Genomic DNA, 56,718 nt, shown 5'->3' on the forward strand with positions numbered 1-56,718 from the left:
ACGACCCCCGCGGTCGAGGGCATCCCGATGTCGTTCACCCCCTCCACCCCCGAGGGCGGCGTCACCGGCGAGCTGATCCAGCCGGTCGACCCGCTCGGCTGCGACGCGGACGCGTGGGCCGGGCTCGACGCGACGGGCAAGGTCGCCCTGGTCAGCCGCGGCACCTGCAGCTTCTCGGAGAAGTCGGCCGCCGCCGGCGCCGCCGGAGCCTCCGCCGTCATCATCTACAACAACGCCCCGGGCGAGCCCCTCAACGGCACCCTCGGCGGACCCGACGACAGCTACATCCCGTCCGTCGGCGTCACCCTCGAGGAGGGCCAGGCGCTCATCTCGGCGCTGCCCAGCACGGCGACGCTGGTCATCGAGCAGACGACCACCGACACCGACACCTTCAACATCATCACCGAGACCGAGGGCGGCGACCACGAGAACGTGGTCATGCTCGGCGCGCACCTCGACGGCGTGCCCGAGGGCCCCGGCATCAACGACAACGGCTCGGGATCGGCGACGCTCCTCGAGACCGCCGTGCAGCTCGCGGAGGAGGGCGACACGACCAACGCCGTGCGCTTCGCCTGGTGGGGCGCCGAGGAGGTCGGGCTCGTGGGCTCGTACACCTACGTCGACTCGCTCTCGGAGGAGGAGGCCGGCGACATCGCGACCTACCTGAACTTCGACATGGTCGCCTCGCCGAACTACGTCGTCTCGGTCTACGACGCGAACGAGTCCACCTACGAGGCCCCGGTCGAGGTGCCCGCGGGCTCCATCGCCACCGAGAAGGCGTTCACGGACTACTTCGACTCGATCGGCCAGCCCTGGATCGACACCGCGTTCGACGGCCGCAGCGACTACGACGGCTTCATCTCCGCCGGCATCCCGGCCTCGGGTCTGTTCACCGGTGCGGACGACATCAAGACCGAGGAGGAGTTCGCGCTCTTCGGCGGCACCGTCGGCATCCCGCACGACCCGAACTACCACTCGGCCGGCGACGACCTGGCGAACATCAACCAGGAGGCGCTCGGCATCACCTCGAAGGCGATCGCCTTCGTGACCGCCTCGTTCGCCGAGGACACCTCCGCGATCGACGCCGAGAAGGACCCGACCACCCCGGAGCCCGAGCCCACCACCCCGCCGTTCGTGCTCCCCACCAAGGAGCAGGTCCTCGGGCTGATCGCCGCCGGCCTCTCGCCGCGCGAGATCGCGGCCGAGCTCGGCATCACCGAGGCGATCGCGCGTCCCTACGTGAAGCAGATCATCGACCGCTACGGCATCACCGACCGGGCCGACGCCGAGCGCCTGATCCGCGAGTACCTCGCCGACCGCGGCGTGCTCATCGGCGGCTGACCGCCGCACCACCCGCACCACCCGAGGCGTCCCGCTCCGGTCGACGCGTCCCGCTCCTGCAGGACGCCTCGACGGGGGCGGGACGCCTCACTGCGTCCGCCCGCCGAGTACATGCTGGTCGCGCCGCGCGAGACGTGCCGACGGATGCATGCTGGTCGAGTAGCCGCCCCCGGCGGCGTATCGAGACCCACGTGATCCGGCCTCGGCCCACGAGACGTTCCGACGACGGCGGATCTCGATACGCCCGCAGAGCGGGCTACTCGATCAGCAGGGTCCGCGGCGAGCGCGCGCGAACGCCTCCTCGACGTCCTCGTCCGGGTCCGCGAGGAGCCGCAGCGTCGCGAGCGCGTGGAAGCGGCGCGGGTCCTCCTCCGACCTCGCCGCGGCCTCGAGGACGGGCGTCGCGGCCTCGCCGAGCAGAAGCAGCGCCCGGGTGAGGGCGCGCTGATCCGGCCGGTCGCGCTCGCCGAGGTGCTCCGCGAGCTGCCGGGCGAGCGCCGGCCGCTCCTGCTCGGGCGCGAGCCGTGCGGCGGTGCGCCAGGCCGCATGTGCGACCGCGGGGTGCTCGTCGTGCAGCAGCGCGGGCGTGATCGCCGGCCACGCCCGCGGGTCGCCGATCTTCGACAGCGTGTGCAGCGCCTGGCTGCGCGCCTGCGGGGTCTCGGACTCGAGCTCGGGCAGGAGCAGGTCGACGGTGACGCCCGGGTCGTGCCGGACGAGCGCCCAGGTGAGCATCTCGCGCACTCCGAAGTCGGGCTCGACTGCGCACCGCGCCACCAGCACCGGGGCGTACTCGTCGGCCGGCCGGGTGCCCGCCGTCATCGCGGCCTGCAGCCTCGAGGACGCGTCGGGGGCGGTCAGCGCCGCACGGAGCCTGTCCGCGGGCCGATTCTCATCACTCATCCTCCCCATTCGACACCCCCCGCCCGAAAGGACGTCGAGTGCCCGCCCACCCGCGCGCCTCGCGAGATGCCACTTGTGACCGCATTCTGCGGCGTGTCGCGTGCACAAGTGGCATCTCGCGGGCGGGGAAGGGCTTCCCGCCGCGGCGGCGCACGGTGTTCACTGGGGCCATGCGAGCCATCTGGAAGGGCGCGATCACCTTCGGCCTGGTCAACGTGCCGGTGAAGATCTACAGCGCGACCGAGGACCACGACGTCCCCCTGCACCAGGTGCACGACAAGGACGGCGGGCGGATCCGCTACCAGCGCAAGTGCGAGATCTGCGGCGAGGTCGTCACCTTCGACCACATCGACAAGGCCTACGACGACGGCGAGCGCACCGTCGTGCTGACCAAGGACGAGCTGAAGGCCCTGCCGGAGGAGCGCGACCGCGAGATCGACGTCGTCCAGTTCGTGCCGAGCGAGCAGGTCGACCCGATCATGTTCGACCGCGCCTACATCCTCGAGCCGGACTCCTCCTCCCCCAAGGCCTACGTGCTGCTGCGCCGCACCCTCGAGGAGACCGACCGCACCGCCATCGTCGAGTTCGCGCTGCGGCAGAAGACCCGTCTCGCCGCACTGCGGGTCCGCGGCAAGCTGCTGATGCTGCAGACCCTGCTCTGGGCCGACGAGGTCCGCGAGGTCGAGTTCCCCTCGCTCGAGGGCACCACCCGCATCGCCGCCCGCGAGCTGGAGATGTCCTCGCACCTGGTCGACTCCTACTCCGAGGACTTCGACGCGTCGAAGTTCCAGGACTCCTACCAGGCCGAGCTGCGCACCCTCATCGACGCGAAGATCGAGCAGGGCGACGCCCTCGACACCTCCGCCACCTTCGGCGAGAAGCCCGAGGAGGAGGGCGGCGGCGAGGTGCTCGACCTGATGGAGGCGCTGAAGCGCTCCGTCGAGCGCAGCCGCGGAGCGAAGGCGGGGGCGGCCGAGGCCTCCGAGGAGAAGGCGCCGGCGAAGAAGCGGGCACCGAAGAAGAAGGCGGAGGACGACGTCTCCGCCGGGGAGGACGCGGCGCCGAAGAAGACCGCGGCGAAGAGGGCACCCGCGAAGAAGACCGCGGCAGCGGCCGACGACGACGAGAAGCCCGCTCCGAAGAAGCTCACCCCGAAGAAGAAGCCCGCCGCGAAGAAGGCGGCGCCGAAGAAGGAGCACGCCGCCGCGGACGACGCCGCGTCGGAGAAGGCCGCCTCCTGACCGGAGCCGGCTCGGCCCGGCCCGACCCGTCGGCTCAGGCGAGCTCGTCCACGTCGTCGAGATCGACCGCGACCGAGCTGACCAGCGCGAGCAGCGCCTCCGCGTAGGCGTTCTCGGCGATCTCGTCCTCGAAGTCGCGCTGCTCGCCGGCGAGCTCGACGGTCACCGCGAAGCGCACCGCCCCGCCGTCCGCGACGCGGCGCAGCGAGCGGAACGTCCCGCGCAGCAGCTCGCGCAGCTGGTCCTCGCGCGGCAGCCACAGCGAGTCGTCGAGCGCCACCGAGTCGAGCGCCCACTCGGTCGTGCCGTTGAAGCCGAGCACCGTGCCGGTCTCGTACTCGTGCGCCTCGATCGTCATGTCGCTCACGGTGAAGACGTCGCCGTCGAACCCCTCGCGCTCGATGCGGAAGCGGTCGCCGGTGACCGGTGCCCAGCGCAGCCCCGCGGTGCGCAGCGCCCGTGCCAGTTCGAAGGAGATCATCCCCCGATCATGGCGCGCGTTCCCGGATGCGGGGTGCGAGCGGAGCGGATCCGCGCCGGATCGCGCCGACCGCCCGTTCCGCGTCCACTCGCGAGCGGCCGGCGCTTCGACCGGACGCGGAGCGGGCCCTGCGGGTCGGCCGGGCCCCGCTTCGAGTCCACTCGCCGAACGGACGCGCGCCGAGCGGACGCGGAACGGGGTCGAAGCGCCGGCGCAGCCCCGTTCCGCGTCCGTTCGCGGCCCCCGAGCGAGTACGCCGCGGCGAACCGCCCGCCGATGTCGGTGGGTGAGTTTACGTTCGTGAAACGTCCGGTTCACAGGCCGGGCACCCGCGGTGCATAGCGTGGCTCACTGTGCCCCTTTCAGGGGCGAGGGTCGCCGTCGCCGTGCGGTGACGCACCACCGCTCCCCGGGGCGGCGATCGAGAGGACCACCATGACCGACTCCCCCGACCTCCGCGCGCACAGGCCCCGCGCCGGCGCCCCCCGGAGAGGCCTCGCGCTCGCGGCCCTCGCCGGTCTCGCCCTCGTCGCCTCGCCGCTCGTCGCCGCTCCCGCCACCGCCGCGCCGAGCGGGGACGAGCTCGTCATCAGCGAGGTCTTCGCCCGCGGCGGCTCCGCCGGTGCCGTCTACGCCAACCGCTTCGTCGAGCTCTACAACCCCACCGGCGCCGACATCGCGCTCGCCGGCCTCTCGCTGCAGTACCGCTCGGCCACCGGCACGGCGAACCCGACGACGACCGTCGCGCTCACCGGCACCGTCCCCGCCGACGGCCACTTCCTGATCGCCGGTGCGAGCAACGGCACCAACGGCGCGCCGCTCCCCGCCGCCGACCAGACCGCCAACGGCCTCAACATCGCGGCCGCCGGCGGCACGCTCTTCCTCGTCGAGGGCACCGCGACCCTCGTCGCCCCGCCCACCGGCGCGGCGGACCAGCCCGACGCGGTCCTCGATCTCCTCGGCTACGGCACCTCGAACACCTTCGAGTCGGCGGCCGCGACCGCCCCGACGCTGACCGAGTCGATCGCCCGCGCCGACACCGCGACCGGCGACACCGACTCCAACGCCGCCGACTTCACCGTCGGCGCGACGACCCCCGAGTCCGCCGGCGGCGGCACCGCTCCCGAGCCGACGCCCACCCCCGGGCCCACCGGTTCGCCGACCCCCACGGCTCCGCCGACCACGCCCCCGACGACCCCGCCGACCAGCGCGCCGACCGTCTCGATCGCCGAGATCCAGGGCACCGGAGCCGCGTCCCCGCTCGTCGGGCAGACCGTCACCACCACCGGCGTCGTCACCGCGCGCTACCCCTCCGGCGGCTACAACGGCTACGTGATCCAGACCGCCGGCACCGGCGGGCAGACCACCGGCCGCACCGCCTCCGACGCCGTCTTCGTCTACTCCTCCGCCTCGGTCGGCTCCGTCGCCCTCGGCGACAGCCTGCGCATCACCGGCGCGGTCAGCGAGTTCAACGGCCTCACCGAGCTCACCCCGACCTCGGCCGCGACTGTCGAGAAGCTCACCACCCCGGCCGTCGCGCCGGTGCCCGCCGCCGTGGGCCTGCCCCGCAGCGACGCGGAGCGGGAGGTGCTCGAGAGCATGCTGATCGCCCCGCAGGGCGCGTTCACCGTGACCGACACCTTCGACCTCAACAGCTTCGGCTCCGTCGGCCTCGCCGCCGGCGACTCCCCGCTGCTGACCCCCACCGAGGTCGCGCGCCCCGGCTCCGCCGAGCTGGCCGCGGTCGTCGCCGACAACGCCGCCCGCGCGATCGTGCTCGACGACGGCGCCTCGATCAACTTCCTCGGCTCGGCCGCCAACAAGGCGATCCCGCTGCCCTACCTCACGCCCACCGAGCCGATCCGCGTGGGAGCGCCGGCCGCGTTCCGGACGCCCGTCGTCCTCGACTACCGCAACGGCGGCTGGTCCTTCCAGCCGACGACGCAGCTGACCGTCGAGAACGCCGCGACCGTGCAGCCCGCCACCTTCGCGAACACCCGCCCCGCGGCCCCCGAGGCCGTCGGCGGCGACCTGTCGATCGCGTCCTTCAACGTGCTCAACTACTTCTCCACCACCGGCGACTCGATCACCGGCTGCACCTTCTACACCGACCGCGACGGCGACCCCGTCACGGTGAACAGCGGCTGCGACGCCCGCGGCGCCGCGAACGCCGACGACCTCGAGCGCCAGCAGGCCAAGATCGTGAACGCGATCAACGGCCTCGGCGCCGGTGTCGTCTCGCTCGAGGAGATCGAGAACTCGGCCAAGTTCGGCAAGCCCCGCGACGAGGCCCTCGCCACCCTGACCGCCGCGCTCAACACCGCGGCCGGCTCCGAGCTGTGGGCGTACGTGCCCTCGCCCGCCGCCGTGCCCGCCCTGGCGGACGAGGACGTCATCCGCACCGCGTTCATCTACAAGAAGGCGGCCATCGAGCCGGTCGGCGAGTCCGTCATCCTGAACGACGGCGTCGCCTTCTCGAACGCCCGCAAGCCCCTCGCGCAGGAGTTCCGCCTGATCGGCGACAGCGCGAGCGAGTTCGTCGCGATCGTGAACCACTTCAAGTCCAAGGGCTCGGGCTCCGGCGCCGACGCCGACCAGGGCGACGGCCAGGGCGCCTCGAACGCCTCCCGTGTCGCCCAGGCCACCGCGCTCGTCGCGTTCGCCGACCGCCTGCAGACCGAGAAGGCGACGAAGCTCGTCTACCTGCTCGGCGACTTCAACGCCTACTCGCAGGAGGACCCGATCCAGGTCCTGCGCGACGCCGGCTACGTCGACCAGGGCGCGAAGGACGGCAAGTACTCCTACTCGTTCGACGGCGCGGTCGGCTCGCTCGACCACGTCTTCGCCTCCCCGGCGGCCGACGCGACCGTCACCGGAGTCGACACCTGGAACATCAACAGCGGGGAGTCGGTGGCCCTGGAGTACAGCCGCTACGACTACAACGCGACGATCTTCTACGACACGTCGGCCTACCGCTCGAGCGACCACGACCCGGTCGTCGTCGGACTCGACCTGCCCGAGACCGCGCCGGCGACCGTGATCGACGTCGCGACCAGCGCGACGACCACGCGCCTCGCCGTCCTCCGCACGCTGACGGTCACGGCCGTCAACAACGGCCCGGAGGCGGTCGCGATCGAGATCTCGACGCCCTACGGCACGCGGACGAAGAGCTCGGTGCAGCCCGGCAAGTCCTTCACGACCACGTACCTCACGGTGCTCCGCCCGATCAAGGCCGGCACCGCGACGATCGAGGTCACCGCGAAGGACGGCACCCAGCGCACGTACGAGCAGGCGTACCGCGCCCGCTGATCGGCGGATCCGCTCGCTGAAGCACCGATGACCGCGGAGGGCGGGTCCGCTGAGGAGCGGGCCCGCCCTCGTCGCGCCAGCCCTGACGTCGTCCGGGCCCGGCTCCTAGAGTTCGGAGCATGCCCGAGGGAGACAGCGTCCACCGTCTCGCCGCCCGTCTCCGGCGGGCGGCGGACGGCCGGGTCGTCGCGGACGGCGAGCTGCGCTCGGGCGACGCCGCCGGAACCTCGCTCGAGGGCCTGCGGATCCTCGAGCACGACACCCACGGCAAGCACCTGCTCACCCGCATCTCCGGCGGGCTGACACTGCACACCCACCTGCGGATGCAGGGCTCCTGGACGGTCACGTCGCCCGGGCGCTCCGTGCCGCGGTCGGTGCAGAAGGACGTCCGCGTCCGCCTCCGGCTCGACGACGGGGTCACCCTCTGGGGCATCGACCTCCCCGTCGTCGAGCTGCTTCCCACCCGCGACGAGGCGCGCGCGATCGGCCACCTCGGCCCCGATCCGCTCCGAGCCGACTGGAGTGCGGAGGAGGCGATCGCGCGCCTCTCCCGCTCGCCGGAGCGGCCCGTGATCGCCGCCCTCCTCGATCAGCGCCTGATCGCCGGCCTCGGCAACCTGTGGGCCAACGAGGTCTGCTTCCTCCGCGGAGCCTTCCCCTGGCAGCCGGTCGGGTCGCTCGACGTGCGGGCCCTCGTCGCCACCGCCGCCCGCGGCCTGCGCGCCTCCGTCACCGTGCCCGGGATGTTCCAGACCACCACGGGCGACACCCGCCGCGGCGAGCGGCACTGGGTCGCGGGTCGCGCCGGCCGGCCGTGCCTGCGCTGCGGCACGACGGTGCTCGTCCGCGCGGAGGTCCGCGACGACCCCGAGCAGCGGCGCACGTGGTGGTGCCCGCACTGCCAGCCCGAGCGGTGACGCGGGCGGCCCTCCTGCGTAGGCTGGGCGCCATGACGAGCGGAGGGGTCGCATGAGCGAGAACGTCTGGGGATCTCCGGATCCGTCGGCACGGCGCGACGCGCCGGCGACCGGGGTCGAGCGGTCCGGCGCGGCTCAGCCGCCCGCGCATCCCTCCGGGCAGGACCCCGCGCCCTCGCCGGAGGAGACCGACGTCGAGCTCGCCCGCCCCGAGGACATCGAGCGGGCCCAGGCCGTCAAGGACCTCAAGCGCCGGCGCGACTTCGCCGGCTCGGTCGGCGGCTGGTTGACCGTCTCCGCGATCAGCACCGGCGTCTGGTTCGCCACCGGCGCCGACGGCTACTTCTGGCCGATCTGGCCGATGCTCGGCATCGGCATCGGCGTCGCCAGCCAGGCCGCCGCGCTCTGGGGCCCGGCGAAGAAGGAGATCACCGAGGCCGACATCGCCGCGCAGATGCGCAGGCGCGAGCTGCGCGGCCGCTGACGCCCCGAGGCGCCCGCCGGGCGGCCCCGACGCGCACGACATCAGCCAGGAGCCGTTCTCATCGCCCATCGGAGATGAGAGGCGCTCTCGGCTGATGATGCGTCGTGCCGCCGCGCACGACTGGGGGCCGCAGTCTCTGCACAGCGGATCTCGATACGCCCGCTCCGCGGGCTACTCGATCAACATGGAGCGCCCGACCCCCGGCCACGCGACACGAGCGGCCGCGGCGGCCCCCATGGAGCACGAGCCGCCGCAGCGGCCACCCATGCTGGTCGAGCAGCCGCGCAGCGGCGTATCGAGACCCGGCGAACGAACCAGCACGCGCCATCCATGCTGGTCCAGTAGCCGCGCAGCGGCGTATCGAGACCCCGCGAACGAACCGCCACGAGCCTCCGCCCGGCGGCCCCCTCCCAGGAGCCCCGTCGACCGCGGCTGCTAGGGTGCGTCACGAGCGCGCCGACGTCCCGACGACAGCGCTCACGGCACAGCGTGGCGCGCCGGACCCGCGGCGTGCCGCCTCCGGCACCGCCCACTGACGGTTTGGACACCCTTGGCCGACTCCTCCTCGCCCTCCTCCGCGCAGCCTCCCTTCGACGCGTCGCAGTTCCACGAGCTCCCGCCCCGGCGGCCCTCCCGGCGCGCCGTCGTGCTCGGCGCGGTCGGCGCCGGCCTCGGCCTCGTCGCCCTCGGCGGCGGCGGCTACGCCGCTTACCGCGCGCTGCAGCCCGACCAGCCCGGCGTCTCCGGCGAGCCCGGCACCCCGGCCGCCGAGCTCGACCTGCTCGCGGGGGTTCCGACTCCCACGCCGTCCTTCGGACCGAACGGCACGCACTGGCCCTCGCGCACGCCGTGGTTCACCGGCGACGTCGACCTCGAGGTCGAGGTCGAGTGCTCCTGGTCCGCGATCAGCGAGGCCATCACGACCGCGCTCGACACCGCCGGTCCCGCCGACACCATCCGCATCCTCGTCGCACCCGGGGAGCTCCCCGGCGGCGGCGCCGGCTCGAGCTCCTCGCCGATGATGCAGGACGTCGGCTCGCTCGACCGCGACACCCGCGTCCTGGTCTACCCCCGCGACGGCTGGGGCACGGTCACCACCGCCAACTCCTGGCGCCTGCTCCGCGTCTACAACGTCGCTCTCGTGGGCATCGTGACCAACGGCGCCTTCCTCGTCTCCGGCTGCAGCAGCTCGGCCTTCGCCCGGATCACCACCAACGCCTACAACGTCTACGGCGTCGACGGCACGGACTTCACCGAGAACGTCGAGCTCGTCGAGGTCGTCGTCCCCGACGCCCAGCTGCGCGACGAGGACGTCTCGAGCATGCGCACGCCCACCGACGGCCGCGGCGGCCTGCGCCACGTCTTCCGCATCGGCTGCTACACCGCCCCCGCCTACAAGGAGAAGGGGTCCGGCGCGCACACCGACACCGTCCAGTTCTCCGGCCAGGGCGGCAACTACTACGGCGACATCACCAGCATCGACTGCATCGACTTCGCCTCCACGAACACCGCGTTCCAGATCGGCTCCGCCCAGAACGTGCGCTACCAGCACTGCCTGGTCGTCGGCGCGGACGTCGTGAAGCGCGTCTTCCCCGTCCCCGACGAGGCCGACCAGGACGGCAGCTTCGGCGCCTCCAACGGCCCCGGCACCGAGTACGGCTGCTCCGCCCTCGACACCACCTTCATCGGGCCGATGGGCGCCGCGACCTGGGCGTCCGTCTCCGGCTCGACCGCGGGCTACGAGACGAGCGGCTCGGCGCCGCAGGAGGGCGAGTGGATCATCGACCCGTCGATCCTGGAGTGGAGCGCGGACGACGTCCACGAGCGCAGCCCGCAGGTGACGAGCGAGTACCTGGCGCAGATCTGGGCCTGATCCGGTTCCGGCTCTGATCCGCGGTTCGCCCGGGTCCTCAGCCGGCGTGCCGACCCGCCCGGGCCGGCCGCGCCAGCGCCACGAGCGGCGCCGGCACCGTGAAGAGCGGATCGCCGGGGATCAGCGCGAGCACGCGGCGGATCCCGAGCGACAGCGCGACGATCGCGGCGGTGAGCACCAGCGGGTAGAGCAGCGCCACCACCGGCCGCTCGAGCAGCCCGGCCAGCCATGCGGCCTCCGGAGTCGCGACCAGCGACCACAGTCCCAGCAGCGGCACCTGCAGCAGGTAGATCGGCAGCGTCCGGCGCCCGATCGCCGAGCCGACCCGCGCGGCAGGCGCCCAGCGGCAGAGCAGCGCCGCGCAGGCCACGGCCAGCGGGATCGCGCTCGCGCTCACGACGAAGCCCGCGACCTGGTCGGCCGCCCCGTCGACGACCCGTCCCGCGGCGACCGCGACCAGGAACACGCCGAGCGGCACGAGCAGCACCAGCACACCGGGCCGCGAGAAGCGGCGCAGCTGCTCGGCGCCGAGGACCCCGAGCGCGAAGAAGACGAAGTTGGCCAGCAGCGCGTCGCCGAAGAGGATGACCCGCAGGTTCGCCGCAACGAACCAGGCGATCGTGCCGAGCAGCAGGATCCCCCACCAGGGCACCCGCAGCGCCCGCAGCAGCACGAGCACGAGCGGGTAGAGCGCCAGCGCGAAGAGGAACCAGAGCGTCGTGGTCGGGAAGACGAACTGCAGGAGGAAGCGGTCGAGCGAGTCGATCGAGTGCGGGAAGTCGGGCCGCGCGAGCAGGAGGAAGAAGACGGCGTAGAGGACGACCCACACCGCGTAGAGGTAGTAGCTCGAGACGAGGCGCACTCGCGCTGAGCCGCGCCGCCAGCCGCGGAGGAGGCCGGTCTGCGCCAGCAGCCCCGCCAGCGCGAACAGGATCGGCATCCGGATGCGGCCGAGCGAGCCGCCCACCTGGTCCCAGAGAGCGGCGACGGAGGAGCCCGGATCCGCGACGCCGGCGAAGCTCCAGATCAGGACGTGGAAGAGGACGACGGCGAGGACACCGAGACCGCGGGTGGTGTCGATCCAGGCCAGCCGCTCGCGCGCGACGAGCGCGTCCCCTGATCCCGATGCCACGCGAACCAGTATGCGGGCTCGCCGTGTCGCCGAAAACGCGACACGAGGCGCCCGGCGGCGTCTCGCCGTGGCGCCGGGAGTCAGCTCCCGCCGTCGAGCCGCCCCACCGCGGTGACCCGCACGACCGCCGCGCCGGCCTCGTCCGACTCCGTGAGGTCGACGGTCGCCGAGATCCCCCAGTCGTGATCGCCGGCCGGATCGTCGAGGATCTGCCGCACCCGCCACTCGGTCGGCGTCTCGGTGACGAGCAGCATCTTCGGCCCGCGGGCGTCCGGCCCGATCCCGATCGAGTCGTGCTCGTCGTAGTAGTCGTCGAGGGCCTCGCCCCAGGCGTCGGCGTCGAAGCCGGCCGCCGCGTCGAGCTCGCCGAGCGCCTCGTGGTCGTCGAGCGCCGCGAGCGTGACGCGGCGGAACAGCTCGTTGCGCACCAGCACCCGGAAGGCGCGGTGGTTCGCGGTGAGCCGTCGCGGCGCCGGCGGCACGATCGCCTGGTCGGCGCTGTGCAGGGCCGGGTTGACCAGCTCCTCCCACTCGTCCACCAGCGACGAGTCGACCTGGCGCACGAGCTCGCCGAGCCACTCGATCAGATCGTGCAGCTCCTCGTTCTTGATCTCGTCGGGGATGGTCTGCCGGGCCGCGCGGAACGCGTCGGAGAGGTAGCGCAGCACGAGGCCCTCCGAGCGGGAGAGCTTGTAGAACGCGCAGTACTCGCCGAACGACATCGCGCGCTCGTACATGTCGCGGACGACCGACTTCGGCGAGAGCTCGAAGTCGCGCACCCACGGCTGCACGGACGTGTAGGTCTCGAAGGTCACCTCGAGCAGCTCCTGGAGCGGCTTGGGGTGGGTGACGCTCTCGAGCAGCTCCATCCGCTCCTCGTACTCGATGCCGTCCGCCTTCATCGCGGCGACCGCGTCGCCCCGGGCCTGGAACTGCTGGGCGCCGAGGATCTGCCGCGGGTCATCGAGCGTCGCCTCGAGCACCGAGATCACGTCGAGCGCGAAGGACGGCGACTCGGGATCGAGCACGTCGAACACCGCGAGCGCGAACGGCGAGAGCGGCTGGTTGAGCGCGAAGTTCGGCTGCAGGTCGACGGTCAGCCGGATGCGGACCACGCCGTCGCGGTCGACCACCTGCTCGACCACCTCGGCGGTGCGCAGGGTGCGGTAGATGCCCAGCGCGCGCCGGGCCAGCTGCAGCTGGCGCTTCCACGGCTCGTGGTTGTCGAAGATCAGCGCGTGCACGTTCGCGAAGACGTCGCCCCCGCGCGCGATCACGTTGAGCAGCATCGAGGAGGTGATCGTCATGTGCGAGGTGAGCGTCTCGGGCTCGGCGTCGACGAGCTTGCGGAAGCTGGGCTCGCCCCAGCTGACGAAGCCCTGCGGCGCGCGCTTGGCGACCCACTTGCGGCGCTTCTTCGGGTCGTCGCCCATCTTGTCCAAGGCCTTGCGGTTCTCGGACTCGTGCTCGGGCGCCTGCACCACGACGGTGCCCGCGGTGTCGTAGCCGGCGCGACCGGCCCGGCCGGCGATCTGGTGGAACTCGCGGGCCGAGAGCTGGCGGGTCTTCACGCCGTCGTACTTGGTCAGCGCGCTCAGCAGCACGGTGCGGATCGGGACGTTGATGCCGACGCCGAGGGTGTCGGTGCCGCAGATGACGCGCAGCATCCCCTGCTGGGCCAGCTGCTCGACCAGGCGGCGGTACTTGGGCAGCATGCCCGCGTGGTGCACGCCGATCCCGAGGCGCAGCAGCCGGGAGAGCGTCTTGCCGAACGCCGTGGTGAAGCGGAAGCCGCCGATCACCTCCGCGATGCGGTCGCGGTGCTCGCGGGTCGCGATGTTCGCGCTGGTCAGCGCCTGCGCCCGCTCGAGGGCCGTGGCCTGCGAGAAGTGCACGACGTAGACCGGCGCCTGGTTCGTCGAGAGCAGCTCCTCGATCGAGTCGTGGATGGGCGCGATCTCGTAGAAGAAGTGCAGCGGCACCGGCCGCTCGACGCCGGTGACCGTGGCCGTCTCGCGACCCGTCCGCCGGGTGAGGTCGGCGGCGAGCGCCGTCACGTCGCCGAGGGTCGCCGACATCAGCACGAACTGCACGTGCGGCAGCGTGAGCAGCGGCACCTGCCAGGCCCAGCCGCGGGCCGGGTCGGCGTAGAAGTGGAACTCGTCCATCACGACCTGGTCGACGTCGGTCTCCGCGCCGTGCCGCAGCGCCAGGTTGGCGAGGATCTCGGCGGTGCAGCAGATGATCGGCGCATCGGGGTTCACGGAGGAGTCGCCGGTCACCATGCCGACGTTCGCGGCGCCGAACACGTCGACCAGCGCGAAGAACTTCTCCGAGACGAGCGCCTTGATCGGGGCGGTGTAGTAGCTGCGCCGCCCGTTCGCGAGGGCCGCCGCGTGCGCCCCGATCGCCACGAGCGACTTGCCGGTGCCGGTGGGCGTCGACAGGATCAGGTTCGCGCCCGACGAGATCTCGATCATCGACTCGTCCTGCGCCGGGTACAGCGGCAGACCGCGCGACTCCGCCCACTCCGTGAACGCCAGGTACACCGCGTCGTCGTCGACGCGCCCGTCGGCGTCGGGCGTCGGCATCCGTTCGAGCAGCGTCAGACTCATCCCCGAAGTTTATTCGGGAGTGGCGTCCCCGCCGCCCCTCCCCGCAGTCGGCTCCATGGGAGGGCCGCGTCCCGCAGAGCGTCCTGCGTCCGCTCCGTCGAATCGCTTGGCACGCGATCCGCCGACTCGCTCGCCCCTGATCGACATCCCGCAGGTCTCGGCACGCCTCCCCCTGCTGGTCGAGCAGCGGCGTATCGAGACCCACGCCTGCACAACGGCGGATCTCGATACGCCCTCTCCGAGGGCTACTCGATCAGCATGAGCCGGACGCCCTTCGCTCATGCTGGTCGAGTAGCCCCGGAGGGGCGTATCGAGACCCACGCCTGCACAACGGTGGATCTCGATGCGCCCTCTCCGAGGGCTGCTCGATCAGCATGCTGCGGCTCCCGACCTAGCAACCCCGCATCGGCACGTCGAGACCAGCGCCCGCCCGCGCTCACCGGCGCGCCCGATCGGCCAGGGCGCGGCGCAGCCGCTCGACCGAGCGCTCGGGATGCGCCAGGAACTCCGCCGCGACGATCCGCACCGGGTGCACGCCGATCGCGGGGAAGTCGTCGTAGCGGCCGACGTCGCGCGCGAACTGCCGGTTGCTCGTGCGGTGCCCGTCTCCCTCGTACTCCCACGAGACGCGCTCCCGCTCGTACCAGCCGTCGGGCCGCCCGACGAAGACGCCGGCGGGGGTGAACAGCGGCACCTGGAGCTGCGGCTCCGGCAGTCCCGCGCGCACCGACGCGAGCCGGAAGCCGGTCTCGGGCCGCGACTCGGCGCCGTCGCGCACCAGCGCGATCGCCTCGCGCAGCCGCGCCGCCCCCCGCCCGCAGAACGACGCCACCCGCTCGCGCAGCGCTGCGAGCGGCACCCACGGCCGTGGATCCCAGGGATCTCCGCGGTGCGGCGTCCGCACGAGCGCGTCCCCCACCGCGACGAGGTCGTCGAGCTCGAGCAGCGCACCCAGGTGGCAGAACAGCGATGCCCCGTCGGTCATCGGCACGCCGTGCCGGACGACGCGCCGCACCAGCACATCGGACACCGCGTGCCCGGCCACTCCTGGACGCCGCGGGGCGCGGTGGGGTGCCCGCACGCTGACATGCAGCGGCTCATCCGGCCGGGCGCGCGGCAGCTCCAGCGGCCAGAGCCTCGCCGCCGTCAGATGGCTGAGCACCGCACCCGGCCCGAGCACGGCGAGGAGCGCCCGAGCACGGACCTCCAGGTCCGGATCGCCGTCGCCCACCCGCACACCGCGGAACGGCGTGCGCAGATCACCGCTGCGGAGCCGACCCCGTGCGACACCCACACGCGCGGCCTCCGCGACGGTGAACGGCCGCCCGAGGAGCTCGGTGGGAAGACGTGACGGCTGCTGCATCCCGACACCGTGCCGCACCCGGACCCTTCAGAACCGCTCTCCACAGCCCCGCCCGTTCTCCACAGCCCCGCCGCGCGCGTCGATCCGTCACGAACGGTCGTCTCGGGCGACGGATGACGACCACTCGTGACGGATCAGAGGCCGACGCGGGTGCAGCGTGAGCCGGACGCCCTCGCTCATGCTGGTCGAGCAGCCGCGCAGCGGCGTATCGAGACCCCGCGGCTCAGGCCAGGGCGCGCTCGACGTAGGGCCGCAGGTCGGCGGCGAGGCGCAGCTCGCCCGCGGCCTCGGCGTCGAGGAGGGTCTGCGCGTCGTCGGCGCGGCGCTCGACGAACCAGCGGCCGAGCGGCACGGCCCGCTCCGGCCGCGACAGCAGCTCGATCGCGTCGCCGGCCGCGATGCTCCCGCGGTGCAGCACGCGCAGATACGCACCCGTGCGCCCCGCTTCGGCGAAGCGCTTCACCCACTGCGGCTCGCCGAGCACGCGCTGGAAGGTGGCGCACGGCGTCCGCGGCATCGTCACCTCGACCTCGACCTTCTCGCCGATCCGCCAGCGCTCGCCGATCACTGCGCCGGTCAGGTCCAGGCCCTCCACCCGAAGGTTCTCGCCGAAGCGCCCGGCGGGCATCTCGTAGCCGAGCCGCTCCTCCCACCACTCGGCGTCCTCGCGGGCGTAGGCGTAGAGCGCCTTCGCCTCGCCGCCGTGGTGCGCCCGGTCGGCCTGCACGTCGGCGTAGACGCCGAGATCGCGGATGACGACGGGTCCGTCGACGGGGCGCTTGTCGATGGCGGTGACGCCCACCAGACCCGGGTCGGGGAGCAGGCGGTCGACGCGGCAGACGGCGAGGAGTCGGGGCATGCCGTCATGCTCTCACCGCCCGGCGCCCGCCGTGCGCAGGGGCTCGCCCGCGTAGGCTCGCACGTCATGCGCGCCGCCCTCCCCGCTCCCCGGTTCGACCCGCTCGTCCTCGACGGCCTCGCGGAGGGGTACGCCGGCGACACCGGCGCCCGGGAGCACGCGGAGGGGCTCCGCTTCGAGGGCGTCGACCTCACCGGAGCCGACCTGACCGCAGCCTCCTTCAGCGAGTGCGTGCTCGACGGCGTGGTCCTCGAGCGGGCGCAGCTGCGCGCCGCCTCCCTCGTCGAATCGCGGCTGGAGCGGCTGGACGTGCCCGGGCTCACGGCTCCGCGCAGCCGCTGGCGCTCGATCGAGCTCGCCTCCTCGCGCCTGGGCTCGGCCGAGCTCTACGAGACCACTTTCGAGCAGGTGCGGATCTCGGACTGCAAGCTCGGCTACGTCAACCTCCGCGCCGCGACCCTGCACGACGTGCTCTTCGAGCGCTGCACGATCGACGAGCTCGACCTCGGCGGGGCCACCGGTTCGCGGGTGGCCTTCACCGACTGCGACGTCCGCTCCCTGGAGCTGCCCGGCGCGCGGATCCAGGACCTCGATCTGCGCGGCGCCGAGCTGCACGTGCTCGGCGGCCTCGACGGCCTGCGCGGCGCGGCGCTGACGGAGCTGCAGCTCGGCCTGATGCTGCCGCTGTTCGCCGAGCACTTCGGCGTGCGGGTCCTGGGCTGAGGCGCGCGGCCCGGCCGCGGCATCCCCCGATCAGCTGCGGCGTCGCCCGATCAGCCGCGACGTCTCCCGATCAGCCGGGTCAGCGCCCGGCGGCCGAGCAGGAACACCCCGAGCACGACGGCGGTGACGACCACGAAGCTCAGCTGCACGCCCTGCCCCGAGAGCACGCGCAGCAGCATCCCGCCGGCCACGGTCACGATCCACACCACGATCCCGGAGAGGACCAGGCGGTCGGGCGTGCGCCAGGCCCGGGCGATCACCCAGCCCAGCAGCAGCGCCGCGAGGAACGGCCACAGCGTCACGAGGAAGCCCTCGAGCACCGAGCCGCCGTCGTGCGTCCCCCGCCCGATCAGCACGAAGACCGCGACCAGCACCGCGTCCAGCGCCAGCCCGAGGGCCGCGCGGCGGGTCACGCCGGCTCCGTGACGAAGTCGATCAGCTGCTCGACCCGGCCGAGCAGCGCGGGCTCGAGGTCCTGGAAGGTGCGGACCTGCCCGAGGATGCGCTGCCAGGCGCGGGCGATGTCGGCCTGCTCGTCGTGCGGCCAGCCGAGCGCCTGGCAGATGCCCTTCTTCCACTCGATCGAGCGCGGGATCTCGGGCCAGCGCTCGAGCCCGACGCGGGCGGGCTTCACCGCCTGCCAGACGTCGACGAAGGGGTGGCCGACCACGAGGACGTGCGCACCGTGCGGCCCGGCGGCGACCGCGTCGGCGATCCGCGACTCCTTCGACCCGCGGACGAGGTGGTCGACGAGCACGCCGATGCGCCGCCCGGGCCCGGGTGCGAAGGCGCGGACCAGCTCGTCGAGGTTGTCGACGCCCTCGATGTACTCGACGACGACGCCCTCGACGCGCAGGTCGTGGCCCCAGACCTTCTCGACCAGCTCGGCGTCGTGCCGGCCCTCGACGTAGATGCGGCTCGGCAGCGCGACGCGCGCCTTCGCATCGGCGACGTGGAAGGAGCCGGAGGCGGAGCGCGCCCGGCCGAGGTTCGCATCGCGCTTGAGCCCGGGGGCCTTCAGCGACACCGGCTTGCCGTCGATGAGGAAGCCGGGGCCGATCGGGAAGACGCGGACCTTGCCGAAGCGGTCCTCGAGCTTCACCATCCGCAGCTCGACGCCGACGACGGCGCCGACGAATCCGGAGGCGACCTCCTCGACCACGAGATCGCGCTCGGCCTCGACCACCGCGACCTCGACCTTGTTCTTCGCTCGCCAGTTCCCGGCGAGCACGTCCTGCCCGTACCTGTCGTCGTCCATCGCCTCGAGGGTAGCCCGCTGCTGCTGCGGATGATCATCACTCTCGATTGCGCGAATACATTGCGATGCGTTTATGGATCTGCTCCACTGGTCGAGGTCGTCGTCCGGCGGCCTCCCCTCCGAAAGGCAGCGCCATGAGCACCACCGACCTCCACGCCGAGCACGACGTCACCGAGCACGAGCACGGCGAGGGCTGCGGCCACACCACCGTCGAGCACGACGGCCACGTCGACTACGCGCACGGCACCCACCGCCACGCCCTGCACGGCGACCACTACGACGAGCACGGCGCCCACGCCGAGCACGTCGCGGCCGCCGACCAGTCCTGACCTGATCGGGATCTCGATACGCCCCCTGCAGGGGCTGCTCGATCAGCATGATGCCGCCGCGGCCCGCGCCCATGCTGGTCGAGTAGCCGCGCAGCGGCGTATCGAGTTCATGCTGGTCGAGTAGCCGCGCAGCGGCGTATCGAGACCCACCCATCGAACGACGGTGGATCTCGATACGCCCTCTCCGAGGGCTACTCGATCAGCATGATGCCGCCGCCGGCCCGCACCCACGCCGGTCGAGCAGCGCGCAGCGCGCATCGAGACCCGCCCGTGGACGAGCATGTCGCCGGAAGACGGCGCTCCCAGGCGCGTTGAGTAGGCTGACAGCGAAAGAACGTGCTCCGGGGTCGGTGAGAGTCCGAACCGGCGGTGACAGTCCGCGAGCCGCTGACCACTTCGGTGGGAGGCGGTTGACCTGGTGGAACTCCGGGACCGACGGTGAAAGTCCGGATGGGAGGCAGCACGAGCGTCGCGCGCGAGCGCGGCGCTGAACGACGGTGCCCGCGCACCGCTGTTCGCACCCCGGAGTTCGGCGACGAACGGAACCGGGAATGACGAACGACTTCGAGCACGCGATGCGCAGGGCGCTGGCCCTCGCCGAGCGCGGCCCCGCCCGCGGCGTGAATCCGCGCGTCGGCTGCGTCCTGCTCGCGCCCGACGGCAGCGTGCTGGCCGAGGGCTGGCATCACGGAGCCGGCACCGCCCACGCCGAGGTCGACGCCCTCTCCGCGATTGCCCCCGGTGCCGCGGCCGGCGCCACCGCCGTCGTCTCCCTCGAGCCCTGCGACCACACCGGCCGCACCGGCCCGTGCAGCCGCGCCCTGATCGACGCCGGCGTCACCCGCGTCGTCTACGCCGTCGGCGATCCCGGCGACCGCTCGGCGGGCGGCGGCGACACGCTCCGCGCGGCCGGCGTCGAGGTGATCGAGGGCGTGCTCGCCGACGAGGCGGAGGAGTTCCTGCACGTCTGGCTCACCGCGACCCGTCGCCGCCGCCCCTGGGTGACGCTCAAGTGGGCCTCCACGCTCGACGGCCGCACCGCCGCCGCGGACGGCAGCAGCCGCTGGATCACCGGCGCCGCCGCCCGCCAGCGGGTGCACGAGCAGCGCGCCGCGGCCGACGCGATCCTCGTCGGCACCGGCACGGTCCTCGCCGACGACCCGAGTCTCACCGCCCGCGGCGACGCCGGCGAGCTCCTCGCCGAGCAGCCGCTCCCCGTCGTCGTCGGGTCGCGCGCCGTCCCCGCCGGCGCCCGGGTGCTCGAGCACCCGCGCCCCCCGCTCCTCGAGCGCACCCGCGACCTCCCCGCCGTCCTCGACCGCCTCTACGAGGCCGAGGTCCGCCACGTCTACGTCGAGGGCGGCCCCGTCCTCGCCTCCGCGCTCGTCGCCGACGGGCTCGTCGACGAGTTCCTCGTCTACCTCGCCCCCGCGCTGCTCGGCGGTCCCCGCCTGGCGCTCGGCGACGTGGGCGTCGACAGCATCGCCGGCGCCCACCGCCTCGACCTCCGCTCCGTGGAGGTCCTCGGCGGCGACCTCCTCGTCACCGCCCGGCCGGGCTCCCCCGCCCGCCGGCAGCCCGCCCCGCAGAAGGAGTCCTGATGTTCACCGGAATCATCGAGGAGGTCGGCGTCGTCACCGCCGTCTCGGCAGGGACCGACGCGATCCGCCTGACCGTGCGCGGCCCGCTGGCCGTCGAGGGCGCCCGGCACGGCGACTCGATCGCGGTCTCGGGCGTCTGCCTCACCGTCGTCGAGCAGTCGGAGGACGGCTTCACCGCCGACGTGATGGCGCAGACCCTGCGGATGTCCACGCTCGACGGCGTCGCGGTCGGCGACCCCGTGAACCTCGAGCGCGCGGCGCTCGTCGGCGACCGCCTCGGCGGCCACATCGTCCAGGGCCACATCGACGGCACGGCGACGCTGCTCGCGATCACCCCCGGCGACGCCTGGCGCGTGCTGCGCTTCTCCCTCCCGCCCGAGGCCGCCCCGCTGGTCACCGACAAGGGCTCGATCGCGGTCGACGGCGTCTCGCTGACCGTCTCGGCGATCAGCCCCGCCGCCGAGCCGGAGCAGTGGTTCGAGGTCTCGCTCATCCCCGAGACCCTCGCCGCCACCACGCTCGGCGCCCGCGCCGTCGGCGACCGGGTCAACATCGAGACTGACATCCTCGCCCGCCACGTCGAGCGGATGCTCGCCCTGCGCTCGGCCGCCCCGGTCGGAGGCCGGGCATGAGCCTCTCCACGATCCCCGAGGCCGTCGCCGCGCTCCGCGCCGGCCGGCCGATCATCGTCGCCGACGACGAGGGCCGCGAGAACGAGGGCGACGTCATCGTCTCGGCCCAGCTCGCCAGCCAGGAGACGATCGCCTGGATGGTGCGCCACTCCTCCGGCTTCATCTGCGCGCCGATGACGAACGAGATCGCCGACCGCCTGGAGCTCCCGCTGATGGTGATCGACAACGAGGATCCGCGCGGCACCGCCTACACGCTGTCCGTCGACGCCGCCGACCGTCTCTCCACCGGGATCAGCGCCTCGGACCGCGCGCACACGCTCCGCGTCCTCGCCGACCCGGAGGCGACCCCGTCGCGGCTGCACCGTCCGGGCCACATCCTGCCGCTGCGCGCCGTCGAGGGCGGCGTGCGCGAGCGCGACGGCCACACCGAGGCCGCGGTCGACCTGATGCGCCTGGCCGGCCTCGAGCCGGTCGGCGCCATCTCGGAGATCGTGGCGGAGGACGGCGAGATGATGCGCCTCCCCGGCCTGATCGCCCTCGGCGAGCGCGAGGACGTGCCGGTCACCACGGTCGCCGCGCTCATCGCGTACCTCGAGGAGCACCACCCCGACCTCGACGCGCCGAGCGTGGAGCCTGCCCGCGACACCCCGCGGGTGATCTTCGAGGTCGAGACCACCGTGCCGACCACCCACGGCCCGTTCCGCCTGCGCGCCTACCGCGACCGCCAGACCGGAGCCGACCACGTCGCGGTCGTGGCCGGCGAGGTCGGCGACGGCCGCCCGGCGCTCGTGCGGGTGCACTCCGAGTGCCTCACCGGCGAGGCGTTCGGCTCGCTGAAGTGCGAGTGCGGCCCGCAGCTCGACGCGGCGCTCGACACGATCCAGCGCGACGGCGGCGTCGTGATCTACCTGCGCGGGCACGAGGGCCGCGGCATCGGGCTGATCAACAAGCTCCGCGCGTACCGGCTCCAGGAGGACGGGCTCGACACGCTCGACGCCAACCTCGCCCTCGGCCTGCCCGCGGACGCGCGCGACTACGGAGCGGCCGTCGGCATCCTCGAGGACCTCGGCGTCACCGACGTCCGCCTGCTCACCAACAACCCGGAGAAGGTGCGCCAGCTCACCGATCGCGGCATCACCGTCTCCGAGCGCGTGCCGCTCGTGGCCGGCGTCGGCGCCTTCAACCAGGGCTACCTCGCCACCAAGCGCGACCGGATGGGCCACTTCAGCGATCTCGACCCCCTCGCCGGCGTCGACACCCTCGTCGAACCCGACCCCCTGGTCGACTCGGGCACTCTCGTCGATCCCGGCCCCGGGATCGGACTCGACCCCCTCGACGCCGGACCCTCCGGCGCGACATCGAAGGAGTAAGCCATGGCCGGTAGCGGCGCCCCCACCACCTCCGCCCTCGACGGGAGCGGCCTCCGCGTCGTCGTCGTCGCGGGGACCTGGCACCAGCAGATCAGCGACGGCCTGATCGCCGGCGCGTCGAGCGCGCTCGACGAGTCGGGCGCCTCCTGGTCGCTCGTGCGCGTCCCCGGCTCGTTCGAGCTGCCGGTCGCCGCGAAGGCGGCGCTCGAGGCGGGCGCGGACGCGGTGGTCGCCCTCGGCGTGATCATCCGCGGCGGCACCCCGCACTTCGAGTACGTCTCGGACGCCGCGACCTCCGGGCTGACCACCGTCTCGATCCAGACCGGCAAGCCGGTCGGCTTCGGCGTGCTCACCCTCGACACCGAGCAGCAGGGCATCGACCGCGCCGGCCTGCCCGGCTCGAAGGAGGACAAGGGCCGCGAGGCGGCGGAGGCGGCCGTCGCGACCGCGCTCGTCCTCCGCGAGCTGCGCGGCTAGCTCCCGAGGCACCGGCCACCCCCGCTCCGGAGGTGCGCTCGCGCGCCGGTGACCCCCCTACCGGGGGCGCCGGCGCGCTTTGCTGTGAGAACACGGAGTAAAGTGGCCGGGTCGTCACGAGCGGCCCTACCCTTACTCCCCCTCGGCCCCCGCGGCCCGCAGCGCCCGATCGACGCCGCCCCCGCCGGCACCGGGAGACCCCTCCACCGGAGCAGCTCTCTTCCATGTCTTCTTCCCGTACCGCAGCCGACGCTCCCGCCGCCGCCCCGCAGAACTCGCGGGGCCGGGTGATCCTGGCGAGCCTCATCGGCACCTCGATCGAGTTCTACGACTTCTACGCCTACGCGACCGCGGCCGTCCTGGTCTTCCCGTCGCTCTTCTTCGTCAACGAGGACCCGGCGACCGCGCTCCTCGCCTCCTTCGCCGTCTTCGGCGTCGCGTTCATCGCGCGCCCGATCGGCTCGATCATCTTCGGCCACTTCGGCGACCGGATCGGCCGCAAGGGCACCCTCGTCGCCTCCCTCCTCACGATGGGAATCGCGACCTTCCTGATCGGCTGCCTGCCGACCGCGCTCACCCCCGGCTGGGAGTTCCTCGCGCCGTTCCTGCTCGTCGTGATGCGCTTCTGCCAGGGTCTCGGCCTCGGCGGCGAGTGGTCCGGCGCCGCGCTCCTGGCGACCGAGAACGCGCCCGCGAACAAGCGCGCCATCTACGGCACCTTCCCCCAGCTCGGCGCCCCGATCGGCTTCATCGTCGCGAACGTCCTCTTCCTGGTGCTCGCGAGCACCATGAGCGACGAGACCTTCGCCGCCTGGGGCTGGCGCGTGCCGTTCCTCGCGAGCGCCGTCCTCGTGATCATCGGCCTCTACGTCCGGTTCAAGCTCGTCGAGACCCCCGCGTTCCAGAAGGTCGTCGAGAAGGGCGAGGTCGCCAAGCTCCCGCTCGCCCGCGTCTTCGTCAGCAGCTGGCGCCCGCTGATCCTCGGCACGTTCATCATGCTGGCGACCTACGTGCTCTTCTACCTGATGACCACGTTCACGCTGACCTACGGCACCACGCCCGCCGACGCCGCGACCCCGGGTCTCGGCTACAGCCGCAACGACTTCCTCATCATGCTGATCGTGGGCGTCGTCTTCTTCGGCATCTTCACGCTCGTCTCGGGCCCCCTGGCCGAGAAGTTCGGGCGCCGTCGCACGCTGCTCGCCGTCACCACGGCGATCCTCGTCTTCGGCCTGCTCTTCGTCCCGCTGTTCAGCGGCGGCTTCGCCGGCGTGATGGCGGTGCTGATCCTCGGCTTCACGCTGATGGGGCTCACCTTCGGCCCGATGGGCGCCGTGCTGCCCGAGCTGTTCCCGACCAACGTCCGCTACACCGGCTCGGCGATGTCGTACAACCTCGCGTCGATCCTCGGAGCGGCGCTCGCGCCGATCATCGCGGTGGCGCTCTGGCAGTCGGCCGGCGGCAGCACGCTGCTGGTCGGCCTCTACCTCAGCGGCGCGGCGGTGCTGACGCTCATCGCGCTCCTGCTCTCGAAGGAGACGCAGCACCTCTCGTACACGGACAACGTGTCGTAGGTCCTGCGACCCCGCACGTCCGGCCCGTCGGTGATCCCGGCGGGCCGGACCCGTCTCCGGGCACTGCCGCGACCGGCGCTCGGCGTCGCGACCGGCGGCCGGTTCGCAGCAACGAGGGGGCAGAATGGACGGCGGCCTGCACGGAGCACGGCAGGGGACGAGCGAGGACGAACGAGCGATGAGCAGCACCCCGGAGACGACGCGCGGCGGACGACGACCCCGCCGCGGCAAGGACGACGGGCCCCGCGCCTCCTTCTCGCAGCTCGTCCCGTATCTGCTCGAGCACCGCGGCATCCTCTCCGTCGTGGTCGTGCTCAGCCTGTTCGGCGCCGCCGCCAGCCTCGCCCAGCCGCTCGTCGTCGGCCAGGTCATCACGCGCGTGCAGGAGGGCCTCGACCTCGGCCCGCTGGTCTGGGCGCTGCTCGTCCTGGTCGTCGCCTCCGGTCTCATCTCCGGCTTCGCGCACTACCTCCTCCAGCGCACCGGCGAGGGCATCGTCCTCTCCAGCCGCCGCCGCCTCGTCGCGCGCCTGCTCCGCCTGCCGATCCGCGAGTTCGACGCGCGCCGCACGGGCGACCTCGTCTCGCGCGTCGGCTCCGACTCCACCCTGCTGCGCGCCGTCCTCACCCAGGGCCTCGTCGACTCGATCGCCGGATCGCTGCTCTTCGTCGGCGCGATCATCGCGATGGCGATCATCGACTGGGTGCTGCTGCTGATCATCGTGGTCGTGGTGGCCGTCGCCCTCGGCGCGGCCCTCACCCTCGGGCGCGGGATCCGCGTCGCCAGCCGCAAGGCGCAGGAGAAGGTCGGCGACCTCGCCGCGGCCGTCGAGCGGGCCATCAGCGCCGTCCGCACCATCCGCGCCGCCGGCGCCACCGACCGCGAGATCGCCGTCGTCGACACCCACGCGACCGAGGCGTACCGGCTCGGCATCCGCGTCGCGCACATCTCGGCGCTCGTCGTCCCCGTGGCCGGCATCGCGATGCAGGTGGCGTTCCTCGCCGTCCTCGGCGTCGGCGGCTACCGCGTCGCATCGGGCGCGATCGACATCGCGCAGCTGGTCTCCTTCATCCTCTTCCTCTTCATGATGGTGATGCCGCTCGGCAACTTCATCGGCGCGATCACCTCGGTCAACTCGGCACTCGGCGCGCTCGGGCGGATCCAGGAGATCATCGACCTCCCCATCGAGGGCGACGGCGAGCGCGACGGCGGCGGACTCGGCGCGGGCGTGGCCGACTCGGCGATCGCGTTCGACGACGTCGTCTTCTCCTACGACGAGCGGGCGCTCGACGTCGACGCCGATGCCGCCGAGGAGGCGCGCGACCGCACTGTCCTCCGCGGCGTCTCCTTCACCGTCCCGCGCGGCAAGCGCACCGCGCTCGTCGGGCCCTCCGGCGCCGGCAAGAGCACGATCCTCGCGCTGATCGAGCGCTTCTACGACCCCGAGTCCGGCGTCGTCCGGCTCGGCGGCATCGACATCACCGCGATCGACCGCGACGCCCTGCGCGCCCAGATCGGCTACGTCGAGCAGGACGCCCCGGTGCTCGCGGGCACGCTCCGCGAGAACCTCGTGCTCGGCCGCCCCGACGCCTCCGACGAGGACTGCCTGAGCGTGCTCGAGGCCGTGAACCTCACCGACGTCCTCGAGCGCAATCCGCTCGGCCTGCACGCGCCGGTCGGCGAGAGCGGCGTCATGCTCTCGGGCGGCGAGCGCCAGCGCCTGGCCATCGGCCGCGCGCTCCTCGCCGCTCCGCCGATCCTGCTGCTCGACGAGTCCACCTCCAGCCTCGACGGGCTGAACGAGCAGCGCCTGCGCCTCGCGATCGACGCCGTCGCCGAGAACCGGACGCTCCTCGTCATCGCGCACCGCCTCTCGACGGTCGTCGACTCCGACCAGATCGTCGTGCTGCAGAAGGGCGAGGTCGTCGGCATCGGCACGCACTCCGAGCTCGTCGAGTCGACCCCGCTCTACCGCGACCTGGCGAAGCACCAGCTGCTCGTCTGAGCCGCCCGGGTGCGGGGCCCGAGGCGCGCGGTCAGAGCTCTGCAGTACGGGTCGGCAGCGAGTCAGCGCGGCGGCATCCGCAGCGCGCCGTCCAGGCGGATCACCTCGCCGTTGAGCATCGGGTTCTCGATCACGTGGCGGACGAGCGCCGCGAACTCCGACGGCCGGCCGAGTCGCGCCGGATGCGGCACGGCCTCGCCGAGGGCCGTGCGGGCCGCCTCGGGCAGGCCGGCGAGCAGCGGTGTGTCGAAGGTGCCGGGTGCGATCGAGACGACCCGGATCAGCACGGCGGCCAGCTCGCGGGCGAGCGGCAGGGTCAGCGCGGCGACCGCGCCCTTCGAGGCGGCGTAGGCGGCCTGGCCGATCTGCCCTTCGAAGGCGGCCACGGAGGACGTGGTCACGAGGACGCCCCGCTCCCCGTCGACGGGCTCCGCCTCGGCGATCGCGGCCGCCGCGAGCCGCAGCACGTTCAGGGTGCCCACGGTGTTGATCCGCAGCACCCGCTCGAAGGCGTCGAGCGCGAGCGGCCCGTCGCGGCCGAGCAGCCGGCCGGGAGTGGCGACCCCGGCGCAGGCGACGGCGATCCGGAGCCCGTCCGCGGCCGCGACGGCGCGCTGCACGGCGTCGGCGTCGAGCACGTCGCCCGCGACGCGCACGATCGACTCCGGGACGTCGGCGGCGTCGAGTGCCGCAGGGAGATCGAGCACGACGACCCGCGCGCCGGCCTCGTCGAGGGCGCGCGCCGTCGCCGCGCCGAGCCCGGAGGCTCCCCCGGAGACCAGCGCGGAGCAGCCCTCGACGCGCATCAGGGGGCGATCGTCGGCACGGGGGCGTCGGTGGACAGCGCCTCCGCGGAGCAGTCGGTGAAGGTGCGGTCGTAGTCGGCGATCGCCTGCTGCGCCGCCAGCGACTCCGCGTCGTCCACGGGCTCCTCCGGGGCGAGGGGCCGCTCGCCGAGGCCGTAGCGCGCCAGGCAGCGGGTGATGGCCTGCGAGACGGCGTCTCCCCCCGTCGCGATCCCCGCGGTCGCGGCCGGTGTCGACTCCGTCGCCCCGGTCGTCCGCGAGGGGGCGACCCCGGAGTCCGGGACCTCGGCCGGGTCGAGCGCGCAGCCCGCGGTCAGCAGCGCGAGCAGCACCGCGGAGGCGGCGGGCAGCACGCGGACGGCGCGGGGCCGGGAGCGCTCGGACATGGGCGACCTCGCAGGGGTGCGGTGGCGGACGAGGGACGGGCAGCGGAGCACCGGTGCCGGCCGCTGTCGTGGCGAGCGTAACGCAGGCCCTCGTCGCGGGGGGCGCCGCGGGCGGCGGTCGGACCGGAAAGGGGGCGCTCAGGACCGAACGGGGGTGGCCGGGGCCCGCCTGGCCCGCGGGGGGCGACGGAGGTCGACGGAGGCGAGCGGGCGCACTCAGCTCGCCGCGAGCGCCCACATCGCGACCGCGCTCGCCGCCGCCACGTTCAGCGAGTCGATCCCGTGCCGCATCGGGATCTGCACCGCGACGTCCGCGGCGGCCAGCGCCTCGGGGGTCAGCCCCTCCCCCTCGGTGCCGAGGACGAGCGCGACCCGCTCGGGCGCGTCCGCCGCGAAGTCGCGCAGCGGCACCGCCTCCGGGGTCAGCGCCATCGCCGCGATCGTGAAGCCGGCTTCGTGCAGGAGCGCCTGCGTGCTCGTCCAGTCGCCCACCCGCGTCCACGGCACCTGCAGCACCGTGCCCATGCTCACCCGGATCGCGCGGCGGTAGAAGGGGTCGGAGCAGCGCGGCGTCACCAGCACCGCGTCGGCCCCGATCGCGCCGACCGAGCGGAAGATCGCGCCGACGTTGGTCGGGTCGACCACGTTCTCGAGCACGACCACGCGCCGGGCGCCGGCGAGCAGCCGAGCGGGATCGGCCAGCACCGGCCGGTCGAGCGCGGCGATCAGCCCGCGGTGCAGCGTGTAGCCGGTCAGCTCGGCCAGCAGCTCACCGGGCCCCGTGAACACGGGCACGTCGCGGTCCCCGAGCAGCCGCTCGGCCTCCTCGACGGACCCGCCGAGCGAGAGCACCGAGCGCGGCCGGTGCCCCGCGGCGAGCGCGCGCTCGAGCACCAGCGCCGACTCCGCGAGGTAGAGGCCGTGCGGGCCGCGGGCGTTCTTCAGCGCGACGTCCGTGGCGTGCGCGTAGTCGCGCAGCCGCGGGTCCTCGAGCGAGCGGACCTCGATCAGCTCCACGGATCAGGCGAACGGATCGGGGGTGAGCGTGTACTTGGTGCTGAGGTACTCGTGAATGCCCTCGAGTCCGCCCTCGCGGCCGAGACCCGACTGCTTGACCCCGCCGAAGGGCGCCGCCGCGTTCGACACGACGCCGACGTTCAGGCCCATCATCCCGGTGGCGAGGCGCTCGATCATCCGCTGGCCGCGGGCGAGGTCGCGGGTGAACACGTAGGAGACCAGGCCGAACTCGGTGTCGTTGGCGAGGCGGACGGCCTCGTCCTCGTCGCGGAACGGCACGATCGCCAGCACCGGCCCGAAGATCTCGGTGCGGAGGATCTCGCTGCCGGGCGCGACCCCCGTGATCACCGTCGGCTCGTAGAAGTGGCCGGCCCCCTCGATCGGGTGCCCGCCCGTGCGGATCTGGGCGCCGCGGTCGACGGCGTCCCGGACGAGCGACTCGGCCTTGGCGGTGGCGCGGTCGTCGATGAGCGGCCCGATGCCGACGCCCGGCTCGGTGCCGCGGCCGACCGTCAGCGCGCGGACGCGCTCGGTGACCCGGGCGGCGAACTCCTCGGCGACCGACTCGTGCACGAAGAAGCGGTTGGCGGCCGTGCAGGCCTGGCCGATGTTGCGGAACTTCGCGAGCATCGCGCCCTCGACCGCGCGGTCGAGATCGGCGTCCTCGAAGACGACGAACGGCGCGTTGCCGCCCAGCTCCATCGACGTGCGGAGCACGCCCTCGGCCGCCTGCTGCAGCAGCGTGCGCCCGACCGGCGTCGAGCCGGTGAAGGAGAGCTTGCTCAGCCGCGGGTCGGAGAGGATCGGCTCCGAGACCGCGCCGGCCGACGAGGTGGTGACGACGTTGACGACGCCGTCCGGCACGCCCGCCTCGGCGAGCAGCGCGGCGAAGGCGAGCGTCGTCAGCGGCGTGAGCTCGGCCGGCTTCACGACGACGGTGCAGCCGGCGGCGAGGGCCGGGGCGATCTTGCGCGTCGCCATTGCGAGCGGGAAGTTCCACGGGGTGATCAGGTAGCAGGGGCCGACGGGGTGCTGCGAGACGATCATCCGCCCCGTGCCCTCCGGGTTGACGCCGTAGCGGCCCGAGATGCGCACCGCCTCCTCGCTGAACCAGCGGAGGAACTCACCGCCGTAGGCGACCTCGCCCAGTGCCTCGGCGAACGGCTTGCCCATCTCGAGCGTCATCAGCAGGGCGAAGTCGTCCTTGCGCTCCTGCAGCAGGTCGAACGCGCGGCGGAGGATCTCCGCGCGCTTCCGCGGGGCCGTGGCGGCCCAGTCGGGTCCGGCGGCGACGGCGGCGTCGAGCGCTCGCACGCCGTCCTCCGGGGTCGCGTCGGCGATCGTGCGGATCACCTCGCCGGTGGCCGGGTCCTCGACGTCGATCGTGCCTCCCGCGGAGCCGTCGACCCAGGCGCCGCCGATGAACAGCTGCGCGGGGACGCGGGCGAGCAGGGCCGCCTCGGCGGCGCTTCGAACGACGGAATCACTCACGAGAACACTCTTCCTGTGCGGATCGAGTCGTGCGGACCCCGCACGACCATGCTTCTCAGTCTACGACCGGCTCCGAGGAGGATCAGGAGCCGGCGACGCCTGTGGAGGCGGAGGGGCCTGTGGAGGAGGGTGCCATGGAGGAGGGTGCAGTGGAGGACGACGGCTCCACCCGCACGCCCGCCGCCTCGAGCTCGCGCAGCGCGGCGGCGCTCGCCTCGGCCGACACCCCGGCGACGAGGTCGGACAGGACGCGGACCTCGAGTCCGGCCTTCCGCGCATCGAGCGCCGACGCCCGCACGCAGTAGTCGGTGGCCAGCCCCACCACGTCGAGCTCGGTCACGCCCAGGCGCTCGAGCAGCTCCGGCACCGCCGCGCCGTCGTCCGCCGTGCCCTCGAAGGCCGAGTAGGACGGCCGGCCCTGCCCCTTGCGGATGTGCACGTCGACCGCGTCGAGCGCGAGCGCCGGGTGGTACTCCGCGCCGTCCGTGCCGGCCACGCAGTGCACGGGCCAGGTGTCGACGAAGTCGGGCTGAGCGGCGAAGTGGCCGCCGTTGTCGGAGTCGCCGTCGTGCCAGTCGCGCGAGGCGAGGACCGTCGCGTAGCGGCCGGGCTGCGCGGCGAGGTGGGCGGTGATGCCCTCGGCGACGCGGGTGCCGCCGGTCACGGCGAGCGCGCCCTCCTCGGTGAAGTCGTTCTGCACGTCGACGATCAGGAGTGCCGTGGTCATGGTGGTCCTCTCGGGGTCGGAGTCGGCGGTGTCGGAGTCGGTGTCGGCCGGTCGGAGCGGGCGGGCGGTGGGAGCCACCGCGGTCAGGAGTCGGAGAGCGCGCCGCCGCAGCGGTAGAAGCCGGTGACGAGGGTGTCGATCGCGGTCTTCGCCGAGTCGGAGACGTCGCCGAGCGCGTAGACGGCGAAGGTGAGCGCCGTGCCGTCCTGGGCGTCGACGACACCGGCGAGCGTGTAGCCCGTGTCGATCCAGCCGGTCTTCGCGCGGACGGCGCCGTCCGCCACGGCGTTGTCGCCGGCGAAGCGGTCGGCGTAGGACAGCGATCCGGTGCGCCCGGAGACGGGGAGGCCGTCGAGCAGGACGCCGAGCTGCCCCTCGCGCGCCTGGATCCTCCGCAGCAGGCTCGTGAAGTACGCGGGCGCCACGGCGTTGTCGTCGCTCAGCCCGGAGCCGTCGGCGATCACGATCCCCGTCGTGTCCACTCCGTAGCCCGCGAGGCCCTGGAGGACGCCCGCCTGCTCGGCGCCGAAGTCGCTGCCGGAGCCGGTGCGGATCGCGACCAGGCGGGCGAGCATCTCGGCGATCGCGTTGTCCGAGACCAGCAGCATCTGCTGCACGAGCGTGCTCACCGGCGCGGACTCGACGGTGCCGAGCACCCGCGCCCCCGCCGGGGCGGTGCCGGTGGACACGGTCGGCGAGCCGGGCAGCTCGTCGGCGAAGGCGTCGCCCGCGCGGCCGATCGGGTCGTCGCCGCGGCGGGAGGTGGTGGCGGTCGGGTCGGCGCGGTCGCCGTCGACCTGCAGGGCGGTGATCTCGGGCATGTAGCCGTCGGTCTGCTCCTTGCGGTTCCAGCTCGGCTGCCAGGTCTCACCGGAGTAGAGCGAGGCGTCGAGCACGAGCGAGGAGATCGGCGTGCCCGCGGTCGCGGGATCGGCGGCCCAGGCGTCCTCGACCTGCGCGGCGAGGTCGTCCAGGTGCGCGGCGCCGGCGTAGACCGACTGCTGTCCGCTCGGCAGCCGGCTCAGAGTGAGGTCTCCGCCGCCGACCAGTACGACGCTGCCCGGTGCGGCGCCCGCGACGACGGTCGTGGCGATCCGAGTGTCCGGGCCGAGGACGGCGAGGGCCGAGGCGGCCGTGAGGATCTTGAGGGCTGAGGCGGTGCGCGAGGCGGTCTCGCCGCCGCGGTCGAAGAGCACCTCGCCGGTGGCGGCGTCGACCACTCGCGCCTGCATGGCGCCCAGGCGCGGATCGGCGGCGAGCCCGGCGACCGAGCAGGTGCGCAGCGCCTCGGCGGTGTCCGCTCCGGCGGGGCGCGCGGTCGGCACGAGCGTCGCGGTCGGTGTCGCCTCCGCGGTCGTCGGCGCCGGGCTCGCCGGGGCGGCGGCGGGAGCGGCGGTCCGGCCGAGGGCGGATCCGGCGCCGAACGCTCCGACGCCCAGCAGGACGGCGACGACGGCGGCAGCGGCCACGAGGGCGCGCGGTCGACGGCGGGGCGGGGTGTCGGTCATCCGGACCAGGGTAACGGGCCGGGATCGACGGGGCCTGGGCAAGGAGCGATGGCTACACTTGCGGCTACACCACGGGTTGTTGTTCGGAGCCGCCTGTCGGAATCGAACCGACGACCTTCTCATTACGAGTGAGACGCTCTACCGACTGAGCTAAGGCGGCGTGCTCGCGAGGCGCTGGCCCCGGACACGATTACACAGCATAGCCTGCTCGCGGGCGCGGGCGTGAATCGAGGCGCCGGGCGGGCGTCTACTCGCTCAGGGCGCCGCGCAGCTCCTCGAACGAGTGCACGATCAGCCCCGGCAGCGCGTCGCGGCCGTCGTGGTCGACCCAGCCGGCCCAGGCGTGCCGCATCGCGGCGAGACCGAGCAGGGTGAGCATCCGAGCGCGGCTGCGCACCGCCTCGGGACCCGCTCCACCGCGGGCCAGGCGCTCGGCGACCAGGTCCTCGATCGCCAGCTCGAACTCGCGCATGCCGGCGATCTTGAGGCCGACGAGCTGCGGGTGCTCGCGGAAGAGGGTGCGCCGCAGCAGGTGCAGCTCGCGGTCCTCCTCACCCGGGACCTCGGCCGCCGCGACGAAGACGGCCTGCAGGTCGACGAGGACGGGGGCGCCGCCGGCGAGGAACGCCGCTGCCGTCTCGTCGGAGATCACCGGCAGCCCGCCGACGAGCGCGTCCTCCTTCGAGGCGAAGTAGTTGAAGAAGGTGCGGGTCGAGACGTCGGCCGTTCGCGAGACGTCCTCGATGGTCACCCGGTCCGGGCCCCGCTCACCCGCCAGGCGCAGCACCGCGGTCTCGATCGCGCGCCGGGTCGCGAGCCGCTTGCGCTCGCGCAGGCCCGGCTGCTCGGTCGCGCCGCGGCGGTCCTGCTCCATCGCGCCGCGGCGCTCCTGCTCGGTCAGCACTGCGGGTCCTCCTCGGGGACGACGCCCTCGAGCAGGTACGCGTCGACGGTGTCGTTCACGCACGCGTTCGACTTGTTGTAGGCCGTGTGGCCCTCGCCGTCGAAGGTGACCAGGTGCCCGTCGGACAGCTCGCCCGCGAGCGCCTGCGCCCAGACGTACGGGGTCGCCGGGTCGTTGGTGGTGCCGACGACGAGGATCGGGCCGGAGCCGTCTGCGGTGATCGGCTCGCGCGAGCCCTCGAACGCGGCCGGCCACTCGCCGCAGAGGATGTCGCCGTAGGCCAGGTAGCGGCCGAGCGTGGGCGCCGCGGCCTCGATCTCGGCGGCGTCCGCGCGCATCGACTCGGTCCCGGCGTCGTAGGCGTAGTCGACGCAGTTGATCGCGAGGAACGCCTCGGTCGTGTTGCCGTCGTAGGCGCCGTCGGGCGTGCGGCCGTTGTAGGCGTCCGCGTACTGGAAGGCGATCTCCGCGCCGCCCCTCCGGACGTCCGCGAGCATCTCGCTGAGCCCGCCCCAGGCCGAGGCGGAGTAGAGCGGGTAGACGATCGCGGTGAGCAGCGTGCTCGAGCCCAGCTGCCGACCGTTCTCGGCGCGGATCGGCGACGCGTCGACCCGCTCGAGCATCGCGGCCACCTGGGTCATCCCCTCGTCGACGGTGCCGGTGAAGGGGCAGCTCTCGGAGCCGAGGCAGTCGGCCAGGTAGGCGCGCAGTGCGCTCTCGAAGCCGATCGCCTGCTCGCGGACGACGTCGAGCGACGTGGCGGCGGGGTCGATGGCGCCGTCGAGCACGAGCCGGCCGACGCGGTCCGGGAAGAGCCCGGCGTAGGTCGCGCCGAGGAAGGTGCCGTAGGAGTAGCCGAGGTAGTGCAGCGACTCGTCGCCGAGAGCCGCGCGCAGCACGTCGAGGTCGCGTGCCGCGCTGGTCGTGCCGACCTCGGCCAGCAGCGGTCCGCTGCCCTGCTCGCAGGCGGCGGCGAACGCGGCGGACGCGGTGCGCTGCGCGGCGATCCACTCGTCGCTGCCGCGCTCCCCCGGGACGATGTCGTAGAGGTAGGCGTCGAGCCCGGCGGCGTCGAGGCAGGTGACGGCGGTCGAGGCGCCGACGCCCCGCGGATCGAAGCCGACCACGTCGAAGCGCGCGGCGAGCTCCTCGTCGACGGCGTAGTCGACGCTGTCGCGGACGAGGTCGACACCCGAGGCGCCGGGCCCGCCGGGGTTCACCAGGAGGGAGCCGATCGCGTCGCCGCCCGTCGCCGGGTGGCGGATCAGGGCGATCGACGCGGTCTCACCGGCCGGCTCGTCCCAGTCGAGCGGGACGGTCGCGTCCGTGCACTGGGCACCGTCGCCGCAGTCGTCCCAGACCAGGACCTGCCCGTAGTACTGCTCGAGGTCCGCCTCGACCGGCTGGGCCGCGGGCGTCGACGTGCGCTCGAGCGTCGGACCGGGGGCGACGCAGCCCGAGAGCAGCGCCACGACGGCGCCGACGGCGGCGATCGCCGACCAGCGGCCGGGGCGCCTCACGCGGCCACCGGTCGCCGGGCGGCCACCACGAGCATCGCCTCGAGCGCGAGGACGGGTGAGACGTTCGCGTCGATGCGCTGACGCGCCGTCGCCACCGCGTCGAGCACGGCGAGCGTGCGGTCGGGGGCCGTGGCCGTGGCCAGCGCGGTCATCTCGGCGCGCACCTCCTCGTTGATCACGCCGCCGGGCGCGCCCAGCTGCAGGCGCACGACGTCGCGGTAGAGCGAGAGCAGGTCGACGAGGATCCGGTCGAGACCGTCGCGCAGGCTGCGCGTCGCGCGTCGCTTCTGGTCCTCCTCGAGGGTCCGCAGCTGCGAGCGGAGCTGCGCCGGGATCGTGCCGCCGGGCTCGACGCCGAGCGAGCGCAGCGCCTGCTGCCGCTCGACCTCGTCGCGCTCGAGCGTGTAGGCCTTCGCGTCCTCGGTGGCCACCTCGATCATCCGCGCGGCGCCGAGCACCGCGTCGGACACCCCGCGAAGACCCAGGGCGATCCGGAGCGTCTCCTCGCGGCGCTCGCGCGCGTTCGCGTCGGTCGCGAGCCGGTGGGCCATGCCGATGTGGCTCTGCGCCTGGCGGGCGGCGCGCTCGGCCGTCGCCGCGTCGACGCCGTCGCGGCGCTCGAGCAGCCCCGCGACGTCCTCGACGCTGGGCACCCGGAGGCGCACCGAGCGCACCCGCGAGCGGATCGTCGGCAGGAGGTCGGCCTCGCTCGGCGCGCAGAGGATCCACACGGTGCGCTCCGGCGGCTCCTCGAGCGCCTTGAGCAGCACGTTGGAGGTGCGCTCGCTCATCCGGTCGGCGTCCTCGATCACCATCACGCGGTAGCGCGAGACGGACGGCGAGTACTGCGAGGACGACACGAGCCGACGCACCTCCTCGATCGAGATGATCACCCGCTCGGTGCTGAGGACGGCGAGGTCGGGGTGCGAGCGCGCCGCGACCTGCGCGCAGTCGGGGCACTCGCCGCAGCCGCCGCGCCGGCAGAGCAGGGCGGAGGCGAACGCGTAGGCGAGGTTGGAGCGGCCGGATCCGGGCGGGCCGGTGATGAGCCAGGAGTGGGTCATCGAGGACGACTCGTTGCCGCCCTCGTCGCGGGGGGTCGAGGCGTCGCGCAGGGCGCCGATGGCGTGCTCCTGGCCGACGAGTTGGCTCCAGACGGTCACGGTTCCAGGCTAACCGCGAGGTCCGACAGCGGGACGCGCGTCGCGCGACGCCGCCTCGAGCATCGGCTCGACGCGCGCGCGGACCGCGGCGGCGAGCTCGTCGACGGGGCGGCTCGCGTCGAGGACGAGGAAGCGCTCGGGGTCGGCCTCCGCGAGGTCGAGGAAGGCCCGGCGCACTCGCCCGTGGAACTCCTCCTTCTCCGCCTCGAGCCGATCGAAGCGCGTGCGCGCGGCGTCGAGGCGGGTGCGGGCGACGGCGGGATCGAGATCGAGCAGCACGGTGAGGTCGGGGCGGAGGTCCCGCGTCGCCCACTCCGAGAGCGAGCGCACCTCCGCGGCGTCGAGCACGCGTCCGGCGCCCTGGTAGGCCACGGAGGAGTCGATGTAGCGGTCCTGCACCACCACCTCGCCCCGCTCGAGGGCCGGCCGGACGAAGGTGCCGATGTGCTGCGCGCGGTCCGCGGCGTAGAGGAGGGCCTCCGCCCGCGGGTCGATCTCGCCGCGGTGGTGCAGCACGATCTCGCGGATCTGGACGCCGACCTCGGTGCCGCCCGGCTCGCGCGTGCGCCGCACGGTCTCGCCGCGCGAGCCCAGCCACTCCTCGAGCAGCCGGGCCTGCGTGGTCTTGCCCGCGCCGTCCCCGCCCTCGAGGGTGACGAACAGCCCGGTCACGACTCCGTCGCGCCCGTCGCCTCCGCCGCTGTGCCGCGGGTGGTGGCGGGCTTCTTCGCGGCTGCCGTCCTGGTGGCCGTGGTCTTCGCCGCGGTCGTCTTCGCCGCCGGCTTCTTCGCGGCGGTGGTCTTCGCCGCCGTCGTCTTGGCCGCCGTGGTCTTCGCCGCCGTCGTCTTGGCCGCCGTGGTCTTGGCCGCCGTGGTCTTCGCGGCGGTGGTCTTCGCCGCGGTCGTCTTCGCCGCGGGCTTCTTGGCCGGGGCGCGCTTGGCCGGGGCCTTCTTGGGCGCCGGGCCCTTCGCCCGCTTGTCCGCGAGCATCTGGACCGCCTGCTCGAAGTCGATCTCCTCGATCGGCTGGCCCTTGGGGATCGTCACGTTGGTCTCGCCGTCGGTGACGTACGCGCCGAAGCGGCCGTCGCGGATCCGGATCGGCTTGCCGCTGACCGGGTCGGCCTCGAACTCCGCGAGGGCGCTCGAGGCGCGCTTGGCGCCGTACTTCGGCTGCGCGAACACCTCGAGCGCGGTCGGCAGGTCGACCTCGAAGATCTGGTCCTCGCTGGTGAGGGAGCGGCTGTCCGTCCCCTTCTTCAGATACGGGCCGTAGCGGCCGTTCTGCGCGGTGATCGGCTCGCCCGACTCCGGGTCCTCGCCGACGGTGCGCGGCAGGTCGAGCAGGCGGAGGGCGGTGGCGAGGTCGACGGTCGCGACGTCCATCGACTTGAAGAGCGAGGAGGTGCGCGGCTTGACCGCGGCCGCCTTGGCCTTCGCGCCGCGCTTCGCCGGCGCCGGCTCGACGACCTCGCCCGTGGCCGGGTCGGCGGTCGTCTCGGGCTCCGGGTCGACCTCGGTCACGTACGGGCCGAAGCGGCCGTCCTTGACCACGACGGTCTTGCCCGAGTCCGGGTTGCTGCCCAGCACGCGGTCGGTCTGCACGGGGGCGTCGACCAGCTCCTGCGCCTTCGCGGGCGTGAGCTCGTCCGGGGCGAGCTCGAGCGGCAGGTTGACGCGGCGCGGCGTCTCCTGGCCCTCCTCCTGGGCGACCTCGAGGTAGGGGCCGTACTTGCCGATGCGCAGGGTGATGTCGTCGGTGATCCGGACGGAGTTGATGGTCTTCGCATCGATCTCGCCCAGGTTGTCGACCACGTGACGCAGCCCGGGGTGGTCGATGCCGCCGAAGTAGAAGCGCTTCAGCCACTCGACGCGGTCCTCCTCGCCGCCGGCGATGCGGTCGAGGTCGCCCTCCATCGCGGCGGTGAAGTCGTACTCGACGAGGTCGGAGAAGAACTCCTCGAGCAGGCGCACCACCGAGAACGCGATCCAGTTGGGCACCAGCGCCGTGCCGCGCGGGGTGACGTAGCCGCGGTCGACGATCGTCGTGATGATCGAGGCGTAGGTGGAGGGGCGGCCGATGCCGAGCTCCTCCAGCGCCTTGACGAGGCTGGCCTCGGTGTAGCGCGGGGGCGGCGAGGTCTCGTGGCCCTTCGCCTCGACCTCGGCGACGACCAGGCTCTGGCCGACCTCGAGCACGGGCAGCTTGGCGTCCTTCTCGTCGCGGGCGCCGTGGCGCTCCTCGTCGCGGCCCTCCTCGTAGGCGAGCAGGAAGCCGCGGAAGGTGATGACCGTTCCGGAGGCGGTGAACTCCGCCGTGCGGTCGGTGTCGCCGGCCGGGTTGGCCAGGAGGGTGACCGTGGCGGTCGAGCCCTTCGCGTCGGCCATCTGCGAGGCGACGGTGCGCTTCCAGATCAGGTCGTAGAGGCGGTGGTCGTTGCCGCGGAGGGTGCCGGCCAGCTGGTCCGGGGTGCGGAACGTCTCGCCCGCGGGGCGGATCGCCTCGTGCGCCTCCTGCGCGCTCTTGTTCTTGCCGGAGTAGAGGCGCGGCTTGTCGGGCACCGTCTCGGGCCCGTAGAGCGAGGCCGCCTGCGAGCGGGCGGCGTTGAGCGCCTGCTGCGAGAGGTTCGGCGAGTCGGTCCTCATGTAGGTGATGAAGCCGTTCTCGTAGAGCGACTGCGCCACGCTCATCGTCTGGCGCGCCGAGAAGCGGAGCTTGCGCGCCGCCTCCTGCTGGAGCGTCGAGGTGGTGAACGGGGCCGCGGGGCGGCGCGAGTAGGGCTTGGACTCGAGGTTCGAGACGCGGACGAGCGTCTTCGGGTCGCGCAGCGCCTCGGCGAGGGCGCCGGCCGAGGACTCGTCGAGGACGGTGACGTCGCCCTTCAGCTGTCCGCGGTCGTCGAAGTCGCGGCCGCTTCCGATCCGCTTGCCGTCCAAGCGCGCCAGGCGTGCGTCGAAGCCCGCCGAGGCGTCGGACTCGGGAGCGAGGACCGTCGAGAGGTCCCAGTAGGAGGCGGAGACGAAGGCGAGGCGCTCGCGCTCGCGGTCGACGACGAGGCGGGTCGCGGCGGACTGCACGCGACCGGCGGAGAGGCCGGGCCCGACCTTGCGCCAGAGCACCGGGGAGATCTCGTAGCCGTAGAGGCGGTCGAGGATGCGCCGGGTCTCCTGCGCGTCGACGAGGGAGGTGTCGATGTCCCGGGTGTTGTCGCGGGCCGTCTGGATCGCGTCCTTGGTGATCTCGTGGAAGACCATCCGCTTCACGGGGACCTTGGGCTTGAGCTCCTCGAGGAGGTGCCACGCGATGGCCTCGCCCTCGCGGTCCTCATCAGTCGCGAGGAAGAGCTCGTCGGCGTTCTTCAGCGCCCGCTTGAGGTCGGCGACCGTCTTCTTCTTCTGGTCGGAGACCACGTAGTAGGGCTCGAAGCCGTTGTCGACGTCGACGGAGAACTTGCCCAGCGGGCCCTTCTTCAGCTCCGGAGGGAGGTTCTTCGGCTCGATGAGGTCGCGGATGTGCCCGACGGAGGCGAGCACCTCGTACCCCTCGCCCAGGTACTGGGCGATGGTCTTGGCCTTCGCCGGCGACTCGACGATCACCAGCTTCTTCGTGCCGGACACAGTTCTCCTCGATTGATGCTGTCGGGTCGGATGCTCAGCGAGTCCGACGTGTCCCCTTCGACGGGGAGGCGGTGCGCGGCGTCCGCACGAGGAACGACGATCCGTTCACGTCGGCTTCGGGCGCCCGACAGGCACACCATACACACTGACTCCGGGCATCCCTCGCCGCCGTCCGCCCGCCGCAGGCTGGGAGCGTCCCGGTCGCCGCCCGGGAATCGGCCGGATCGAGGCGGCCGCCCCCCGTGACGGATCGCGGCGATCGGCGCATGATGAAGTGCATGGCAACGACGCACACCACCTCAGCACCGACCACCTCCGCCTACACCGCCAAGTTCGTCGACGGGCCGCTCGAGGGAAAGACCCTCCGCCGCTCCTACGGCGAGTCGACGGCCCCGGCGGGCCGCCTCGAGATCCCGGGAGCCCGCGCGGGCACCCGCTACCTCTATCTCCTGGCCGGCTCGCTCGAGCACGACGAGGGAGCGGGCGACCTCCCGACGGCCGCGGCCTACCGCTACCAGCGGGTCACCGCCGACTGATCGCTGGCCGACCGGCGGGTCCGGTCGAGCATCGGAGGCCGGCGACCCTCGGCGGCCGGCGAGTGCCGGACGTCCGTCCGAGCGCCGGGCGGCACCGCGTCGCACCCCGGGCGCGGCGGCGCCGTCACGGCGGCGGTCCGGCGCGCGATCGGGCGGGCAGCGCGAGCGGCCCCGCGGCCACGACGACCTCGACGGTCGCGACTCCTTCTTCTAGAGCGCACTGCGCGAGACCCGCGCTCATCGTGCGTGCCACCCGCTCCGCCTCCCCGCACGGGTCGCCCGGCAGGAGACCCGAGGCGACGTCCGCCGCGGCGAGCGCCGCCGCATCCGCCGCCGCGACCGCGCGCTGGTGACCGACGACGCCGCCGCACCCGGCGAGCACCGCCGCCGTGACCAGGATCGTCCCCGCGACGATCCCGACCGCGACGACCGCCGCCGAGCCCTCCTCGCCTGCGCGATCGCCCACTCCTGCGCGGTCACCCTTCCCCACGCGGACGCCCTTCCCCACGCGGTCGCCCTTCCCCGCGCGATCCCCGGAGCAGTGCGGCTCCGCCCCGGGACTCACCGCCCTCCGCCGAGCGCGCACGACCGGATCGAGACCGGCAGCGCCAGCGCGGGCAGCGGCCGGAGCTGCGCCGCGACCTGCACGCAGACCAGCCCGCCCTCCGCCGAGGTCGCGACACCCGCCCCCGCGTCGGCCCGCGCGATCGGACCCCCGGGATCGTCCCCCCGCGCCAGCGATCGCGCTCCGTCGGCCGCCGCGTCGACGAGCCGGACGTACTGCGCCGAGGCCGCCACCGACCCGAGGCAGAGCGCCAGCACGACCACCACCGCCGGCAGGACCACCGCCAGCTCGGCGGTCGCGGAGCCCTCCTCTCCGCGGGGCGCGGCACCGCCGTCCAGCTCCCGCTCCCCCGGTCCCGACGCCCGCGGGCCGACCGCCGCGCACCGCACCGCTCATCCCCCCGAGGTGAGCGCTCGCGTCACCAGCTCGGTGAGGATGCCGCGCACCTCGTCGCCCTTGAGGATCACCACCAGCAGTCCCGCGAATCCGACCGCCGCCATAGTCGCGATCGCGTACTCGGCCGTCGCCGAGCCCTCCTCGTCGCCGAACCCGCCGAGCGGCCCCTGCTCCCACTCGGGCCTCGGAGCGCCCTCCTGTCGCGCACCGCCCGCGACCGCTCCGATCGTCCCCGCCCCACTTCTTCGTCTGCCGTCCATCCGCTCTCGCTCCGTTCGCCTTCGCTGCCCCCACTCGAGGATCGCCGAGCCGCGGGCCGCCCGGGACGGAGCCGCAGCGATCAGTGGAGAGAAGAGGAAGGAGCGCCCTGTGGAGGGACGCCGTCGCCCCCGGTGCGGCGCTCATCCCTGCGCCGCGAACGTCGACAGCAGCACCGAGATCACCATCGGAGCGACGCCCAGCAGGAGGAACGCCGGGAGCACGCACACCCCCAGCGGCAGCAGGAGCGTCACCCCGAGCCGCGCCGCCCGCTCGCGCGCCTCGGCGGCGGCCCGCACCCGCGCCAGGGCCGCCTCGCTCCTCAGCAGCCGGCCCGCCGGGACGCCCGCCGCGCTCGAGAGCGCCAGCACCGGCTCCGCGGCCTGCAGCGCGGACGGCCCCGCGTCGAGGCCGCACTCGGCCAGCGCCGCCAGCACCCGCTCGCGTCCGCCGCCGATCGATCCGCCGCCGGCGAGCGCCACCGCGAGCAGGTCCAGCGCCAGTCCCGGCGCCGGATCGCCGGGGGCGGCTCGCGTGACGAGGCGCCTCGTCCACGCGGCGGCGGCGAGCATGAGCCCCAGCCCGCTCCCGAGGCAGACGAGCCCCGGAACCGTGCCGACCAGCACGCCGAGCACGTCGAAGCCGAGGAGCGTGCCGAAGCCGAGTGCCACCAGCGGCAGCACGCCGACCACCCGGCTCGTCGCGAGCGGGCCGGCCAGGGCGACCTCGATGTCCCGACGGGCCCGCCCCAGCTCCCGCATCGACTCGGCCAGCTCGGCGAGGGCCGCGGCGATCGGCGCTCCCGAGTCCGCGGCGACCCGCCAGCAGGCGGCGAGGGCGGCCCACGCGGTCTCCTCTCCGCGGTCCTGCCGCCGCCGCGCGGACCGCCGTCGAGACTCCGGCACCCGCCCGCGCGAGGCCGGCACCCCCGCCAGCAGCGCCTCCGTCACGTCCCCGCCGCGTGCGGCCTCGAGCGCCACCGCGCGCAGCAGCCGGCGACGTCTCGCGGCGCCCGCAGCACCCGAGTCGTCGGACGTCGCGAGATGCCCGAGCGCCGACGCCGGCGCCACGCCCGCCGCGAGCAGCACGGCCAGCCGGTGCACGACGGCCGCGACCTCGTCGATCCCGCCGTCGCGCCTCATGCCGAGGACCGCCGCGGCAGAGCGCCCTCCTCGATCCGCAGCCGCCCGGCCTGGTCGAGCCGGAAGCCCCCGGACGCCGCGAGCCGCCGCCGCCCGCCGCGCCGCTCGAGATGCAGCACCAGATCGATCGCGCTGACGGTCTGCCGCGCGACCGCCTCCGGCCCCATCCCGGCGAGCGACCCCAGCGCCTCCAGCCTCGCCGGCACGTCGGCGAGCGAGTTGGCGTGGAGAGTCCCCGCTCCCCCGTCGTGCCCCGTGTTCAGCGCCGAGAGCAGATCGCGCAGCTCGACGCCGCGGCACTCGCCGAGCACGAGCCGATCCGGCCGCATGCGCAGCGCCTCGCGGACGAGCCGGTCCAGGCCCACGCCGCCGGCGCCCTCGAGATTCGGCTGGCGGGCCTCGAGCGAGACGACGTGCGGGTGCGCGGGGCGGAGCTCGCCGACGTCCTCGATGACGACGAGGCGCTCGTGCGGCGGAGCGGCGCCCAGCAGAGCGCCGAGGAGCGTGGTCTTGCCCGACCCGCCGGCACCGGTGACGAGCAGGTTCCACCGCGCCGCGACGGCCCGGCGGAGCAGCGCGAGGCCGGGGTCGTCGAGCATCCCCGCCGTGCGCAGCTCGTCGAGAGTCCAGGCCTCGGCCCGAGGGACGCGCACCGAGATGAGCGTCCCCGCGGTCGCCACCGGCGGCAGCACCACGTGCACCCGGACACCGTGCTTCAACCGGACGTCCACGCACGGACTCGCCTCGTCGACGTGCCGGCCGCCCGCTGCGACGAGGGACACCGCCAACCGCCGGGCGCCTGCTGCGTCCAGCGTCCACGACTGGACCCGCATCGCGCCGCCCCCGCGATCGAGCCAGAGACCGGAGTCGCCGTTGACGAACAGATCGGTCACCGCCGGGTCCGCTGCGAACGGCGCGAGCAGGCCGAGCGCTGCGGCCGCGGGGCGGACGGAGGCGGGTGATGCTGCTGCTGCGGGCGCCGTGGTCGTCCGCGCCGCGCCGACTTCCCCGCCGGGCGGGCGCGGCGCATCGGCGCGATAGGCGGCGGGGACGAGCGGCACGAATCCGGTGGTCATCCGGGAACGCTAGGCGCGCCGCCCTCCGCGCGGGGCGGAGCTACCCGCCCCCGTGGACGACCGAGCGGAAGACTCACCTGGGGAGGAGCCTCGATGCCTCGGCACGCCGCACCCGTTCCGGCACGCGGAACGCGCCCGGCACGCGGCCCCGCATGCTGGTCGAGCAGCCGCCTCCGGCGGTACGTCGAGACCCACCCGCCTGCACACGTGGGTCTCGATACGCCCGCTCCGCGGCCTACTCGACCAGCATGGATCGCGCGAGCGGACCCGCAGCGGGCGCTGCGCCCCTCGCAGGGCCCCACACGCGTCCAGTCGCAGCCCTGGCTCCCCGTGAACCGACCCGTACCGGGCCCTGCGGTCTTCACAGAGCCCCGCACGCGTCCAGTCGTGGACCCCACCTCACGCGAATGGACGCGAACGGGGCTCGCTCCCTGCGGAACACGGACGATTCGACGAGCCGGAGATGGTTGACGAGCCGGAGGTGGAGCGGGCAGAAGTCCGGCACGTGGAACCCGCCTCGGCTCGCGGAATCGGGCCGATTCGACGAGCCGGAGACGGAATCACGAGCCGGAGGTGCAGCGGGCAGGACTCCGGCACGTGGAATGCACCTCGGCTCGCGGGATGCGGCGGAAACGGCGTGCCGGACGCGGTTCCGCGTGCCGGACGCGGTTCCGCGTGCCGGACGCGGTTCCACGTGCCGGACGTGCCCGCACGCGGCGGCGGCGGGCCGAGCCCCGGCCCGCGGATCCTCGCGGGGAGCGGAGCGCTGCGACCGGCGGAGGGAAGAGAAGGGGGCGGCACCCATTGGGGGGAACAGGTGCCGCCTCGGCGGCGCGGGATTGGGGGGAATCACACGCGCCGCTGAGCCGAAGTTCATTCGGCCGTATGCAACGTTAGGGCACGGAGGCCGTTTCGCCAAGTCGAATCCGGGATCTGAGCCGACTCTTCCTGAAACCCCGCCGGACGGTCAGCTTCGCGACTCCCCCTCCCGACCGCGGAGGCTCCCGCTACGGTGGTGCGGAACCGACCACGCCCGCCGGCGCACGTCGCACTCGCGAAGGAGCGAATCGCAGATGTCCACACCCCTCGACGCGTCCGGGGCCGCAGGCTCGAGCGCCATCGACAGCCTCCAGCAGGAGACGCGCCGCTTCCCGCCGCCCGCCGCCTTCGCCGCAGATGCCGCCGCGACCGCGGGCCAGGCCGAGCAGGCCGCCGCCGACCGCCTCGCCTTCTGGGCCGACCGCAGCCGCGAGCTGCTGCACTGGCACCGGCCCTTCACCCGCACCCTCGACTGGAGCGAGGCGCCCTTCGCGAAGTGGTTCGACGACGGCGAGCTCAACGTCGCCTACAACTGCCTCGACCGCCACGTCCTGGCCGGGCACGGCGACCGCGTCGCGATCCACTGGGAGGGCGAGCCCGGCGACAGCCGCGACCTCACCTACGCCGAGCTCACCGCCGAGGTGAAGCGGGCGGCCAATCTCTTCACCAGCCTCGGCGTGCAGGCCGGCGACCGCGTGGCGATCTACCTCCCGATGATCCCCGAGGCCGTCATCGCGATGCTCGCGGTCGCGCGCCTGGGCGCCGTGCACTCGGTCGTCTTCGGCGGCTTCAGCGCCGAGAGCCTCCGCGCGCGGATCGACGACGCCGAGGCGAAGCTCGTCGTCACCGCCGACGGCGGCTGGCGCAAGGGCTCGGTCTTCCCGCTCAAGCCCGCGGTCGACGCGGCGCTCGCCCTGGACGGCGGCGGCTCGAGCGTCGAGCACGTCCTCGTCGTCCGCCGCGGCGGCAACTCCGTCGAGTGGAGCGCGGGACGCGACCTGTGGTGGCACGAGGAGATCGTCGCCGTCGACGCCGACCACGTCGCGCGCCCCTTCCCCGCCGAGCAGCCGCTGTTCATCCTCTACACCAGCGGCACCACCGGGAAGCCCAAGGGCATCCTGCACACCAGCGGCGGCTACCTCACCCAGGTCGCCTACACGCACCGGACGGTCTTCGACCTCAAGCCCGAGACCGACGTCTACTGGTCGACGGCCGACGTCGGGTGGATCACCGGGCACAGCTACGTCGTCTACGGACCGCTCGCGAACGGCGCCACCCAGGTCATGTACGAGGGCACCCCCGACACCCCGCACGCCGGGCGCTGGTGGGAGATCGTCGAGAAGCACGGCGTCACGATCCTCTACGCCGCCCCCACCGCCATCCGCACCTTCATGAAGCTCGGCCGCCAGATCCCGCAGCGCTTCGACCTCTCCAGCCTCCGCCTGCTCGGCTCGGTCGGCGAGCCGATCAACCCCGAGGCCTGGATCTGGTACCGGGACGTCATCGGCGGCGGCCGCACCCCGATCGTCGACACCTGGTGGCAGACCGAGACCGGCGCGATCATGGTCTCGCCGCTGCCCGGCGTCACCACCCTCAAGCCCGGCTCGGCGCAGGTCCCCGTCCCCGGGATCTCGATCGATGTCGTCGACGACTCCGGCGCCGCGGTCGGCCGGGGCTCCGGCGGCCTGCTGGTGATCACCGAGCCCTGGCCGTCCATGCTGCGCGGCATCTGGGGCGACCCCGAGCGCTACGTCGAGACCTACTGGGGGAAGTTCGGCGACCGCTACTTCGCGGGCGACGGCGCGCGGCTCGACGAGGACGGCGACCTCTGGCTGCTCGGCCGGGTCGACGACGTGATGAACATCTCCGGTCACCGCCTGTCGACGGCCGAGATCGAGTCGGCCCTCGTCTCCCACCCGGTCGTCGCGGAGGCGGCCGTGGTCGGCGCTGCGGACGAGACCACCGGTCAGGCCGTCGTCGCCTTCGTCATCGCGAAGGCGAGCCAGGCGGAGGCGCTCGCGAGCGGCCACGACGAGCTCGAGGCGACGCTGAAGGCGCACGTCGCCGAGCACATCGGCGCGATCGCCAGGCCCAAGCGGATCTTCATCGTCCAGGAGCTGCCCAAGACGCGCTCCGGCAAGATCATGCGCCGGCTGCTGCGCGATGTCGCGGAGGGCCGCGCCGTCGGCGACACGACCACGCTCGCCGACACCCAGGTGATGTCGGTCATCTCCTCCGCGGTCGCCGCCGACGACTGAGCCGACGACCGAGCCGGCAGCAGCCGCCCGAAGCGCCGAAGGGCGCCGCCTCCCCGCGGGGAGAGCGGCGCCCTTCGGCGTGCAGGGCGCGGATCAGGCGAAGGCGACGATCAGCTCGACCTCGACCGGCGCGCCGAGCGGCAGCTCCGCCACGCCGACGGCCGAGCGCGCGTGGCGCCCGGCCTCGCCGAAGATCTCGCCGAGCACCTCGGACGCGCCGTTGATGACGCCCGGCTGGCCGGTGAAGCCCGAGGCCGAGGCGACGAAGCCGGTCACCTTGACGATGCGGGTGACGCGGTCGAGCGAGCCGATCACGTCGGCGATCGCGGCGAGCGCGTTCAGCGCGCACACGCGGGCGAGGTCCTTCGCGACCTCGGGCTCGACCTCGGCGCCGACCTTGCCGGTCGCCGGCAGGGCGCCGTCGACGAACGGGATCTGCCCCGCCGTGAAGACCAGGTGGCCCTCGACGACGGCCGGCACGTAGGCGCCGGCCGGGGTCGCGACCGCGGGCAGCTCGATGCCGAGCTCGGCCAGGCGCTCGGCGATCACGCGCCGGCCTCGGCGACCGGGCGCTTGAGGTACGCGACGAGCCCGCCCTCGGGGCCGGTGACGATCTGCACGAGCTCCCAGCCCTCGGAGCCCCAGGTGTTCAGAATCGCGGTGGTGTTGTGGATCATCAGCGGCGTCGTGATGTATTCCCAGCGGGGGACGGACATGGCTCTCCTCGTGAGGCAGGGGTGCGGGATGCCGGGCGATCCGCACCCGGAGGAGGAGGCGCCGGCGGGTCGAGCGCCGCGTCCTCGTCGGATGCGGCGGTTACGCTGATTCTATGTCGGGGGCAGTCGGGAACAGGGTCGTCACGTCCATCGGCGCCGCGGTCGGAGGACTGATCGGGATCGTCGCCATGAGCGTCATCGCCGGAGTCCTCGTCGCGGCGTCGGTCACTCCGGCGATCGCGCTCGGCGGCATGGCGGCGAACAACACGGTCACGATGTTCGACAACCTCCCCGAGTACCTCGAGATCGGCACGCTCGCCGAGAAGAGCGACGTCTACGCGAAGGGCGCGAACGGCGAGGACGTCCTCCTCGCCTCGTTCTACGCCCAGAACCGCGTGGAGGTCGGCTGGGACGACATCTCGCCCTTCGTGAAGGACGCGGTCGTCGCCTCGGAGGACCCGCGCTTCTACGAGCACGGCGGCATCGACCTGCTCGGCACGATCCGGGCCGCCGCCACGGTCGCCTCGGGCGGCAACGTGCAGGGCGGCTCGTCGATCACCCAGCAGTACGTCAAGAACGTGCTGGTGCAGAAGGCCGAGGCGCTCACGGACCCGATCGAGCGCGACGCCGCGTACCGCGAGGCCACCGAGACCACCGCCGAGCGCAAGGTCGCCGAGATGCGGCTCTCGATCGGGCTCGAGAAGGAGTACCCGAAGAACGACATCCTGCTCGGCTACCTCAACATCGCGCTCTTCGGCGGCACGGTCTACGGGATCGAGGCGGCGGCCCGCTACTACTTCGGCACCAGCGCGAAGGACCTCACCCTCGCCCAGTCGGCCGCGCTCGTCGCGATCGTCAACAACCCGGAGAAGTTCCGCTTCGACCGGCCCGGCGATCCGGCCAACCTCGCGGCCGAGGGCTATCCCGAGACGCTCAACCGCCGCAACTACATCCTGACCCGGATGGGCGTCGAATCGAAGGTGACCCCCGAGCAGATCGCCGAGGCGTCCGCGACGCCGGTCTCCCCCGTCATCACCGAGCCGAGCACCGGCTGCCAGACCGCCGGCATCGCCGCCTACTTCTGCGACTACGTCACCTGGGTCATCAAGAACGACGACGCCTTCGGCGCAAGCCAGGACGAGCGCGACGCGACCTTCAAGCGCGGCGGCTACACGATCTACACGACCCTCGACTCCGATCTGCAGGAGGCGGCGGTCGCCGCCACCGAGGACTGGGTGCCGAAGTCGATGGCGCGGGTGAACATCGGCAGCGCCAGCGTCTCCGTGGAGGTCGGCACCGGCCGCATCCTCGCGATGACGCAGAACAAGGACTACTCGAACGACCCCGACGTCACCGGCGCGAACTACACCAGCGTCAACTACAGCACCGACTTCGGCTACGGCGGCTCCAGCGGCTTCCAGGTCGGCTCGACCTACAAGGTCTTCACCCTCGCCGAATGGCTGCAGGAGGGCCGGGCGCTGAACGAGACCGTCGACGGCACCCGTCGCGCGTACACGACCTTCCGCGACAGCTGCGAGCCCGACGGCACCTACTACGGCGACAGCTGGGACCCGAAGAACGACGAGGGCGGCAACGGCGGCGTCTACTCTGCGCTCGACGCGACCAAGGGCTCGATCAACACCGGCTTCGCCGCGATGGCGCAGCAGCTCGATCTCTGCGGCATCCGCAACACCGCGCTCGCGATGGGCGTGCACCGGGCCGACGGCACCGAGCTGCAGAAGCTCGCGCCGACGATCCTCGGCACCAACGAGATCGCCCCGCTGACCATGGCGACCGCCTTCGCCGGCTTCGCCAACAAGGGCACCGTGTGCACCCCGATCGCGATCGACCGGATCGTCGACCGCAGCGGTGCCGACGTCGCCCCGCCCGCGAGCGCCTGCACCCAGGGCATGTCGGAGGAGGTCGCCGCGACCGCCGACTTCGCGCTGCAGCAGGTGATGACGGGCGGCACCGGCCGCGCCTCCGCGACCGGCACCGGCGTCCCGCACATCGGCAAGACCGGCACGACCGACAACGCGGTGCACACCTGGATGGTCGGCGCCAGCACCGAGGTGGCCACGGCCACCTGGGTCGGCAACGTCAGCGGCTTCACCTCGATGCGCGGCTTCAGCCTCAACCGGGTCAACGCCGGCCAGGTGCGCCACCAGATCTGGCCGCGGATCATGCGCGTCGCCGATCAGAAGTACGGCGGATCCGCCTTCCCCTCGCCCCAGCAGTCGCTCGTGGACGCACCCGAGCAGGCGGTGCCCGAGGTGACCGGGCAGAACCCGGCCGCCGCCACGGCGCGCCTGCGCGAGGCCGGCTTCACGGTCTCGGTCGACCCGAACCGCGTGCCGTCCGACCGGCCGGCCGGCTCGGTCGCCCAGACCAACCCGCCCGCCGGCTCCCGGCTCGCGCGCGGCGCCGCGATCTCCGTGCAGATCAGCGCGGGTCCGTCCACCCCGACGCCCGGCGGCTGACGCCGGGCGGTCCCCCGGCCCGCGTCCGGCAGACTGTACGCGGCCGCTCCCGCGGCCCCGCCCCGACGAGAGAAGGATCCATGCCCGGACGCAGCGCTCGCCCCCTCACCACGGCCCTCACGGCCGTCGCCGCCGTCGGGAGCGCCGCCGCCGTCTGGGGCATCGCCATCGAGCGGACGATGTTCACCGTCCGCCACGTGCCGGTCCCCGTGCTGCCCGCCGGCTCGGCGCCGCTGCGGATCCTGCACGTCTCGGACCTGCACATGGCGCCGTGGCAGACGAAGAAGCAGGAGTGGCTGCGCTCGCTCACCGCCCTCGCGCCGGACCTGATCGTCGACACCGGCGACAACCTCGGCCACCGCGACGGCGTCCTCGGCATCCGCCGCGCTCTCGAGCCCTTCGCCGGCGTCCCCGGCGTCTTCGTCAACGGCTCGAACGACTACTTCGGCCCGCGGGTGAAGAACCCGCTGCGCTACTTCCGCGGCCCGTCGAAGAACCCCGCGCGGAACGCCAGCGACCTCGACACGAAGGCGCTGACGGGCTTCTTCACGGACGAGCTCGGCTGGCAGGACCTCAACAACACCGCGCACAGCCTGACCGTCCGGGGCACCCGCGTCGAGCTGTTCGGCGTGGACGACCCGCACATCGGCCTCGACCGGATCGACCTGGTGGCGGGCGCCGTCGACGAGTTGCGGGCGTCGGAGGACGAGCCGGCGGGGGTGAGCATCGGCGTCGCCCACGCGCCGTACCAGCGCGTCCTGGACGACTTCGTCGCCCGCGGCGCGGACGTGATCCTCGCGGGGCACACCCATGGCGGTCAGGTCTGCGTGCCCGGCTTCGGCGCTCTCGTGACCAACTGCGACATCCCGCGCGACAAGGTCTCGGGGTTCACCACGTGGGACAACGGATTGCGCAGCTCCTTCCTCAACGTCTCCGCCGGCGTCGGCACCTCGATCTACGCGCCGGTGCGCTTCGCCTGCCGCCCGGAGGTCAGCCTGGTGACGCTCGAGCCGGTGGCCTGAGCGGCCGCTCGCCCGGCCGCGCGAGCGGTGTCCGACACGGCCGCCGAAATCGGCTACTATTGACGAGGCTCGTGAGCGGTTCACCGCGAAGAGTCCACCGGGGTGTGGCGCAGCTTGGTAGCGCGCCTCGTTCGGGACGAGGAGGTCGTGGGTTCGAATCCCGCTACCCCGACCGGTGAGAAGCCCGGCCAGGATCGATGATCCGGCCGGGCTTCGTCGTTCCCGGGGCGTCGTCGTTCCTCGGGCTTCGTCGTCTCCCGGAGCTCCGTCGTCCCCCGGGCGTCGTCGAGTCGACGGACGAACGCGCAGCGCCGCCGTCCGCGCGCGCTCGACGCCGTCCGGCGACAGGAGCCCCGCCGGAAGCCGCGCCAGGACGTCCGGACACGACGACGCCGGAGGGCCGTGGGGCGGGAGCAGCGCGTCTGCGCGGCTCCCGCCCCACGGCACCTCCGGCGTGACGGCGGACCGGCCCTCAGGGCCGGTCGGCGGGGTGGATCAGCGACCGAGGCCGCGGTAGTCCCAGCCCGCGGCGCGCCAGGCGGCCTGGTCGAGGCAGTTGCGGCCGTCGACGACGAGCGTGCCCGACACGGCCTCGAGCGCGGCGACGGGGTCGATCGCGCGGAACTGCTTCCACTCGGTGACGACCACGACGGCGTCGGCGCCGCGCAGGGCCTCGTCGATGTCGGTCGTGTAGGTCAGGTCGGGGTAGCGGCGGCGCGCGTTCTCGATCGCCTCGGGGTCGGTCGCGACCACCTCGGCGCCGAGGTCGTGGAAGCGCGTGGCGACGTCGAGCGAGGGCGAGTCGCGGACGTCGTCCGACTCCGGCTTGAACGCGAGCCCGAGGACCGCGATCTTCTTGCCCTCGACGGAGCCGCCGAGGCCCTCGGTGACGAGGTCGACGACGCGCTGGCGGCGACGCAGGTTGATCGCGTCGACCTCCTTGAGGAAGGCGACCGACTCCCCCACCCCGAGCTCGTCGGCGCGGGCCGAGAAGGCGCGGATGTCCTTCGGCAGGCAGCCGCCGCCGAAGCCGATGCCGGCGTTCAGGAAGCGGCGGCCGATGCGGACGTCGTAGCCGATCGCGTCGGCGAGCTGCGTGACGTCGGCGCCGGTGACCTCGGCGATCTCGGCGATCGCGTTGATGAAGGAGATCTTCGTGGCGAGGAAGGCGTTGGCCGAGACCTTGACGAGCTCGGCGGTCGCGTAGTCGGTGACGACGAGCGGGGTCTCGGCGGCCAGAGCCGTCGCGTAGACCTCGTCGAGGGTCGCCTTGGCGGCCTCGCCGGCCGGGCCCGCGGGCACGCCGTAGACGAGGCGGTCGGGGCTGATCGTGTCCTCGACGGCGAAGCCCTCGCGGAGGAACTCGGGGTTCCAGGCGAGCGTCGCGCCGCTGGCGGCGATCCGCTCGGCGAGCCGTGCCGCGGTGCCCACCGGCACCGTCGACTTGCCGACGACGAGCGAGTCGGCCGTCAGCAGCGGGAGGATCCCGTCGATCGCGGCGTCGACGTAGGTCATGTCGGCGGCGTTCTCGCCCTTCTTCTGCGGCGTGCCCACCGCGATGAAGTGCACCGCGGCGTCGGCCGCGTCAGCGGTGTCCGTCGAGAAGCGGAGGCGGCCGGAGGCGACACCGGAGGAGAGCAGCTCGGGCAGGCCGGGCTCGAAGAAGGGAGCGGTGCCGGCGGAGAGCGCCTCGATCTTCGCGGGGTCCACATCGATGCCGATGACGTCGTGGCCGAGCTCGGCCATCGCGGCGGCGTGGACGGCGCCGAGGTAGCCGCAACCAATGACAGAAAGCTTCACGGGGTTTCTCCGAATCGTAGGCGGGTCGATGTCGCGTCGGCGACTGCGGTGGGGAGGAAGGGGTGGAGCATGCGGAGCCCGCGCGGTGCGCGCGAGGTCATCTCCGCGCCAATGCTCTCAGATCGCGGGAGATGTCGTGGACGGCCGCGGCGATCTCCTGAGCGACGCGGACGTGCGTGCTCTCGCTGCGGCCGATCGGGTCGTCGATGTCGTCGCCGTCGCCGCGCGGTGCCCGCCCGCGATTGGTCGCCGCGAGGCGGACCACGGCGCGCAGCCGGGCGGCCGGATCCTCGATGTCGGGGATCGGCACCTCGGCGAGGACGAAGGGCAGCACGCGGGCGAACTCGCGGAGGGTGAAGCCGCGCAGCAGGAGCGGCGGGTGGCGGCGCGACGCGTCGACGAGGTGGTCGCGGGTCATGGCGAGCATGAGGTCCGCCTCGCCCGCCGTGGCCTCCGTCAGCTTCGCGCTGAGGTGGCCGGTGGTGTCGCCGCCGAGCTCGGCCGAGAGCCGGGCCGAGGTCGGCTCCATCGGGTAGCCGTCGCGGGTCTGGACCCCCGCGCTGCGGAAGGCGAGCAGCGGCGCGCCTGCCGTCCCGGTCAGGTCGCCCAGCTCGGCGCGCAGCAGCTGCTCCGCCATCGGCGAGCGGCAGATGTTGCCGGTGCAGACGGCGAGGACCGTGAAGACCGGAGCGGTCGAGGCCGCCGCCGTCTCACCGGGCCGCCAGCCGCGCCGGGCGCGTCGCTGTCCGTCGTCCCCCGGGAACGTCATCCCCGGCCGCTCAGACCGCGGACCCGGCCGGTGCCGGCGCGGTCTCGGCCGCGCCGTCCGGGCGGGCGCCCGTCTTCTGCGAGCCGTAGTAGCTCGTGTAGTAGTAGCCGTAGCCGCGACCGACCTGGCCGCGCGGGGGCACGCGGTTGAGGATGACGCCCAGGGTGTGGCCGCTCACCCGCTCGAGGTTCTGGATCGCCTTGCCGAGCTCGTCCGTCGTGGTCCGGCCGGCCGAGATGACGACGAGGGCGCCGTCGGTGCGGGCCGTGAGGATCGCGCCGTCGGTGACGGGCAGCAGCGGCGGGGCGTCGACGAGGACGATCGCCTCGCGCGCGATCTCGTGCAGGAGGATGTCCATCCCGTTCGAGCCGAGCAGCTCGCTGGGGTTCGGCGGGATCGAGCCCGCGCCGAGGATCCAGAGGTTGCCGGAGGGGCCCCACGGCTGGAGCACGTCCTGCAGCTCGGCCTTGCCGATCAGGAGGTCGGTGAGGCCGACGCCGGGGACGAGGCCGAAGGACTTGGCGACGGTGGGCTTGCGGAGGTCGCCGTCGACGACGACGGTGCGCTGGCCGGAGGCGGCGAGCGTGACGGCGAGGTTCGCGGTCACGGTCGACTTGCCGTCCGAGGGCAGCGGGCTGGTCACGACGATGATGCGCGGCGGGCTGTCGACGTTCATGAACTGGAGGTTGGTGCGCAGCTCGCGCAGCGCCTCGGCGAGCGCGTGCTTGCCGTCGGACTTCACGTAGTCCGTCGTGTCCGCCTCGGGCACGATGCGGTTGGTCTCGTTCAGGCGCTTGTCGACCGGCAGCGTGCCGACCACGGGCAGGTCGAACAGGCGCTCGACCATCTCGGCGGTGCGGATCCGGCGGTCGAGGGTGTTGCGCACGAAGGCGTAGACGAGGCCGAGCACGAGGCCGGCCAGCGCGCCGACGCCGAGCACCAGGCGCACGTTCGGGAACTCCGGCGAGGACGGCAGGGCCGCCGACTGCACGCCGGAGAGGCTGACGGTGTCGCCCGCGCCGGACTCCTGGTTCACCTGCTGGATGCGCACGGCGAGCGCGTCGACCCAGGCGTCGGCCAGGGTGCGCGCGCCCTCGGGGGTCGACGCCGTGGCCCGGACGTTCAGGATCGGCGACTGCCCGTCGGGCGTCACCTCGACCGCAGTGATCAGCGACGCCGCGGAGACGTCGAGACCGAGGTTCTGGATGACGATCTCGGCGACGTTGCGCGACTCCGCGATCGGCACGTAGGTGAGGGTGCTCGACTTCGCGACGGAGTCCGCGATCTGGCGGAGGTAGATCGCCTGGCTGGGGTCTCCCCCGGCGTCGGCGACGGCCGCGGAGACGAGTCCCTGCGCCTCGGCCGCGTACCGCGGCTTCTGGGTCAGCGACCAGCCGTAGGCGACGAGGACGCCGAGGAGCACGGCTGCGACGAGCGCGATCCAGTGATCGCGAAGAAGCCGGAGGACGTCTCTAAGTTCCACAGTGTCAAGTTCCTTCACTGGTTCGACCCGATCGGCGAGTGCCGGGCACGGGCTTCAGAATTCTTGCACGCCGGTGTATCGGCGCCGTTTCGGGGCGGATCAGGCGTGCACCCCATCCGGGGTGTGCCGGAGCGGAGCGGCGCTCGCGATCACGCCGAGACCGCGCAGCTCGTCGACGGCGGCGGACACGGTGCCGACGGCGTCGACGCCCTCCGGCGGTGCGCCGAGCTCGGCCAGGACCGCGGCGACGAGGGCCGGCGTCTCGACGCCCTCCTCGGCCGCGCGCCAGATCGTCGGGCCGATCCCCGCCAGGCGGATCACCGTGTTCTCGCGGAAGACGAGGACCTCGCCGCTGGGCAGCAGGAGCGCGTCGTCGACGGGGGCGCGGCGGACGGACGCACCGGAGTCCGCGTCCGCCTCGATCGGCAGGGGCTCGACCTCCTGCCACACCGGCGGCGCCGGCGCGGCCGGGGCGGTGAGCAGGCCGCCGATCAGATCGACGACCCCCTCGGCCTCGGAGTAGATCAGTCGATTCACGCCACCGACCGCGGTGAGGGTGCGGACCAGGGCGGACAGCGACCGCGGCCGCGCCGAGAGATAGGAGGTCTGCGGCACCAGGTCGTCGAGTGCCTCCGCCGGATCGACGGGCTCGAGCCGAGGCTCCTCGACGCCCTCGCGGCGGTCGAGCAGCACGACGCCGGCCAGCACGAGCGGCGCCACCGGGAGGGGGCGGAGGCCCAGGTCCTCCGGGGCGAGCTGCGCCTTCGGCACGCCGGGGGTCGGTGACTTCACCGACAGCGGCTTCGGATAGCGCAGCACAGTCCCCTCGGCGGTCACGGCGACCGTCTCGTCGGTGACGTAGCCGAAGCGCGCGCCCAGCACCCGCGAGGCGGTCGTCTTGCCGGTGCCGGAGGCGGCCACCAGAGCGAGGACGCGGCCGTCGTCGCCGGCGATCCCGCAGGCGTGCAGCATCAGCAGGTCGTTCCGCCGCGCACCGATCGCCTCGAGCGTGAGCACGGAGGTCAGCGACTCCTCGAGCTGCGCCGCCGACCGCGCTCGGACGCGGACGTCACCGGTGGTCGTGTCCGACCCGCCGATGTCTGCGGAGATCAGCCGGGCGCCGGCCGCCTCAGCGGCTGCGCAGGAGCGCCAGCTGCTCCGGATCCGCGCCACGTCCTCGTCGGACAGGCCGGAGCCGAACTCGACGCGGAAGGGGACCTCGAGGATCTCGAGCGCCATGCTCCGCGGCGAGGTGTCGTCCGCGCCCGTCAATACGCTCCGTCCCTCGCCAGGACCGCGCGCGCGGTCTTGAAGAGGATGACGATGTCGCCGGTCATCGACCAGTTCTCGACGTAGTAGAGGTCGAGGCGGACGGTGTCCTCCCACGAGAGGTTGGAGCGGCCGCTGACCTGCCAGAGACCGGTGATGCCGGGCTTCATCAGGAAGCGGCGGTGCACGTGCTCCTCGTACTGCTCGACCTCGCGGGCCAGCGGCGGCCGGGGACCGATCAGCGACATGTCGCCGCGGAAGACGTTGAGGAACTGGGGCAGCTCGTCGAGGCTGAAGCGGCGCAGCACGGTGCCGACCTTGGTGACCCGGGGGTCCTTGGCCATCTTGAACAGGATGCTGTTGCCCTCGTCGCGCTGCTGCGCCGCGAGCTCGGCCAGGCGCGCCTCGGCGTCCACGACCATCGAGCGGAACTTCAGCATCTCGAAGGTCGAGCCGTTCAGTCCGATGCGCTCCTGGCGGAACAGGATCGGGCCGGGGCTGGT

Annotated in this window: 49 protein-coding genes, 2 tRNA genes and 1 riboswitch (2 of these 52 cut by a window edge); of the genes, 19 read left to right on the plus strand and 32 right to left on the minus strand. The window is 73.4% G+C overall.

The annotated features are described in order from the left end of the window. Window positions 1-1,341, plus strand: the 3' portion of a protein-coding gene (locus HQQ82_RS16750; RefSeq protein WP_367947986.1) for a M28 family peptidase. The gene continues 351 nt to the left of window position 1, outside the view; only the last 1,341 of its 1,692 coding nucleotides appear in the window; its start codon lies beyond the left edge, outside the window; it ends in the stop codon at window positions 1,339-1,341. Window positions 1,342-1,605: 264 nt separating this feature from the next. On the opposite strand, the gene HQQ82_RS16755 is transcribed toward HQQ82_RS16750, so the two are convergent. Next, a complete protein-coding gene (locus HQQ82_RS16755; RefSeq protein ID WP_173235189.1) occupies window positions 1,606-2,244 on the minus strand; it encodes a HEAT repeat domain-containing protein in 639 nt (212 codons plus the stop codon). A gap of 170 nt (window positions 2,245-2,414) precedes the next feature. Here HQQ82_RS16755 and HQQ82_RS16760 point away from each other — a divergent pair, with 170 nt between their 5' ends. Continuing rightward, window positions 2,415-3,485: a Ku protein gene (locus HQQ82_RS16760; protein ID WP_173235190.1), complete on the plus strand. Its 1,071-nt coding sequence runs from the start codon at window positions 2,415-2,417 to the stop codon at window positions 3,483-3,485. A 34-nt stretch (window positions 3,486-3,519) separates the two neighbouring features. Here HQQ82_RS16760 and HQQ82_RS16765 read toward each other — a convergent pair whose 3' ends face one another. Then, the gene (locus tag HQQ82_RS16765) at window positions 3,520-3,966 is read right to left on the minus strand and encodes a hypothetical protein (protein WP_173235191.1); all 447 of its coding nucleotides are present in this window, start codon (window positions 3,964-3,966) and stop codon (window positions 3,520-3,522) included. 435 nt (window positions 3,967-4,401) lie between these two features. On the opposite strand from HQQ82_RS16765, the gene HQQ82_RS16770 reads away from it, so the two are divergent. From HQQ82_RS16770 to HQQ82_RS16785, 4 genes are all read left to right on the plus strand, one after another. Next, a complete protein-coding gene (locus tag HQQ82_RS16770; protein WP_173235192.1) occupies window positions 4,402-7,275 on the plus strand; it encodes an ExeM/NucH family extracellular endonuclease in 2,874 nt (957 codons plus the stop codon). Window positions 7,276-7,394: 119 nt separating this feature from the next. Next, entirely contained in the window at window positions 7,395-8,192 is a 798-nt protein-coding gene (locus HQQ82_RS16775) for an Fpg/Nei family DNA glycosylase (RefSeq protein ID WP_173235193.1), read from the plus strand. 52 nt (window positions 8,193-8,244) lie between these two features. After that, window positions 8,245-8,676: a 2TM domain-containing protein gene (locus HQQ82_RS16780; RefSeq protein WP_173235194.1), complete on the plus strand. Its 432-nt coding sequence runs from the start codon at window positions 8,245-8,247 to the stop codon at window positions 8,674-8,676. A gap of 550 nt (window positions 8,677-9,226) precedes the next feature. Next, the gene (locus HQQ82_RS16785; RefSeq protein ID WP_173235195.1) at window positions 9,227-10,549 is read left to right on the plus strand and encodes a hypothetical protein; all 1,323 of its coding nucleotides are present in this window, start codon (window positions 9,227-9,229) and stop codon (window positions 10,547-10,549) included. A 37-nt stretch (window positions 10,550-10,586) separates the two neighbouring features. Here HQQ82_RS16785 and HQQ82_RS16790 read toward each other — a convergent pair whose 3' ends face one another. The 4 genes from HQQ82_RS16790 to HQQ82_RS16805 form a co-directional block, all read right to left on the minus strand. Beyond that, the gene (locus HQQ82_RS16790; protein WP_173235196.1) at window positions 10,587-11,681 is read right to left on the minus strand and encodes an acyltransferase; all 1,095 of its coding nucleotides are present in this window, start codon (window positions 11,679-11,681) and stop codon (window positions 10,587-10,589) included. A gap of 80 nt (window positions 11,682-11,761) precedes the next feature. Continuing rightward, window positions 11,762-14,296, minus strand: coding sequence for an RNA helicase (locus HQQ82_RS16795; protein ID WP_173235197.1), 2,535 nt, complete (start codon window positions 14,294-14,296; stop codon window positions 11,762-11,764). A gap of 436 nt (window positions 14,297-14,732) precedes the next feature. Continuing rightward, window positions 14,733-15,659, minus strand: a complete 927-nt coding sequence (locus HQQ82_RS16800; protein ID WP_173235198.1) for a hypothetical protein — start codon at window positions 15,657-15,659, stop codon at window positions 14,733-14,735. Window positions 15,660-15,882: 223 nt separating this feature from the next. After that, window positions 15,883-16,518 carry an MOSC domain-containing protein gene (locus HQQ82_RS16805; protein WP_173235199.1) on the minus strand — a complete coding sequence of 212 codons (636 nt, stop codon included), beginning with the start codon at window positions 16,516-16,518 and terminating at the stop codon, window positions 15,883-15,885. Window positions 16,519-16,584: 66 nt separating this feature from the next. Between HQQ82_RS16805 and HQQ82_RS16810 the strand changes: the two genes are divergently transcribed. Beyond that, a complete protein-coding gene (locus tag HQQ82_RS16810) occupies window positions 16,585-17,241 on the plus strand; it encodes a pentapeptide repeat-containing protein (protein WP_173235200.1) in 657 nt (218 codons plus the stop codon). 50 nt (window positions 17,242-17,291) lie between these two features. Here the strand turns inward: HQQ82_RS16810 and HQQ82_RS16815 are convergent, their stop codons facing one another. Together HQQ82_RS16815 and HQQ82_RS16820 are read right to left on the minus strand one after the other, a co-directional pair. Then, window positions 17,292-17,654, minus strand: coding sequence for a DUF3054 domain-containing protein (locus HQQ82_RS16815; protein ID WP_173235201.1), 363 nt, complete (start codon window positions 17,652-17,654; stop codon window positions 17,292-17,294). Then, window positions 17,651-18,499: a DUF3097 domain-containing protein gene (locus tag HQQ82_RS16820; RefSeq protein WP_173235202.1), complete on the minus strand. Its 849-nt coding sequence runs from the start codon at window positions 18,497-18,499 to the stop codon at window positions 17,651-17,653. The genes HQQ82_RS16815 and HQQ82_RS16820 overlap by 4 nt, the downstream gene beginning before the upstream one ends. 134 nt (window positions 18,500-18,633) lie before the next feature. On the opposite strand from HQQ82_RS16820, the gene HQQ82_RS16825 reads away from it, so the two are divergent. The 7 genes from HQQ82_RS16825 to HQQ82_RS16855 all read left to right on the plus strand — a co-directional run bounded on the left by HQQ82_RS16825 (window position 18,634) and on the right by HQQ82_RS16855 (window position 26,487). After that, complete coding sequence (locus HQQ82_RS16825; RefSeq protein WP_173235203.1) at window positions 18,634-18,828, plus strand: zinc transporter permease; 195 nt, start codon at window positions 18,634-18,636, stop codon at window positions 18,826-18,828. Window positions 18,829-19,161: 333 nt separating this feature from the next. Beyond that, window positions 19,162-19,295, plus strand: a riboswitch (FMN riboswitch). Window positions 19,296-19,379: 84 nt separating this feature from the next. After that, window positions 19,380-20,429: a bifunctional diaminohydroxyphosphoribosylaminopyrimidine deaminase/5-amino-6-(5-phosphoribosylamino)uracil reductase RibD gene (ribD, locus tag HQQ82_RS16830; protein ID WP_173235204.1), complete on the plus strand. Its 1,050-nt coding sequence runs from the start codon at window positions 19,380-19,382 to the stop codon at window positions 20,427-20,429. Continuing rightward, on the plus strand, window positions 20,429-21,061 hold the full coding sequence (locus tag HQQ82_RS16835) for a riboflavin synthase (RefSeq protein ID WP_173235205.1): 633 nt from the start codon (window positions 20,429-20,431) through the stop codon (window positions 21,059-21,061). Before ribD ends, HQQ82_RS16835 begins: the two co-directional genes overlap by 1 nt. After that, window positions 21,058-22,431 (plus strand): GTP cyclohydrolase II, encoded by a 1,374-nt coding sequence (gene ribA, locus HQQ82_RS16840; protein ID WP_173235206.1) that lies wholly within the window; start codon window positions 21,058-21,060, stop codon window positions 22,429-22,431. The genes HQQ82_RS16835 and ribA overlap by 4 nt, the downstream gene beginning before the upstream one ends. Window positions 22,432-22,434: 3 nt before the next feature. Next, window positions 22,435-22,908, plus strand: a complete 474-nt coding sequence (ribH, locus tag HQQ82_RS16845; RefSeq protein WP_173235207.1) for a 6,7-dimethyl-8-ribityllumazine synthase — start codon at window positions 22,435-22,437, stop codon at window positions 22,906-22,908. A 224-nt stretch (window positions 22,909-23,132) separates the two neighbouring features. Further along, a complete protein-coding gene (locus HQQ82_RS16850; protein WP_173235208.1) occupies window positions 23,133-24,482 on the plus strand; it encodes an MFS transporter in 1,350 nt (449 codons plus the stop codon). A 178-nt stretch (window positions 24,483-24,660) separates the two neighbouring features. Continuing rightward, window positions 24,661-26,487: an ABC transporter ATP-binding protein gene (locus HQQ82_RS16855; protein ID WP_173235209.1), complete on the plus strand. Its 1,827-nt coding sequence runs from the start codon at window positions 24,661-24,663 to the stop codon at window positions 26,485-26,487. 62 nt (window positions 26,488-26,549) lie between these two features. Here HQQ82_RS16855 and HQQ82_RS16860 read toward each other — a convergent pair whose 3' ends face one another. From HQQ82_RS16860 to topA, 12 genes are all read right to left on the minus strand, one after another. Next, the gene (locus HQQ82_RS16860; protein ID WP_173235210.1) at window positions 26,550-27,293 is read right to left on the minus strand and encodes an SDR family NAD(P)-dependent oxidoreductase; all 744 of its coding nucleotides are present in this window, start codon (window positions 27,291-27,293) and stop codon (window positions 26,550-26,552) included. Further along, complete coding sequence (locus tag HQQ82_RS16865) at window positions 27,293-27,679, minus strand: hypothetical protein (protein ID WP_173235211.1); 387 nt, start codon at window positions 27,677-27,679, stop codon at window positions 27,293-27,295. The genes HQQ82_RS16860 and HQQ82_RS16865 overlap by 1 nt, the downstream gene beginning before the upstream one ends. A 216-nt stretch (window positions 27,680-27,895) precedes the next feature. Continuing rightward, on the minus strand, window positions 27,896-28,696 hold the full coding sequence (locus HQQ82_RS16870; protein WP_173235212.1) for an RNA methyltransferase: 801 nt from the start codon (window positions 28,694-28,696) through the stop codon (window positions 27,896-27,898). Between the two features lie 3 nt (window positions 28,697-28,699). Then, window positions 28,700-30,187: an NAD-dependent succinate-semialdehyde dehydrogenase gene (locus HQQ82_RS16875; RefSeq protein ID WP_173235213.1), complete on the minus strand. Its 1,488-nt coding sequence runs from the start codon at window positions 30,185-30,187 to the stop codon at window positions 28,700-28,702. A gap of 82 nt (window positions 30,188-30,269) precedes the next feature. Further along, a complete protein-coding gene (locus HQQ82_RS16880) occupies window positions 30,270-30,914 on the minus strand; it encodes an isochorismatase family protein (RefSeq protein ID WP_173235297.1) in 645 nt (214 codons plus the stop codon). 83 nt (window positions 30,915-30,997) lie between these two features. Then, window positions 30,998-32,422, minus strand: coding sequence for a D-alanyl-D-alanine carboxypeptidase/D-alanyl-D-alanine-endopeptidase (dacB, locus tag HQQ82_RS16885; RefSeq protein WP_173235214.1), 1,425 nt, complete (start codon window positions 32,420-32,422; stop codon window positions 30,998-31,000). 87 nt (window positions 32,423-32,509) lie between these two features. Beyond that, window positions 32,510-32,582, minus strand: a tRNA-Thr gene (locus HQQ82_RS16890). An 87-nt stretch (window positions 32,583-32,669) separates the two neighbouring features. After that, window positions 32,670-33,326: a TetR/AcrR family transcriptional regulator gene (locus tag HQQ82_RS16895; RefSeq protein ID WP_216848684.1), complete on the minus strand. Its 657-nt coding sequence runs from the start codon at window positions 33,324-33,326 to the stop codon at window positions 32,670-32,672. Then, window positions 33,320-34,846 (minus strand): alpha/beta hydrolase, encoded by a 1,527-nt coding sequence (locus HQQ82_RS16900; RefSeq protein ID WP_173235215.1) that lies wholly within the window; start codon window positions 34,844-34,846, stop codon window positions 33,320-33,322. The genes HQQ82_RS16895 and HQQ82_RS16900 overlap by 7 nt, the downstream gene beginning before the upstream one ends. Beyond that, window positions 34,843-36,009: a DNA polymerase III subunit delta' gene (locus HQQ82_RS16905; protein WP_173235216.1), complete on the minus strand. Its 1,167-nt coding sequence runs from the start codon at window positions 36,007-36,009 to the stop codon at window positions 34,843-34,845. Before HQQ82_RS16905 ends, HQQ82_RS16900 begins: the two co-directional genes overlap by 4 nt. Window positions 36,010-36,018: 9 nt before the next feature. Next, window positions 36,019-36,681, minus strand: coding sequence for a dTMP kinase (gene tmk, locus HQQ82_RS16910; RefSeq protein ID WP_173235217.1), 663 nt, complete (start codon window positions 36,679-36,681; stop codon window positions 36,019-36,021). Further along, window positions 36,678-39,626, minus strand: a complete 2,949-nt coding sequence (topA, locus tag HQQ82_RS16915) for a type I DNA topoisomerase (RefSeq protein WP_173235218.1) — start codon at window positions 39,624-39,626, stop codon at window positions 36,678-36,680. Before topA ends, tmk begins: the two co-directional genes overlap by 4 nt. A 278-nt stretch (window positions 39,627-39,904) precedes the next feature. Between topA and HQQ82_RS16920 the strand changes: the two genes are divergently transcribed. Next, on the plus strand, window positions 39,905-40,162 hold the full coding sequence (locus tag HQQ82_RS16920; protein ID WP_173235219.1) for a hypothetical protein: 258 nt from the start codon (window positions 39,905-39,907) through the stop codon (window positions 40,160-40,162). Between the two features lie 124 nt (window positions 40,163-40,286). Here the strand turns inward: HQQ82_RS16920 and HQQ82_RS20670 are convergent, their stop codons facing one another. From HQQ82_RS20670 to HQQ82_RS16945, 5 genes are all read right to left on the minus strand, one after another. Then, window positions 40,287-40,628, minus strand: a complete 342-nt coding sequence (locus HQQ82_RS20670) for an Rv3654c family TadE-like protein (protein WP_173235220.1) — start codon at window positions 40,626-40,628, stop codon at window positions 40,287-40,289. Between the two features lie 95 nt (window positions 40,629-40,723). Continuing rightward, a complete protein-coding gene (locus HQQ82_RS16930) occupies window positions 40,724-41,116 on the minus strand; it encodes a TadE family type IV pilus minor pilin (RefSeq protein WP_367947987.1) in 393 nt (130 codons plus the stop codon). 3 nt (window positions 41,117-41,119) lie between these two features. Further along, window positions 41,120-41,383 (minus strand): DUF4244 domain-containing protein, encoded by a 264-nt coding sequence (locus HQQ82_RS16935; RefSeq protein WP_173235221.1) that lies wholly within the window; start codon window positions 41,381-41,383, stop codon window positions 41,120-41,122. Window positions 41,384-41,524: 141 nt separating this feature from the next. Further along, window positions 41,525-42,523, minus strand: a complete 999-nt coding sequence (locus tag HQQ82_RS16940) for a type II secretion system F family protein (RefSeq protein ID WP_173235222.1) — start codon at window positions 42,521-42,523, stop codon at window positions 41,525-41,527. Beyond that, a complete protein-coding gene (locus tag HQQ82_RS16945) occupies window positions 42,520-43,599 on the minus strand; it encodes a TadA family conjugal transfer-associated ATPase (protein ID WP_173235223.1) in 1,080 nt (359 codons plus the stop codon). The genes HQQ82_RS16940 and HQQ82_RS16945 overlap by 4 nt, the downstream gene beginning before the upstream one ends. Before the next feature lie 1,073 nt (window positions 43,600-44,672). On the opposite strand from HQQ82_RS16945, the gene acs reads away from it, so the two are divergent. Beyond that, window positions 44,673-46,676, plus strand: a complete 2,004-nt coding sequence (gene acs, locus HQQ82_RS16950) for an acetate--CoA ligase (RefSeq protein WP_173235224.1) — start codon at window positions 44,673-44,675, stop codon at window positions 46,674-46,676. Window positions 46,677-46,769: 93 nt separating this feature from the next. Here acs and HQQ82_RS16955 read toward each other — a convergent pair whose 3' ends face one another. Beyond that, window positions 46,770-47,225 (minus strand): RidA family protein, encoded by a 456-nt coding sequence (locus HQQ82_RS16955; RefSeq protein ID WP_367947988.1) that lies wholly within the window; start codon window positions 47,223-47,225, stop codon window positions 46,770-46,772. After that, window positions 47,222-47,392: a hypothetical protein gene (locus HQQ82_RS16960; RefSeq protein WP_164861113.1), complete on the minus strand. Its 171-nt coding sequence runs from the start codon at window positions 47,390-47,392 to the stop codon at window positions 47,222-47,224. Before HQQ82_RS16960 ends, HQQ82_RS16955 begins: the two co-directional genes overlap by 4 nt. A gap of 113 nt (window positions 47,393-47,505) precedes the next feature. Here HQQ82_RS16960 and HQQ82_RS16965 point away from each other — a divergent pair, with 113 nt between their 5' ends. The 3 genes from HQQ82_RS16965 to HQQ82_RS16975 all read left to right on the plus strand — a co-directional run bounded on the left by HQQ82_RS16965 (window position 47,506) and on the right by HQQ82_RS16975 (window position 51,066). Beyond that, entirely contained in the window at window positions 47,506-49,872 is a 2,367-nt protein-coding gene (locus tag HQQ82_RS16965; RefSeq protein WP_173235225.1) for a transglycosylase domain-containing protein, read from the plus strand. A gap of 80 nt (window positions 49,873-49,952) precedes the next feature. Next, a complete protein-coding gene (locus HQQ82_RS16970; protein WP_173235226.1) occupies window positions 49,953-50,894 on the plus strand; it encodes a metallophosphoesterase in 942 nt (313 codons plus the stop codon). Between the two features lie 98 nt (window positions 50,895-50,992). Next, window positions 50,993-51,066 (plus strand) — tRNA-Pro (locus tag HQQ82_RS16975). A 323-nt stretch (window positions 51,067-51,389) separates the two neighbouring features. On the opposite strand, the gene HQQ82_RS16980 is transcribed toward HQQ82_RS16975, so the two are convergent. The 5 genes from HQQ82_RS16980 to HQQ82_RS17000 all read right to left on the minus strand — a co-directional run. Further along, window positions 51,390-52,694 carry a UDP-glucose/GDP-mannose dehydrogenase family protein gene (locus HQQ82_RS16980; RefSeq protein ID WP_173235227.1) on the minus strand — a complete coding sequence of 435 codons (1,305 nt, stop codon included), beginning with the start codon at window positions 52,692-52,694 and terminating at the stop codon, window positions 51,390-51,392. Between the two features lie 97 nt (window positions 52,695-52,791). Further along, window positions 52,792-53,463: a hypothetical protein gene (locus tag HQQ82_RS16985; RefSeq protein WP_173235228.1), complete on the minus strand. Its 672-nt coding sequence runs from the start codon at window positions 53,461-53,463 to the stop codon at window positions 52,792-52,794. A 10-nt stretch (window positions 53,464-53,473) separates the two neighbouring features. Continuing rightward, the gene (locus tag HQQ82_RS20675; protein WP_173235229.1) at window positions 53,474-54,964 is read right to left on the minus strand and encodes a polysaccharide biosynthesis tyrosine autokinase; all 1,491 of its coding nucleotides are present in this window, start codon (window positions 54,962-54,964) and stop codon (window positions 53,474-53,476) included. Between the two features lie 81 nt (window positions 54,965-55,045). Continuing rightward, window positions 55,046-56,218, minus strand: a complete 1,173-nt coding sequence (locus HQQ82_RS16995; RefSeq protein WP_173235230.1) for a hypothetical protein — start codon at window positions 56,216-56,218, stop codon at window positions 55,046-55,048. Then, a protein-coding gene (locus HQQ82_RS17000; protein WP_173235231.1) for a sugar transferase crosses the window boundary here: on the minus strand, window positions 56,215-56,718 show its final stretch. Its footprint extends 981 nt past the window's final position; the window shows 504 of its 1,485 coding nt (coding positions 982-1,485); its start codon lies off the right edge, out of view; it ends in the stop codon at window positions 56,215-56,217. Before HQQ82_RS17000 ends, HQQ82_RS16995 begins: the two co-directional genes overlap by 4 nt.

It is taken from the genome of Rathayibacter sp. VKM Ac-2856 (assembly GCF_013205055.1).
Classification (GTDB): Bacteria; Actinomycetota; Actinomycetes; order Actinomycetales; family Microbacteriaceae; genus Rathayibacter.

What these genes read in the sequence shown, in the direction of transcription:
- HQQ82_RS16755 (WP_173235189.1), bottom strand. Translation starts at nt 2,244, where the DNA reads ATGAGTGATGAGAATCGGCCCGCGGACAGGCTCCGTGCGGCGCTGACC.
- HQQ82_RS16760 (WP_173235190.1), top strand. Translation starts at nt 2,415, where the DNA reads ATGCGAGCCATCTGGAAGGGCGCGATCACCTTCGGCCTGGTCAACGTG.
- HQQ82_RS16765 (WP_173235191.1), bottom strand. Translation starts at nt 3,966, where the DNA reads ATGATCTCCTTCGAACTGGCACGGGCGCTGCGCACCGCGGGGCTGCGC.
- HQQ82_RS16770 (WP_173235192.1), top strand. Translation starts at nt 4,402, where the DNA reads ATGACCGACTCCCCCGACCTCCGCGCGCACAGGCCCCGCGCCGGCGCC.
- HQQ82_RS16775 (WP_173235193.1), top strand. Translation starts at nt 7,395, where the DNA reads ATGCCCGAGGGAGACAGCGTCCACCGTCTCGCCGCCCGTCTCCGGCGG.
- HQQ82_RS16780 (WP_173235194.1), top strand. Translation starts at nt 8,245, where the DNA reads ATGAGCGAGAACGTCTGGGGATCTCCGGATCCGTCGGCACGGCGCGAC.
- HQQ82_RS16795 (WP_173235197.1), bottom strand. Translation starts at nt 14,296, where the DNA reads ATGAGTCTGACGCTGCTCGAACGGATGCCGACGCCCGACGCCGACGGG.
- HQQ82_RS16800 (WP_173235198.1), bottom strand. Translation starts at nt 15,659, where the DNA reads ATGCAGCAGCCGTCACGTCTTCCCACCGAGCTCCTCGGGCGGCCGTTC.
- HQQ82_RS16805 (WP_173235199.1), bottom strand. Translation starts at nt 16,518, where the DNA reads ATGCCCCGACTCCTCGCCGTCTGCCGCGTCGACCGCCTGCTCCCCGAC.
- HQQ82_RS16810 (WP_173235200.1), top strand. Translation starts at nt 16,585, where the DNA reads ATGCGCGCCGCCCTCCCCGCTCCCCGGTTCGACCCGCTCGTCCTCGAC.
- HQQ82_RS16820 (WP_173235202.1), bottom strand. Translation starts at nt 18,499, where the DNA reads ATGGACGACGACAGGTACGGGCAGGACGTGCTCGCCGGGAACTGGCGA.
- HQQ82_RS16825 (WP_173235203.1), top strand. Translation starts at nt 18,634, where the DNA reads ATGAGCACCACCGACCTCCACGCCGAGCACGACGTCACCGAGCACGAG.
- ribD (WP_173235204.1), top strand. Translation starts at nt 19,380, where the DNA reads ATGACGAACGACTTCGAGCACGCGATGCGCAGGGCGCTGGCCCTCGCC.
- HQQ82_RS16835 (WP_173235205.1), top strand. Translation starts at nt 20,429, where the DNA reads ATGTTCACCGGAATCATCGAGGAGGTCGGCGTCGTCACCGCCGTCTCG.
- ribA (WP_173235206.1), top strand. Translation starts at nt 21,058, where the DNA reads ATGAGCCTCTCCACGATCCCCGAGGCCGTCGCCGCGCTCCGCGCCGGC.
- ribH (WP_173235207.1), top strand. Translation starts at nt 22,435, where the DNA reads ATGGCCGGTAGCGGCGCCCCCACCACCTCCGCCCTCGACGGGAGCGGC.
- HQQ82_RS16850 (WP_173235208.1), top strand. Translation starts at nt 23,133, where the DNA reads ATGTCTTCTTCCCGTACCGCAGCCGACGCTCCCGCCGCCGCCCCGCAG.
- HQQ82_RS16855 (WP_173235209.1), top strand. Translation starts at nt 24,661, where the DNA reads ATGAGCAGCACCCCGGAGACGACGCGCGGCGGACGACGACCCCGCCGC.
- HQQ82_RS16860 (WP_173235210.1), bottom strand. Translation starts at nt 27,293, where the DNA reads ATGCGCGTCGAGGGCTGCTCCGCGCTGGTCTCCGGGGGAGCCTCCGGG.
- HQQ82_RS16865 (WP_173235211.1), bottom strand. Translation starts at nt 27,679, where the DNA reads ATGTCCGAGCGCTCCCGGCCCCGCGCCGTCCGCGTGCTGCCCGCCGCC.
- HQQ82_RS16880 (WP_173235297.1), bottom strand. Translation starts at nt 30,914, where the DNA reads ATGACCACGGCACTCCTGATCGTCGACGTGCAGAACGACTTCACCGAG.
- dacB (WP_173235214.1), bottom strand. Translation starts at nt 32,422, where the DNA reads ATGACCGACACCCCGCCCCGCCGTCGACCGCGCGCCCTCGTGGCCGCT.
- HQQ82_RS16920 (WP_173235219.1), top strand. Translation starts at nt 39,905, where the DNA reads ATGGCAACGACGCACACCACCTCAGCACCGACCACCTCCGCCTACACC.
- HQQ82_RS16935 (WP_173235221.1), bottom strand. Translation starts at nt 41,383, where the DNA reads ATGGACGGCAGACGAAGAAGTGGGGCGGGGACGATCGGAGCGGTCGCG.
- HQQ82_RS16940 (WP_173235222.1), bottom strand. Translation starts at nt 42,523, where the DNA reads ATGAGGCGCGACGGCGGGATCGACGAGGTCGCGGCCGTCGTGCACCGG.
- HQQ82_RS16945 (WP_173235223.1), bottom strand. Translation starts at nt 43,599, where the DNA reads ATGACCACCGGATTCGTGCCGCTCGTCCCCGCCGCCTATCGCGCCGAT.
- acs (WP_173235224.1), top strand. Translation starts at nt 44,673, where the DNA reads ATGTCCACACCCCTCGACGCGTCCGGGGCCGCAGGCTCGAGCGCCATC.
- HQQ82_RS16960 (WP_164861113.1), bottom strand. Translation starts at nt 47,392, where the DNA reads ATGTCCGTCCCCCGCTGGGAATACATCACGACGCCGCTGATGATCCAC.
- HQQ82_RS16965 (WP_173235225.1), top strand. Translation starts at nt 47,506, where the DNA reads ATGTCGGGGGCAGTCGGGAACAGGGTCGTCACGTCCATCGGCGCCGCG.
- HQQ82_RS16970 (WP_173235226.1), top strand. Translation starts at nt 49,953, where the DNA reads ATGCCCGGACGCAGCGCTCGCCCCCTCACCACGGCCCTCACGGCCGTC.
- HQQ82_RS16985 (WP_173235228.1), bottom strand. Translation starts at nt 53,463, where the DNA reads ATGACGTTCCCGGGGGACGACGGACAGCGACGCGCCCGGCGCGGCTGG.